This window comes from Pseudomonadota bacterium (assembly GCA_016719885.1).
Lineage (GTDB): Bacteria > Pseudomonadota > Gammaproteobacteria.
In genome coordinates, this window is the sequence record JADJYF010000006.1 from 1 (window position 1) to 57,228 (window position 57,228).

Annotated in this window: 52 protein-coding genes and 2 pseudogenes (1 of these 54 only partly in view); 35 read left to right on the forward strand and 19 right to left on the reverse strand. The window is 66.4% G+C overall.

Going from position 1 to position 57,228, the window contains the following annotated elements; genetic code table 11:
* Positions 1 to 11 precede the first annotated feature (11 nt).
* Both aceF and IPM80_07670 read left to right on the forward strand, forming a co-directional pair.
* A complete protein-coding gene (gene aceF, locus IPM80_07665) occupies positions 12 to 1,262 on the forward strand; it encodes a dihydrolipoyllysine-residue acetyltransferase (protein MBK8958303.1) in 1,251 nt (416 codons plus the stop codon).
* Between the two features lie 295 nt (positions 1,263 to 1,557).
* Positions 1,558 to 2,532, forward strand: a complete 975-nt coding sequence (locus IPM80_07670) for a nitronate monooxygenase (GenBank protein ID MBK8958304.1) — start codon at positions 1,558 to 1,560, stop codon at positions 2,530 to 2,532.
* Positions 2,533 to 2,640: 108 nt separating this feature from the next.
* On the opposite strand, the gene IPM80_07675 is transcribed toward IPM80_07670, so the two are convergent.
* A complete protein-coding gene (locus tag IPM80_07675) occupies positions 2,641 to 3,591 on the reverse strand; it encodes an SMP-30/gluconolactonase/LRE family protein (protein ID MBK8958305.1) in 951 nt (316 codons plus the stop codon).
* A gap of 99 nt (positions 3,592 to 3,690) precedes the next feature.
* Between IPM80_07675 and IPM80_07680 the strand changes: the two genes are divergently transcribed.
* From IPM80_07680 to IPM80_07710, 7 genes and pseudogenes are all read left to right on the forward strand, one after another.
* A complete protein-coding gene (locus IPM80_07680) occupies positions 3,691 to 4,224 on the forward strand; it encodes a cupin domain-containing protein (GenBank protein MBK8958306.1) in 534 nt (177 codons plus the stop codon).
* A 28-nt stretch (positions 4,225 to 4,252) separates the two neighbouring features.
* Positions 4,253 to 5,566 (forward strand): beta-lactamase family protein, encoded by a 1,314-nt coding sequence (locus IPM80_07685; protein MBK8958307.1) that lies wholly within the window; start codon positions 4,253 to 4,255, stop codon positions 5,564 to 5,566.
* A complete protein-coding gene (locus IPM80_07690; GenBank protein ID MBK8958308.1) occupies positions 5,485 to 6,654 on the forward strand; it encodes a lipid-transfer protein in 1,170 nt (389 codons plus the stop codon). Before IPM80_07685 ends, IPM80_07690 begins: the two co-directional genes overlap by 82 nt.
* On the forward strand, positions 6,651 to 7,070 hold the full coding sequence (locus IPM80_07695) for an OB-fold domain-containing protein (GenBank protein ID MBK8958309.1): 420 nt from the start codon (positions 6,651 to 6,653) through the stop codon (positions 7,068 to 7,070). The genes IPM80_07690 and IPM80_07695 overlap by 4 nt, the downstream gene beginning before the upstream one ends.
* A gap of 4 nt (positions 7,071 to 7,074) precedes the next feature.
* Positions 7,075 to 8,298, forward strand: a complete 1,224-nt coding sequence (locus tag IPM80_07700) for a CoA transferase (protein ID MBK8958310.1) — start codon at positions 7,075 to 7,077, stop codon at positions 8,296 to 8,298.
* A 110-nt stretch (positions 8,299 to 8,408) separates the two neighbouring features.
* Entirely contained in the window at positions 8,409 to 9,095 is a 687-nt protein-coding gene (locus IPM80_07705; GenBank protein ID MBK8958311.1) for a nitroreductase, read from the forward strand.
* A 20-nt stretch (positions 9,096 to 9,115) separates the two neighbouring features.
* Positions 9,116 to 10,117 (forward strand): annotated as a pseudogene (locus IPM80_07710) (nitronate monooxygenase).
* A gap of 170 nt (positions 10,118 to 10,287) precedes the next feature.
* On the opposite strand, the gene IPM80_07715 reads toward IPM80_07710, so the two are convergent.
* Positions 10,288 to 11,469 carry a CoA transferase gene (locus IPM80_07715; protein MBK8958312.1) on the reverse strand — a complete coding sequence of 394 codons (1,182 nt, stop codon included), beginning with the start codon at positions 11,467 to 11,469 and terminating at the stop codon, positions 10,288 to 10,290.
* Positions 11,470 to 11,662: 193 nt separating this feature from the next.
* Here IPM80_07715 and IPM80_07720 point away from each other — a divergent pair, with 193 nt between their 5' ends.
* The 8 genes from IPM80_07720 (at position 11,663) to IPM80_07755 (ending at position 20,922) form a co-directional block, all read left to right on the forward strand.
* Complete coding sequence (locus IPM80_07720; GenBank protein ID MBK8958313.1) at positions 11,663 to 12,850, forward strand: cytochrome P450; 1,188 nt, start codon at positions 11,663 to 11,665, stop codon at positions 12,848 to 12,850.
* Between the two features lies 1 nt (position 12,851).
* Positions 12,852 to 14,219, forward strand: coding sequence for an amidohydrolase family protein (locus tag IPM80_07725; protein ID MBK8958314.1), 1,368 nt, complete (start codon positions 12,852 to 12,854; stop codon positions 14,217 to 14,219).
* Positions 14,216 to 15,199: an amidohydrolase gene (locus tag IPM80_07730; protein ID MBK8958315.1), complete on the forward strand. Its 984-nt coding sequence runs from the start codon at positions 14,216 to 14,218 to the stop codon at positions 15,197 to 15,199. Before IPM80_07725 ends, IPM80_07730 begins: the two co-directional genes overlap by 4 nt.
* A 25-nt stretch (positions 15,200 to 15,224) precedes the next feature.
* The gene (locus IPM80_07735; GenBank protein ID MBK8958316.1) at positions 15,225 to 15,791 is read left to right on the forward strand and encodes a nuclear transport factor 2 family protein; all 567 of its coding nucleotides are present in this window, start codon (positions 15,225 to 15,227) and stop codon (positions 15,789 to 15,791) included.
* Between the two features lie 14 nt (positions 15,792 to 15,805).
* Positions 15,806 to 16,960 carry an aromatic ring-hydroxylating dioxygenase subunit alpha gene (locus IPM80_07740; GenBank protein MBK8958317.1) on the forward strand — a complete coding sequence of 385 codons (1,155 nt, stop codon included), beginning with the start codon at positions 15,806 to 15,808 and terminating at the stop codon, positions 16,958 to 16,960.
* 29 nt (positions 16,961 to 16,989) lie between these two features.
* Positions 16,990 to 18,192 (forward strand): cytochrome P450, encoded by a 1,203-nt coding sequence (locus IPM80_07745; protein ID MBK8958318.1) that lies wholly within the window; start codon positions 16,990 to 16,992, stop codon positions 18,190 to 18,192.
* A 127-nt stretch (positions 18,193 to 18,319) separates the two neighbouring features.
* Positions 18,320 to 18,775 carry a (2Fe-2S)-binding protein gene (locus tag IPM80_07750; GenBank protein MBK8958319.1) on the forward strand — a complete coding sequence of 152 codons (456 nt, stop codon included), beginning with the start codon at positions 18,320 to 18,322 and terminating at the stop codon, positions 18,773 to 18,775.
* Complete coding sequence (locus tag IPM80_07755; protein MBK8958320.1) at positions 18,772 to 20,922, forward strand: xanthine dehydrogenase family protein molybdopterin-binding subunit; 2,151 nt, start codon at positions 18,772 to 18,774, stop codon at positions 20,920 to 20,922. Before IPM80_07750 ends, IPM80_07755 begins: the two co-directional genes overlap by 4 nt.
* Positions 20,923 to 20,928: 6 nt before the next feature.
* Here IPM80_07755 and IPM80_07760 read toward each other — a convergent pair whose 3' ends face one another.
* Positions 20,929 to 21,516, reverse strand: coding sequence for a hypothetical protein (locus tag IPM80_07760; GenBank protein MBK8958321.1), 588 nt, complete (start codon positions 21,514 to 21,516; stop codon positions 20,929 to 20,931).
* 234 nt (positions 21,517 to 21,750) lie between these two features.
* Here IPM80_07760 and IPM80_07765 point away from each other — a divergent pair, with 234 nt between their 5' ends.
* A complete protein-coding gene (locus IPM80_07765) occupies positions 21,751 to 23,001 on the forward strand; it encodes an MFS transporter (GenBank protein ID MBK8958322.1) in 1,251 nt (416 codons plus the stop codon).
* Positions 23,002 to 23,004: 3 nt separating this feature from the next.
* Here the strand turns inward: IPM80_07765 and IPM80_07770 are convergent, their stop codons facing one another.
* From IPM80_07770 to IPM80_07800, 7 genes are all read right to left on the reverse strand, one after another.
* The gene (locus IPM80_07770; GenBank protein MBK8958323.1) at positions 23,005 to 23,859 is read right to left on the reverse strand and encodes a DMT family transporter; all 855 of its coding nucleotides are present in this window, start codon (positions 23,857 to 23,859) and stop codon (positions 23,005 to 23,007) included.
* A gap of 22 nt (positions 23,860 to 23,881) precedes the next feature.
* Positions 23,882 to 24,988, reverse strand: coding sequence for a glutathione S-transferase (locus IPM80_07775; GenBank protein ID MBK8958324.1), 1,107 nt, complete (start codon positions 24,986 to 24,988; stop codon positions 23,882 to 23,884).
* Between the two features lie 19 nt (positions 24,989 to 25,007).
* Positions 25,008 to 25,472: a glutathione S-transferase family protein gene (locus IPM80_07780; GenBank protein MBK8958325.1), complete on the reverse strand. Its 465-nt coding sequence runs from the start codon at positions 25,470 to 25,472 to the stop codon at positions 25,008 to 25,010.
* 190 nt (positions 25,473 to 25,662) lie between these two features.
* On the reverse strand, positions 25,663 to 26,184 hold the full coding sequence (locus tag IPM80_07785; protein MBK8958326.1) for a cupin domain-containing protein: 522 nt from the start codon (positions 26,182 to 26,184) through the stop codon (positions 25,663 to 25,665).
* A 108-nt stretch (positions 26,185 to 26,292) separates the two neighbouring features.
* A complete protein-coding gene (locus tag IPM80_07790; GenBank protein ID MBK8958327.1) occupies positions 26,293 to 26,493 on the reverse strand; it encodes a hypothetical protein in 201 nt (66 codons plus the stop codon).
* Between the two features lie 33 nt (positions 26,494 to 26,526).
* Positions 26,527 to 26,670, reverse strand: coding sequence for a hypothetical protein (locus IPM80_07795; protein ID MBK8958328.1), 144 nt, complete (start codon positions 26,668 to 26,670; stop codon positions 26,527 to 26,529).
* Between the two features lie 284 nt (positions 26,671 to 26,954).
* A complete protein-coding gene (locus IPM80_07800) occupies positions 26,955 to 28,133 on the reverse strand; it encodes an acetyl-CoA C-acyltransferase (protein ID MBK8958329.1) in 1,179 nt (392 codons plus the stop codon).
* A gap of 114 nt (positions 28,134 to 28,247) precedes the next feature.
* Between IPM80_07800 and IPM80_07805 the strand changes: the two genes are divergently transcribed.
* The 4 genes from IPM80_07805 to IPM80_07820 all read left to right on the forward strand — a co-directional run bounded on the left by IPM80_07805 (position 28,248) and on the right by IPM80_07820 (position 32,308).
* Positions 28,248 to 29,066: an alpha/beta hydrolase gene (locus tag IPM80_07805; protein MBK8958330.1), complete on the forward strand. Its 819-nt coding sequence runs from the start codon at positions 28,248 to 28,250 to the stop codon at positions 29,064 to 29,066.
* Between the two features lie 571 nt (positions 29,067 to 29,637).
* The gene (gene lexA / locus IPM80_07810) at positions 29,638 to 30,237 is read left to right on the forward strand and encodes a repressor LexA (protein ID MBK8958331.1); all 600 of its coding nucleotides are present in this window, start codon (positions 29,638 to 29,640) and stop codon (positions 30,235 to 30,237) included.
* On the forward strand, positions 30,234 to 31,694 hold the full coding sequence (locus IPM80_07815) for an ATP-dependent helicase (GenBank protein ID MBK8958332.1): 1,461 nt from the start codon (positions 30,234 to 30,236) through the stop codon (positions 31,692 to 31,694). The genes lexA and IPM80_07815 overlap by 4 nt, the downstream gene beginning before the upstream one ends.
* Complete coding sequence (locus IPM80_07820) at positions 31,691 to 32,308, forward strand: ATP-dependent helicase (GenBank protein ID MBK8958333.1); 618 nt, start codon at positions 31,691 to 31,693, stop codon at positions 32,306 to 32,308. The genes IPM80_07815 and IPM80_07820 overlap by 4 nt, the downstream gene beginning before the upstream one ends.
* Positions 32,309 to 32,318: 10 nt before the next feature.
* On the opposite strand, the gene IPM80_07825 is transcribed toward IPM80_07820, so the two are convergent.
* Entirely contained in the window at positions 32,319 to 32,720 is a 402-nt protein-coding gene (locus IPM80_07825; protein ID MBK8958334.1) for a hemerythrin domain-containing protein, read from the reverse strand.
* A gap of 347 nt (positions 32,721 to 33,067) precedes the next feature.
* On the opposite strand from IPM80_07825, the gene IPM80_07830 reads away from it, so the two are divergent.
* Together IPM80_07830 and IPM80_07835 are read left to right on the forward strand one after the other, a co-directional pair.
* Complete coding sequence (locus IPM80_07830) at positions 33,068 to 33,634, forward strand: hypothetical protein (protein MBK8958335.1); 567 nt, start codon at positions 33,068 to 33,070, stop codon at positions 33,632 to 33,634.
* Positions 33,631 to 34,359 (forward strand): class III cytochrome C family protein, encoded by a 729-nt coding sequence (locus IPM80_07835; GenBank protein MBK8958336.1) that lies wholly within the window; start codon positions 33,631 to 33,633, stop codon positions 34,357 to 34,359. The genes IPM80_07830 and IPM80_07835 overlap by 4 nt, the downstream gene beginning before the upstream one ends.
* 27 nt (positions 34,360 to 34,386) lie before the next feature.
* Here the strand turns inward: IPM80_07835 and IPM80_07840 are convergent, their stop codons facing one another.
* The gene (locus IPM80_07840) at positions 34,387 to 35,808 is read right to left on the reverse strand and encodes a hypothetical protein (protein MBK8958337.1); all 1,422 of its coding nucleotides are present in this window, start codon (positions 35,806 to 35,808) and stop codon (positions 34,387 to 34,389) included.
* Positions 35,809 to 36,126: 318 nt separating this feature from the next.
* On the opposite strand from IPM80_07840, the gene IPM80_07845 reads away from it, so the two are divergent.
* Positions 36,127 to 36,603, forward strand: coding sequence for a hypothetical protein (locus IPM80_07845; protein ID MBK8958338.1), 477 nt, complete (start codon positions 36,127 to 36,129; stop codon positions 36,601 to 36,603).
* Between the two features lie 102 nt (positions 36,604 to 36,705).
* Positions 36,706 to 37,560 (forward strand): crotonase/enoyl-CoA hydratase family protein, encoded by an 855-nt coding sequence (locus IPM80_07850; protein MBK8958339.1) that lies wholly within the window; start codon positions 36,706 to 36,708, stop codon positions 37,558 to 37,560.
* A 58-nt stretch (positions 37,561 to 37,618) separates the two neighbouring features.
* Here IPM80_07850 and IPM80_07855 read toward each other — a convergent pair whose 3' ends face one another.
* From IPM80_07855 to IPM80_07865, 3 genes and pseudogenes are all read right to left on the reverse strand, one after another.
* Positions 37,619 to 38,401, reverse strand: coding sequence for an enoyl-CoA hydratase/isomerase family protein (locus tag IPM80_07855; protein MBK8958340.1), 783 nt, complete (start codon positions 38,399 to 38,401; stop codon positions 37,619 to 37,621).
* 36 nt (positions 38,402 to 38,437) lie between these two features.
* Entirely contained in the window at positions 38,438 to 39,613 is a 1,176-nt protein-coding gene (locus IPM80_07860; protein ID MBK8958341.1) for a CoA transferase, read from the reverse strand.
* 10 nt (positions 39,614 to 39,623) lie between these two features.
* A pseudogene (locus IPM80_07865) lies at positions 39,624 to 40,471 on the reverse strand (alpha/beta hydrolase).
* 152 nt (positions 40,472 to 40,623) lie between these two features.
* Here IPM80_07865 and IPM80_07870 point away from each other — a divergent pair.
* The gene (locus IPM80_07870) at positions 40,624 to 42,681 is read left to right on the forward strand and encodes a molybdopterin-dependent oxidoreductase (GenBank protein ID MBK8958342.1); all 2,058 of its coding nucleotides are present in this window, start codon (positions 40,624 to 40,626) and stop codon (positions 42,679 to 42,681) included.
* A gap of 18 nt (positions 42,682 to 42,699) precedes the next feature.
* Here the strand turns inward: IPM80_07870 and IPM80_07875 are convergent, their stop codons facing one another.
* Both IPM80_07875 and IPM80_07880 read right to left on the reverse strand, forming a co-directional pair.
* On the reverse strand, positions 42,700 to 45,153 hold the full coding sequence (locus IPM80_07875) for an EAL domain-containing protein (protein ID MBK8958343.1): 2,454 nt from the start codon (positions 45,151 to 45,153) through the stop codon (positions 42,700 to 42,702).
* 20 nt (positions 45,154 to 45,173) lie between these two features.
* Entirely contained in the window at positions 45,174 to 46,238 is a 1,065-nt protein-coding gene (locus IPM80_07880; GenBank protein ID MBK8958344.1) for a spermidine/putrescine ABC transporter substrate-binding protein, read from the reverse strand.
* Between the two features lie 279 nt (positions 46,239 to 46,517).
* On the opposite strand from IPM80_07880, the gene IPM80_07885 reads away from it, so the two are divergent.
* The 7 genes from IPM80_07885 to IPM80_07915 all read left to right on the forward strand — a co-directional run bounded on the left by IPM80_07885 (position 46,518) and on the right by IPM80_07915 (position 53,708).
* Entirely contained in the window at positions 46,518 to 46,949 is a 432-nt protein-coding gene (locus IPM80_07885; protein ID MBK8958345.1) for an NUDIX domain-containing protein, read from the forward strand.
* On the forward strand, positions 46,946 to 47,722 hold the full coding sequence (locus tag IPM80_07890; GenBank protein MBK8958346.1) for an alpha/beta fold hydrolase: 777 nt from the start codon (positions 46,946 to 46,948) through the stop codon (positions 47,720 to 47,722). The genes IPM80_07885 and IPM80_07890 overlap by 4 nt, the downstream gene beginning before the upstream one ends.
* Before the next feature lie 88 nt (positions 47,723 to 47,810).
* Positions 47,811 to 48,176, forward strand: a complete 366-nt coding sequence (locus tag IPM80_07895) for a VOC family protein (GenBank protein ID MBK8958347.1) — start codon at positions 47,811 to 47,813, stop codon at positions 48,174 to 48,176.
* A gap of 57 nt (positions 48,177 to 48,233) precedes the next feature.
* On the forward strand, positions 48,234 to 49,385 hold the full coding sequence (locus IPM80_07900; protein ID MBK8958348.1) for a thiolase family protein: 1,152 nt from the start codon (positions 48,234 to 48,236) through the stop codon (positions 49,383 to 49,385).
* A complete protein-coding gene (locus IPM80_07905; GenBank protein MBK8958349.1) occupies positions 49,385 to 49,789 on the forward strand; it encodes an OB-fold domain-containing protein in 405 nt (134 codons plus the stop codon). The genes IPM80_07900 and IPM80_07905 overlap by 1 nt, the downstream gene beginning before the upstream one ends.
* Positions 49,790 to 49,872: 83 nt before the next feature.
* On the forward strand, positions 49,873 to 51,090 hold the full coding sequence (locus tag IPM80_07910; protein MBK8958350.1) for an argininosuccinate synthase: 1,218 nt from the start codon (positions 49,873 to 49,875) through the stop codon (positions 51,088 to 51,090).
* Between the two features lie 212 nt (positions 51,091 to 51,302).
* Positions 51,303 to 53,708 carry a diguanylate cyclase gene (locus IPM80_07915; protein MBK8958351.1) on the forward strand — a complete coding sequence of 802 codons (2,406 nt, stop codon included), beginning with the start codon at positions 51,303 to 51,305 and terminating at the stop codon, positions 53,706 to 53,708.
* A gap of 71 nt (positions 53,709 to 53,779) precedes the next feature.
* Here the strand turns inward: IPM80_07915 and IPM80_07920 are convergent, their stop codons facing one another.
* Positions 53,780 to 55,522, reverse strand: a complete 1,743-nt coding sequence (locus tag IPM80_07920; protein MBK8958352.1) for an aldehyde ferredoxin oxidoreductase — start codon at positions 55,520 to 55,522, stop codon at positions 53,780 to 53,782.
* 241 nt (positions 55,523 to 55,763) lie between these two features.
* On the opposite strand from IPM80_07920, the gene IPM80_07925 reads away from it, so the two are divergent.
* Positions 55,764 to 56,939: an acyl-CoA dehydrogenase family protein gene (locus tag IPM80_07925; protein MBK8958353.1), complete on the forward strand. Its 1,176-nt coding sequence runs from the start codon at positions 55,764 to 55,766 to the stop codon at positions 56,937 to 56,939.
* An 84-nt stretch (positions 56,940 to 57,023) separates the two neighbouring features.
* Here IPM80_07925 and IPM80_07930 read toward each other — a convergent pair whose 3' ends face one another.
* Positions 57,024 to 57,228: the 3' end of an FMN-binding glutamate synthase family protein gene (locus IPM80_07930; protein ID MBK8958354.1), read on the reverse strand. 1,316 nt of this gene lie beyond the right edge of the window; only the last 205 of its 1,521 coding nucleotides appear in the window; its start codon lies off the right edge, out of view — the gene reads right to left on this strand; the stop codon is at positions 57,024 to 57,026.

A 57,228-nucleotide genomic window follows, 5' to 3' on the forward strand; every position in this document is an offset into this window, starting at 1 on the left:
TCGAGATCCGCGTGCCCGACATCGGCGACTTCGACAACGTCGACGTCATCGACATCATCGTCAAGGCCGGTGACACGGTGCGCGTCGAAGATCCGTTGCTCACGGTCGAAAGCGAGAAAGCCACCATGGACATCCCCGCGCCGGTCGCGGGCGTGGTGGAATCGGTGTCGGCCACGGTCGGCGACAAGGTCTCGGAAGGCGATGTGATCGTCGTACTGCGCGTCACCGAACAGGCGGGCGCGACACCGAGCGCGCCGGTCACAGTGCCGACGCCGCCGGTCAGCCTGCCCAAGACGCCGGCGCCGCGCGTGGCGCCCGCCGCCACCACGGATGCGCCGACGTCGTCCAAAGCCCATGCCAGTCCGTCGGTGCGCAAGTTTGCGCGCGAACTCGGCGTCGACATCGCGCTCGTGTACGGCAAGGGGCCGAAGGGCCGCATCCTGAAAGAAGACGTACAGGCGCACGTCAAGGAAGTGATGCGCGGCACGCGCGGCCACGCCGGCGCGGGCGCGGCGAGCGGCGGCTTCAATCTGCCGGCGGCGCCGGTCATCGATTTCACCAAGTTCGGCGACATCGAAACCACGCCGCTCAACAAGATACGGCGCCTGACAGGGCAGAACCTGCATCGCAGCTGGGTGACCGTGCCGCACGTGTTCCAGATGGACGAAGCGGACATCACCGAGCTCGAAGCGTTTCGCAAATCCAAGGCCGATGAAGCCGAACAGAAAGGCGCCAAGCTGACCCTGCTCGCCTTCCTGGTCAAGGCCGCGGTGGTGGGCCTGAAGAAATTCCCGGACTTCAACGCCTCGCTGTCACCCGACGGCGAATCGCTCATCCACAAGAAATATTTTCACATCGGCATCGCCGTCAACACCGACAATGGCCTGGTGGTACCGGTGATCCGCGACGTCGACAAGAAAGGCCTGTATGAACTGGCCCTCGAAGTGCGCGATCTTTCGAAAAAGGCGCGCGAGCGCAAGCTCATGCCGGCCGAGATGCAGGGCGCCTGCTTCACCATCTCGAGCCTGGGCGGGGTCGGCGGCACCGCCTTCACGCCGATCATCAACATGCCGGAGGTCGGCATCCTCGGCGTTTCGCCGTCGGCCATGAAACCGGTGTGGCGCGGCAACGAGTTCGTGCCGCGCTTGATGCTGCCCTTCACGCTGTCCTACGACCATCGCGTCATCGATGGCGTGGCCGCCGCGCAGTTCACGCGCTACCTCACCACCGTGCTCGGGGATATTCGCCACATCCTGCTGTGATTCGTTGATTTCCGTTCCTGTGGGTGCGAGACTTCATTCGACCTCCTCCCGTGCCTCGCGGCAGTGTCCCAAAGGTGCGGCGGTTTACGCTAGCAGACGGCGCCGACTCCCCCTCCCAGACTGTTCGGCGCCGTCCTGCGTGTCCGCTCATTCGCCCCGCGCCCCCGCGGGGCGATTTTTTTGGGCCCAGGCAACCACCATACCGTGCTGAATTGTCCTCGGCCGCGCTATCTCGGACAATGCGGCCTTTACGCCGCGCGTCGGCCTCACCCACTCCCCTTAAGGACAGTCACCCGTGAAAACCAAGATCACAGAAATGTTCGGCATCGAACATCCCATCATCCAGGGCGGCATGCATTTCGTCGGCTACGCCGAAATGGCGGCGGCGGTATCCAATGCCGGTGGCCTCGGCATCATCACCGGCCTGACCCAGCGCACGCCGGCCGATCTCGCCAACGAGATCCGTCGCTGCAAGGACATGACCACCAAACCCATCGGCGTGAACCTGACCTTCCTGCCGACCGTCACCACGCCCGACTATCCGGGCTACATCCAGGCCATCATCGACGGCGGCGTCAAAGTGGTGGAAACGGCCGGCAACAACCCGGCGCAATGGCTGCCGATGCTGCACGACGCCGGCATCAAGGTCATTCACAAGTGCACCTCGGTGCGTCATTCGCTGAAAGCCCAGTCCATCGGCTGCGACGCGGTCAGCGTCGACGGTTTCGAATGCGCCGGTCATCCCGGTGAAGACGACATCCCGAACTTCATCCTGCTGCCGCGCGCCGCCGATGAACTCAAGATCCCGTTCGTGGCCTCGGGCGGCATGGCCGATGGCCGCTCGCTGGTGGCGGCGCTGTCGCTCGGCGCCGAAGGCATCAACATGGGCACGCGCTTCATGGCCACCCAGGAAGCGCCCATTCACGAGAACGTCAAGCAGGCCATCCTGAAGGCGACCGAACTCGACATGACGCTGGTCATGCGCCCGCTGCGCAACACCGAGCGCGTGTTGAAGAACGCCGCGGTCGAACGCGTGATGCGTAAGGAAAAGGAGCTCGGTTCGAAAATCAGCTTCAATGACATCGCCGAGGAAGTGGTGGGCGTGTATCCGAAGATCATGCAGCAGGGCGAGATGGACGCCGGTGCGTGGTCCTGCGGCCTGGTGGCGGGACTCATTCATGACATCCCGACCTGCAAGGAACTCATCGATCGCATCATGAGCGAAGCGAATGCCATCATTCGCGAGCGCCTGGCGCGCTTCGCCGGCTGATCACCTTTCCTGTGGGGCGACTTCAGTCGCTTCAAGGCGCACCCGGCGCTGTCGTCTGCCCTGAATGTGCGAAGTCTGCCCCAGTAATCGCACTTGGATTGCGGCGCGTCACGGCAAGCCCGCCCCGCGCGGCACCTTCACCTTCTCCACGAACAACACCGCTTCGCGGCTCGCGCTGCGCTTGGCCGAATCGAAGTCCGGCGCGGTGCACAGCATGAGTTCGTTGCCCGCCACGCCGCCCAGCACGCAGGCGTAGACGCCGAAGCCATTGGGTGAATGGACCGTCTCCACCACGCGCCCGTCGGGCGCGACGCGACAGGCGCGCGCGCCCTTCGCATCCGCCACCCACACGTGATCCTCGGCATCGATACCGCAGCCGTCGGGAATGAAATCGGTGTCCAGCATGTGCTCGAAGGAATCATAGGCCGGCACGCGTCCGAGCAATGCGTGTCGACGACGATTGGTCAGCGCGCCGTCGGCGGCGATGTCGAAGGCGGTGAGGCAGGCGCCGAAACTCTCGGCGACGATCAGCATCCGGCCGTCGCCGGTCACCACCGTGCCGTTGGGAAAGCGCAGTCCTTCGGCGGCGACGCTGACGCGCCTGTCGGGATCGACCCGCAACAAGTTGGTCTCTGCCGGCGTCGCCCCGTGGTCGAAGAGATCGAAGCCGAAGTTGCCGACCCAGGCGCGGCCTTGTCGGTCGACCACCATGTCGTTGCAGAACCATGGTGTGTGCGGCGCGAGATCGGCATAGCATTCCGCGCGGCCGTCGGCGGTGTAACGCATCAGGCGGCGGTCGAGCATCGACACCACCAGCATCGAACCATCCGGCAGCCAACCGATGCCGGATGGGCGCTGCGGCAGTTCGGCGACCGGCGTGGCCGCGCCGTCCGGCGTGATGCGCAATACCTTGGGTCCATACATGTCGGCCACGTACCAGGCGCCGTCGTGCCAGCGCGGGCCTTCGAAGAAAGTACCGCCTTCAAAAGGGTTTTCATGAAACGCTCTCCCCTCGTTGCGAGAGCGTTGAAGATAGCGCCATGCGCCAGCCACCACCATGCCTTGGCGCGGGTCGCGCCCGGCCCCCCCAACCTGCGCAATTGACGCCCCGCCCGCGGCCCACCCATAGTCTGAGCCTGTTCTTCAGGAGCCAAGAGCATGGGCACATTCCGCCGCGTCGTCACCGGCCACCGCGCCGACGGCAAATCCATCGTCGCGAGCGACGCCACCGTCAAGAGCGCCGAGGTGCCGGGTCTCGGCGGCATCGAACTCGGCACGCTGTGGGCCTCCGACCGCACCTTCGACTATCCCGACGCTGGCTGCCCTGCGCCGCCCTCCACCTGGTTCCCGCCCATCGGTGGCGTGCGCTTCGCCGAGTTCGTGCTGCCGGCCGGCAGCGATCCGGAGAAGAACGCCGATGCGAGCGGCGACATGGCCGCGGCTGAACAGGCCGCGCCGGGCCTCCTGTCCCATTTCACCGCGGACGCGCCGGGCATGCACCGCTCGGAGACCTGCGACATGCTCTACATCATCTCCGGGCGCTGCGTGCTGGAACTCGACGACGGCTCGGCGACGACCGTCGCCGCCGGTGACGTGGTCGTGCAGAGCGGCACCATGCACCGCTGGAAGAATCCGTTCGACGTACCGTGCCGCGTGATCGGCGCCATCGTCGGCGCGCACATGAAGAAGTAGTCCACCAGTCACTCGAGGGGATTTGCCCATGGCCACCAAGCTCGCCGCCGTCAAGGCGCCCAAGAACAATCTCGCCAAGCTCGGCTTCGACGTCGCGCGCCTGGGGCGCGTGCGCGACGCCGTCAAGGCCGACATCGACGCCGGCCGCTGCCATGGCGTGCGCATGCTGGTTGCGCGCCGCGGTGAAGTGGTGCTCGACCTGTGCGAGGGCTATGCCGAGCGCGCGGCCAACAATCCGCTCAAGAACGATTCGGTGTTCGCCACCATGTCGGTCGCCAAGCAGTTCACCAACGTGCTGGCGCTGTCGCTGGTCGAGCGCGGCCTTTTGAAACTGCATGCGCCGGTCGCCGAACTCATTCCGGAATTCGCGACGCTCGGCAAGGAGAAGGTCAATCTCTTTCATCTGCTGACCCATACCAGCGGCGTGCTGTCGGCCATTCCGCCGGTGCCGGCCGACGTGCTGATGAACATCGACAAGCTCACGGCCTTTGCCTGCGGCCTGCCGCTCGAGTCGCAGCCCGGCGAGCGCGTGAACTATTCCATCCTGCTCGGCCATTCGATCATCGCGGCCCTGTGCCTGCGCGCCGACGGTCGCGGCCGCAGCTATGCCCAGATGTTGAAGGACGACGTGTTCGCGCCGCTCGGCATGAAGGACACCAGCCTCGGGCCGCGCGCCGATCTCATGAAACGCCTGTGCCCGGTGAAGGTCTCCTACGAGAATCTGCCCGCGCTGCTGCCGCCCGCCGCGGTGGAAGGCATAGGCACGCTGCTCGCGACGCCGGGCTGCGAGATCCCCGGTGGCGGCTGCATGACCACCGTGCAGGACGTGCACCGCTTCGCCGAGATGCTGCGCCGGGGCGGCGAACTCGATGGCAATCGCCTGTTGTCGCCGGCCATGATCGACTTCTGCACGCGCAACCACACCGGCAATCTGCGCAACGTGCTGTTCGATATGTGGTTCGGCGTGCGCGGCTGGCTTGAGTACCCGGCCAACATCGGCTGCGGCTTCTTCCTGCGCGGCGAAGGCAACCTGCCAGGCTTGTTCAGCCCGATGAATTCACCGCGCACTTTCGGTGGCTTCGGCGCCGGCTCCACCGGCTTCACGATCGATCCGGAACGCGACTTGAGTTTCGCCTTCCTCTCCACCGGCCTCATGGAAGACAGCTACCACTTCGAACGCATCGGCGTGATGCAGGGCCTGGTATTGGCGGCGATGACGTCGTGCGGTTGCGCCGGCCCCGCCCGGGGCGGCACAGCCCCATGGACTCCATCAGCAACCAGACCTGCATCGTCGGCATCGGCCACACCGAGTACTCGCGCGATTCCGGCCGCAGTGAGATGAAGCTGGCCTGTGAAGCCATCGGCGCCGCCATCGCCGATGCCGGCCTGACGCCCGCCGACATCGACGGCATCGCCAAGTACACGATGGACAACAACGACCCCATCGACATCGCGCGCAACCTCGGCATGCCAGAGCTGCGTTACTTCGGTGAAGTCAACTATGGTGGCGGCGGTGGACCGGTGGGCACCATCATGCTGGCGGCGATGGCGGTGGCCACCGGCCAGGCCAAGGCGGTGGTGGCGTTCCGCGCCATGAACGAACGCTCGGGGCGCGGCACGCCGCGTTTCGGTCAGGCCGCCACCGCGCCCGGCGCGGCCGGTGTCGCCAGTTATCTCTCACCCTATGGCCTGTTCAGTCCCGCGCAGATGGTCGCCATCGCGGCACGGCGTCACATGCATCTGTATGGCACCGAGTCGCGCCACTTCGGTGAAATTGCGGTGACGTGTCGTCACCATGCCAACATGAATCCCGACGCCATGATGCATGGCCGGCCGATGAGCATCGAGGATCACCAGGCCTCGCGCATGATTGCCGACCCTTTGCGTCTGCTCGACTGTTGTCTCGAGACTGACGGCGGCGCGGCCGTGGTCATCACGCGTGCCGACCGTGCCCGCGACCTGCGTCATCCCCGCGTGTTCATCGCCGGCGGCGGGCTGGGCGCGGGGCATTGGAACCATCGCTCGATCCTGAAGGACATGGACAGCGTCGAAAGCGAATCGACCGTCATCGCCAAGCACGTGTTCCGCGATGCCGGCATCAAGCATGCGGATATCGATGTACTGTTCATCTACGATCACTTCACGCCGTTGGTGATGATGGCCATCGAGGATTTCGGCTTCTGCAAACGCGGTGAGGGCAAGGACTTCGTGTCCAACGGCCGCCTGCGCTGGCCCGATGGCGAACTACCCATGAACACCAGCGGCGGCAATCTCTCGGAAGGCTACATGCACGGCATGCAGAACGTCATCGAAGCGGTGCGCCAGTTGCGCGGCGTGGCGCGTTGCCAGGTCAAAGGTGCGCGCCATGCGTTCGTGTCGGCCGGCAACGCGGTGCCGACCTCGGCCATGATCTTGAGGAACGAGCTGTGAGTGAACTGTCGTTTCCCTACCCCATTCCCGAGTACGGCACCGAACCCTACTGGGCCGCCTGCAACGAAGAGCGCCTGGTGATGCAGCGCTGCAAGTCTTGCGGCAAGTTCCGCTGGCATCCGGCGCCGCTCTGTACGTTCTGCGCCGACGACGCTTACGACTGGGCGCCGCTGTCGGGCCGCGGGCGCGTGTACAGTTGGACGGTCATCACCCATGCCGTGCATCCGGCCGCGGTGGCGCGGGTGCCCTACGTGGTGGTGGAAGTGGAACTCGCCGAGCAGCCGAACCTGCGCATGATCAGCAATCTCGTCGACTGTGAGCCGGCCGCCATCGCCTTCGATGCCGACGTGACGCGTGGCGTTCACACCCACGCCCGCTGGCCAGAAGCTGCCGGTCTTTCGACTCGCCTGAGGTAATGCCATGAACAATCGCAAGCCCCACATGTTGTCCGGCTACCGGGTGCTCGATCTGACCCGTGCCGCCGCCGGCCCGACCTGCACGCGCATGTTCGCCGAGATGGGCGCCGACGTGATCAAGGTCGAGTCGGCGCCCGACGGCGAGATGTCGCGCGCCATGTCGCGCATCCGCAATGACCGCAGTCTCTACACCATCCAGCAGTGCCTGAATAAACGCAGCCTGTGCATGGATCTGCGCAATCCGGAAAGCATTGCGCTGCTGAAGGAACTGGTGCCCCATTGCGACATCGTGGTCGAGAATTTCAAGCCCGGCGTGATCAAGACCATGGGCCTCGGCTACGAGGTGCTGAAGTCGCTGCGCGAGGACATCATCCTGTGTTCGATTTCAGCGCTCGGCCAGACCGGCACGCTCGCCCACAAGCCGGGCTATGACTACATCGCCCAGGCCTATTCCGGCATCACCTCGATGGTCGGCGACCCGGATGGCCTGCCGGATCTCACGCTTGCCGCCATCGGTGATGTGTCCACCGGTGTCACCGCCGCGTTCGCGATTGCCGCCGCCCTGCTCGACCGCCATCGCAGCGGCGAAGGCCAGCATCTCGACATCGCCATCCTCGATTGCTACTACCACTACCACGAAGTGAACGTGCATCGCTTCAGCGCCAGCGGCGGCGCCATCCAGCCGACCCGCACCGGCAGGCACATGAACTACATCTGCCCGGGCGGCATCTTCCAGGGCAATGGCGGCGGCATCATGATCATGGCCTTCCTGCACCACTTCAAGGATCTCGCCGCCGCCATGGGCCGTCCGGAACTCGCCACCACGCCAGGCTGGGAGAACGACAACGTACGGCTGGAACGGCGCGACGAAGTCATCGGCGTCATCGAGGCGTGGCTCGCGACCTTGCCGTCGGTCGATGCCGCCATCGAGATCCTCGAACGCCACAACGTGCCCTGTGCGCCGATCCTGTCGGTGGCCGACACCGTCAGCCACCCGCATCTCGTCGCGCGCGGCACGGTGCGCACCGTCAATGATCGCATCGCCGGCGAGTTCCAGATTCCCGGCCATCCCATTCATTCCAACCGCTACCCGGCCAACGATCCGGAACTGGTGGCGCCCATGCTGGGCGAACACAATCGCGAAGTGTTGATGGAAGTGCTGGGCAAGGACGCGGCGACGGTCGATGCGCTGGAGGCCAAGGGCGTGCTGCAATCGAAGCCGTATTGATCCTGTAGGTGCGAATTCATTCGCACACTAAAATGCCGTGGCGTGGCGCCTTGCCGCGCCTTCAATGTGCGAATGAATTCGCACCTACAGAAACGCTCACAGGAACTCCCATGGACGCCCATTCCGTCGACAACGCCCTGACTTCGCGCCGCTCGGTGCGCGCCTTCCTGCCCACCGAGGTGCCGCGCCACACCGTGGAGCACATCCTGACCGTCGCTGCGCGCTCGGCCTCCGGCACCAACATTCAGCCCTGGCAGGTACATGTGCTGACCGGAGCGGCCAAAACGCGGCTGTCGAACGCCATCCTCGAGGCCTTCAACAACCCCGCGCTCAACGCCGAGCATAGCAGCGAGTTTCCAATCTATCCGAGTGAATGGATCTCGCCCTTCATCGACCGCCGGCGCAAGGTCGGCTGGGATCTCTATACCCTGCTCGGCATCGGCAAGGGCGACCGTGAACGCACCCATGCCCAGCACGCGCGCAACTTCCAGTTCTTCGATGCGCCGGTCGGACTCATCTTCACCATTCATCGCGCCCTGGGCTACGCGGCGTGGATTGACTACGGCATGTTCATGGGCAATGTCATGACCGCCGCGCGCGGCCACGGCCTGCATACCTGTCCGCAGTTCGCCTTCACGCAGTTCCATCGCATCATCAGCGCCGAACTCGGCCTGCCACCAGAGCAGAAAGTGCTGTGCGGCATGTCGCTGGGCTACGAGGACACCCGCGCCGTCGAGAACACGCTGGTCAGCGAACGCGCGCCGCTCAGCGATTGGGCGACTTTTCACAGCGCCTGACAGCGCGGGAGGGCCCTCACATGCAACGACTGTCGACGCGATTCACCGCCATGCTTGGCATCGAGCACCCGGTCATGCAGGAGGGCCTCGGGCCCTACAAGACCGTGGCGCTCGCCGCGGCGGTGTCGAACGCCGGCGGTCTCGGCACCGTCAGCATTCCCGGCATCAGCGAAGAGCCGCGTGCCGGCGCCGCCAAGCTGCGCGGCTATATCGACGAGGCCTGCGCCCTCACCGCCAAGCCCTTCGCGGTCAACATCCCGGTCGGCACCGACAAGCACGGCAATGTGCCGGCCTTCAGCTCGGCCTACGTGCAGGCGGTGGTGGACGCGGTCAAGGACGCTGAAGTCGCGAAACGGCTGCGCGTCATCACCACCTCGGCCGGTGCGCCGGCGGCGGCGCGGCGCATGATCGAAGGCTCGGGGCTCGTGCATGTGCACAAGGTCGGCGGCACGCGCCAGGCTGAGCGCGCCGAGGCCGACGGCGTGGACATGATCATCGCCTCGGGCTACGAAGCCGGCGGCCATACCCATGCGCGCCCGGTGCACACCTTCGTGCTGGGCCCAAGCGTGACGGAGGCGGTGAAGTGCCCGGTGATCCTGGCCGGTGGAGTGCGCGACGGACGCGGCCTCGCGGCCGCGCTCGCGATGGGCGCCGAGGCGGTGGCACTCGGCACGCGCTTCGTCGCCAGCCATGACAACCCGGACTGGCATCCGAACTACGCCGCGCACATCCTCGCCGCGCGCGAAGGCGACGACACCCTGTTCCAGGCGCTGTACGGCCCGTCGCGCATCCTGCCGAGTCGCGCCATCGCCGAACTGCATGAATTCGAAAGCCGAGCCGGCATCACGGAAGAGGATCTGACGCGCTTCAAGGACGAACGCCTGATCGCCGCGCAGCGCGACGGCGACATGCAGGGCGGCATCCTGCCCTGCGGGCAGATAGCGGGCGCGATCAACGATCTCATCCACGTCGCGGAATTCGTGCCGGGCATGGTGCGCGAGGCGATCGCGGTGCTGGGGCGCGCGGTCTTCAGGGCGGCGGGGGGGGGGGGGGGGGGGGGGGGGGGGGGGCCAGCCGCCAGGATCGTATCGTGCCAGTCGCGACGTGTCGGTCGCCACGCGTCATCCGCACCACCGCCACGCTCACCAGCGCAGGGGGGGTTAGGCCTGACATTCGAACCGGCGCAGCCCGATCAACCGATGACGCCGGCCTCACGCCACGCGGAAATCTCCGCCGTCGAACATCCCACCGATCGCAGCAGTTCCTCGGTGTGTTCGCCCAAGGCCGGCGACGGCCGCCGCACACCAAGGCGCTCTCCGTCGAACACCGCCGCCGCGCGCGCCTGCTTCATGCGCCCGGCCACGGGATGGTCGTACTCGATGACGGACTGGCCGTGTTGCACGCGCGGATCGTCGGCGACTTCATCGAGACGGTTGACCTTGGCGCAGGGCACATCGGCTTTTTCGAGCCGGGCGATGACGTCGGCGCTGGTGAACCTGGCGGTGGCGGCCTTGATCTCGCCGAGCATTTGCGAATAGTTGGCAAAGCGCAGCGTCAACGACGTGAAGCGCGAGTCCTGCAGCAGGTGTTCAAGGCCGAGCACGCTGCACACGCCGGCGAACTCGCCGTCGCCGACGATGATCAGGGTGATGTGGCCGTCCTTGGTCGGGAACAGTTCGTAGAACGAGGCGATGAGCGGCTTGGCCGTGAAGCCTTCGCTGCCGACGAAGCTGTCGTTCCAGAACACTTCCGGCCACAGGAACGCGAGGCTCGCGTCCAGCATCGACAGTTCCACATGATGACCGCCGACCGCGCCGCGGGCGCGCGCGAACAGCGCGGCCGCGATCGCCTGGGAGGCGGTCAGGGCCGCGACCTTGTCGCTGGCGATGGTCTTCATGAGCTGCGGTTCGCCGCCCACGCCCTGCGCGGCGGCAAAGCCCGACACGCTCTGGATGACCGGGTCGTAGACGCGCTGTCCGGCCGCCGGGCCGGTTGCGCCGAAGCCCGAGATCGAGACATAGACGAGATTGGGATTGACGCGCTTGAGGTCCTCGAAGCCGTAGCCCGCGCGGTCCAGCGCGCCGGGCCGCGAGTTCTGCACGAACACGTCGGCGCTCTCGATGATCTTGTACAAGGCCGGGCGCAGCGCGGGGTTCTTGAGGTCGACCGCCATCGAGCGCTTGTTGCGATTCATCTGCGCGAAATAGGCCGATACGCCACCCCGCACCCCGCCCACGTGCCGCGCCGGGTCACCGCTGCCGACGGTCTCGAAACGAATGACGTCCGCGCCCTGGTCCGCCAGCATGCCGGTCGCCATGGGACCGGAGGCGTTGGTGGTGACGTCGATGATCCTGATGCCCTGCATCGGTTGCATTGCTGATTCCTCGAAAGCGTAGTGAAAACCCGGCCGGAGTGGCGTGGACGACGGGATTGTAAGCGCTGGTCCGCGTGGTTTGTCACCGGGTAGTACGCCCGCTTACTATTCGGACCATCATCACCCGGGACGCGGCCCGGGGGCCGCCGCCGGCGGCTCCCACGCACGCGCCAGGCACGGCCCAGCGAGCACCATGAGCACCATCGAGTTCAATCCCACCTTGCGTGAAGTGCAGCAGGATCCCTACCCCTGGTATCGCCGTCTGCGCGACGAGGCGCCGGTGTACCGCATCCCGGCCTTGAATGCCTACGGCCTGTTCCGCTACGACGACTGCAAGCACACCTTCCTGCACCCCGAAACCTACTCGGCGCGCGATTTCATCACCCAGGCCTTCGGCGATCTCGACCCGGTGCCGGAAACGCCGTCGCTGATCGCCATGGACCCGCCGGCACATACGCCGCTGCGCAAGCTCGCCGGCCAGGCGTTCTCGCCGTCGGTGACGCGCGGCCTCGAGCCACGCATCAAGGCCATCGTCAGCGACCTGCTCGATGAGATCATGGCGCGCGGCCACGAGTTCGACTTCGTCGCCGACTTCGCCGCCTACGTGCCGGTCAGCGTCACCGCCGAATTGCTGGGCGTCGACAAGAGCCAGCGCGAGAACTTCAAGATCTGGACGGCCGATCTCTTGAACGCCGCCAATCGCGCGTCGTTGAGCGCGGCGGACGTCGAACGCATCCGCGCCAGCGTCGCGGAGCTGCGCGCCTATCTCGAGCGCAGCATCGCCGAGCGCCGCATCAATCCTGGCGACGACTTCATCTCGCTGCTGGTCAAGGCCGAGGAAGGCGGCGACGTGCTGAGTTCCATCCAGGTGCTGAGCATCGCGGTGCTGACCCACTTCGGCGGCTCCGAGACGCCGTCGCACATGATCAGCAGCGCACTCATCGCCTTGAGCGAGAACCCGGACGCCTTCGCCATGCTGCGCGCCGAGCCCAAGCTCTCGGCCAATGCGATCGAGGAAACGCTGCGCTACTGGTCGCCGGTCAACCTGGTGTTCCAGACCGCGGTGCATGACGTCGATGTCCATGGCGTGACCATCCCGGCCGGCGCCTACGTGTTGTCCTACATCAGTTCGGCCAATCGCGACGAACGACGCTTCGCCGATCCGGATCGCTACGACATCCAGCGCGATGCGCATCATCACCTGTCGTTTGCCCATGGCCCGCACTACTGCCCGGGCGCGGCGCTCGGCAAGCGCATGGGCACGATTGCACTGGAGGCGGTGCTGGAGCGCATGCCCAAGCTGCGTCGTCTCGACGCCGCCACGGACTGGCTGCCGTCGCTGTGGGTGCGCGGCGCGCGCAGCTTGCCGGTGGCCTGGTGACATGACGACACCAGCCCAATCTGACGCAACCCTCCTGATCCACGGCGGCAGCGTGGTCGATGGCCTCGGCAACGCGCCGCGCGTCGCCGACGTACTGCTGGCGGGCGAGCGCATCGTCGCGGTCGAGCCCGGTCTCGACGCGCGCACCGCGCCCGAGGTGCCGCGCATGGACGCGCGCGGTCTCACCGTCATGCCCGGCCTCATCGATGCCCATTGCCACATCAGCTTCGACGAGCCGAATTCCAACGACGAGTTGTTCTTTCATCGTCGCGAGGGTCTCGCCGCGATCATCGCCGCGGCCAACGTGCAAAAGCTGCTGGCCGCCGGCGTGACCGGTTTCTTCGACGCCGATTCGCTGTGGGAAATAGGCGTCGATCTGCGCGACGCCATCGAAGCCGGCATCGTGCGCGGACCGCGCATGACCACCGGCGGCAATGCGCTCTTGACCTCGGTGGGCGGCACCGCCGGCCGCCTCATTCCCGACGAGGGCCGGCGCGGTTACGGCGTGGTGGTGCACAGCCGCGACGACATCGTGCGCGAGGTGCGCCGCCAGATCAAAATCGGCGTCGACTGGATCAAGGTGCACGTGACCGGCCTGACGCCGCGCCAGAAAGTGAAAGGCGAAGTGCAGGTGTGGTCGCTGGATGAAATGAAGCTGGTGTGCGACACCGCCCACGAACTCGGCACGCCGGTGGTCGGCCATTGTCGCGGCGCCTCCAGCACCCGCGACGCGGCGCTGGCCGGCTTCGACATGATCCTGCACGCGACCTACATGGATGAAGAGGCGCTCGCCGCGGTGGTCGACCGACGCGTGCCGATCGTGCCGACCTTCACCTTCCAGGCCAATCTCGCCGACTACGGCGCGGCGGTCGGCGCCTCGGAAGGCATTCGCAAGTTGTTCCAGAAAGAGATCAGCGACAGCGCGGTGATGCTGAAGCGTGCTTTCGATGCCGGCGTGCCGCTGTTGTGCGGCACCGAGTCGGGCTTTTCCATCACGCCCTACGGTGACTGGCATTACCGCGAACTGGAAGTGTTCGTGAACGACCTCGGCCTCACACCCTTGCAAGCCATCACCGCCGCCACCAGCGCCAATGCCTTCGCGCTGGGTCTCGCCGGCGAAACCGGTGCCATAGAAAGCGGCCGGCTCGCCGACATCATCGTCATCGACGGCGACGTGGCACGCGACGTGCGCCTGCTCGGCGAGCGCCAGCGGCTGCGCCACGTGATCCTGAACGGCGAGGTGGTGGATACCGCGCCTCCCGCGCCGCGTCGCGATCCGCCCGGCTGGCGCGCGCCCCACTACGGCACGCGCATCCTGCGGCGCGAGGTGGTGGACGGCTTCGACGACGAAGACGTGAAAGCACCATGAGCCTCGCCAACGCCACCAGCATCGACCTGCACGCCCACGCGGTGCTGGAAGAAACAATGGGCGCGGCCGGCCGCTACGGCCCCGAACTGGGCTACGAGGACAAGCCGCGCTTTCGCGTCGGTAATTACGAACTGCACGGCGTGCGCTATCGCGGCAGCCCGTTCATGGATGTCGACCTGCGCCTCGCCGCCATGGACCGCGCCGGCATCGACTACCAGTTGCTGTCGCCCAATCCCCTGACTTATTTCCATTTCATCGAGCCGCCGCTGGCGCGCGACTTCTGCCGCACCCACAACGATGCGCTGGCCGCGCAGGTGGCGCCCCATCGCGAGCGGCTCGCGGCCTGCGCGGCGGTGCCGATGCAGGACATCGGCTTCGCGATCGAAGAGACGCAGCGTGCCGTCACCGAACTCGGCATGGTCGGCCCCTACATCGGCACGGATTTCGGCCGGCCGCTCGACGACCCGGCGCTCGACGCTTTCTACGCAGCCCTGGTCGCGCTCGACGTGCCGCTGTTCATCCATCCGGCACCGGCCGGTATCGACGGTCCGGCCGGCGATCCGAATCTCAAACGCTTCGATCTCGACATCATCATCGGCTTCGCCGCGCAGGAGACCATCGCGGTGTGCACGCTCATCTACGGCGGCGTGCTGGAGCGCCATCCCAAGCTCGACATCTGCATCAGCCATGGCGGCGGCGCGACCGGCTACCTGTTCGGACGCATGGCCAGCGCCGCGCGCAAGCGGCCATGGGCGCGCGAAGAACTGCGTGCCGATGGCGCCTTCGAAGCGCTGCTGCATCGCCTGTGGTTCGACATCCACGTGCACGCGACCGAATCGGTCGCGCTGCTGCGTTCGCGGGTGAACTGCGAGCGGCTGGTGTTCGGCACCAATTTCGCGGGCTGGGATCAGCAGCAAGGTGACGTGCGCGAAGAAGCGCGCCCCTATGCCGCCAACGCGCGCCGCCTGCTGCGCGCCTGACCATCTTCATTCGCGGGGAGTATTCATGAGCGAACTCGAACAATTGAAGCGCAGCATCGACCGGCTCGAATCGCGCTTCGCCATCAGCGAACTGGTGACGGCCTACGCGGTGGCCTGTGACGAACACGACATGCCGCGCCTGACCGGCCTGTTCACCGCCGACGCGGTGTTCGACTCACCGAGCGGCGCGATGGTGGCGCATGGCCGCGATGCCATCGAATCGATGTTCATCGAGCTGTTCAAGGTACGTGGCCCGGCATTTCACTGGACGCACGATCACACGGTGAGCTTCGATGAGCGCGATGCGGATCGCGCCACCGGCCTGGTGCTGAGCCATGCCGAGACCTGCCCGGCCGAGGTCGTGAGCCTCGCCGCGATGCGCTACAACGACGAATACCGGCGCGAGAACGGGCGCTGGCATTTCGCCCATCGCACCATCAATTTCCTCTACTACGTGCCGGTGACCGAGTTCCCGACGGTGTTCAAGAGCCGCGACCGCCTGAGCATACGCGGCACGCGCATGCCGGCCGATTATCCGGAAACCCTGGCCTGCTGGCAGGCCTTCCACGCGCAACACGTTGTCGAGAAATAAGCGAGACCGCCGCCATGACGCGCCATGAAGAAATGCTCGACCTCACGCGCCGCGCGCTGCAGCACTACCGCAATGGCACCACCGACCAGGCGCCGTCGGTGATGAGCCAGCCGGTGGCGGCCTATGTCGACGAAGCCCGTTACCAGCGCGAAGTCGAGCGCGTGTTCAAGCACCTGCCGCAGGCCCTCGCGCTCAGCATCGAGATCCCGCAGGCCGGCGACTACCGCGCCATGCAGGTGCTGGACGTGCCGGTGATCGTGGTGCGCGGCAAGGACGGCCGCGCGCGCGCGTTCCTGAACGCCTGTCGTCATCGCGGCGCCAAGGTCTGCCAGCACGGCAGCGGCAACGCGCGCGTCTTCACCTGCCCCTACCACGCCTGGGCCTACAACGAGCAGGGCGCATTGATCAGCCGTTACGCCGCCGACACCTTCGGCGAAGTCGATCATGCGAGCCTGGGCCTCACCGAACTCGACTGCGCCGAGCGCGCCGGCCTGGTGTTCGTCAAGTTGACGCCCGGCGAGGCGCTGGACATCGATACCTGGCTCGGCGATTTCGCCGCCGAGCTCGGCAGCTTGAAACTCGACAGCTGGCACATCTACACGCAGCGCGAACTCGACGGCCCAGGCTGGAAAGTCGCGCTCGACGGCTATCTCGAGGCCTATCACCACAATTCGCTGCACGGCAAGACCGTCGGCAAGATGACCATCGGCAACCTGCTGGTGCTCGATACCTACGGCCCCCATCAGCGCCTGACCTTTGGCCGCAAAACGCTTGCCGAACTCGTCGACCAGCCGGAATCGAGCTGGGAAGTGGACAAGCACATCCGTCTCATCCACAACTGTTTCCCCAACCTGTCGGTGTCCGGCATCCTCGGCGATCATTGCCTGGTCAGCCAGATCTTTCCCGGCCCGACGCCGACCACCACGCTCACGCGCCAGACGGTGCTGGTGGCCACGCCGCCGGTCAGCGAAGAACAGCGCGCGGCGTCGGAGTTGTTCAGCAGCATGGTGCTGCAGGCGGTGCGCGACGAGGACTACGCGGTCGGCCGCACCATCCAGGACGGTTTGAAATCCGGCGCCAACCTCGACTTCCTGTTCGGCCGCAACGAGCCGGCCGTGCAGAACTATCACAACACCATCGCGCGACTGATGGCCGGCGCCTCGCGCTGAACGCCGCACAGGATTTCCGGATACCCGCCATGAGCACGAACAAACCGCAGAACCTCGAACATCTCGCCCGGCAGTTCGACATCGACGACCCGCTGTTCGCGACGCACTTCGAAGACGTGCTCGAACACCTGGTGGCGAAATGCCCGGTGGCGCACAGCACGGTCGGGCCCGGCTACCGCGTGTTCAATCGCTATCGTGATGTCAGGCGCTGCGCGATGGACTGGCGCAGCTTCAGCAGCGCCGACGGCTGGATGTTGAATCCGCCGGAAGGCAACATCGCCATCCTGCCCGAGGATCTCGACCCGCCCTATCACACCGAGTGGCGGCGCGCGCTCAACAGCTTCTTCACCGCCGGCGCCTGCGAAGCGCTGGAGGCGCCGGCGCGCGCCTATGCCGCCGAACTGGTCGAACGCTTCGCGGCGCGCGGCGAGTGCGAATTCGTCGCCGACTTCGCCGCGCAGTTGCCGGGCCTCATCCTGTTCAAACACATCCTGCCGGTGCCGGTCGCCGAACTGCCGACCTTGTTCAACGACATCGACGTCTATTCCTTCGGCCCCATGGATCAGCGTGCCGACGCCTTCGGTCGCGTCTACACCTACCTGCAGGGCTTTCTCGAACAGCGCGCCCGGGAGCCATCTCGCGGCGGTGACATCGTCGACGTGATACTCGCCGGCGTCGACAAGGACGGCGCGCCCTGCTCGTGGGAAGACAAGATCCACGTGGTGCTGGACGTGGTGTTCGCCGGCCTCGCCACCACCACCCACGCCATCTCGGGCGCTATCTATGCACTTGCCACGGACCCCTCGATACGCGCAGCCTTGGCGCGTGACCCGGCGCGCATGCATACCGCCGTCGAGGAAACGGTGCGTCTCTATGCGCCGGTGGTGGCGGTGGGTCGCAGCGTGCGCCAGGACTGCGAGGTGGCGGGCGAGCAGCTCAAGGCCGGCGATCGCGTGGCGTTGAACTACGCCGCCGCATCACGCGACCCGGAAGTGTGCACGCAGCCGGAACGTTTCGACATCGAGCGCGAGGAAGTGGTGCACACCGCGTTCGGCGTCGGCCCGCATCGCTGCCTGGGTGAACACCTGGCGCGGCTCGAGATCCGCGTGGCGGTGGAAGAATTCCTGAAGCGCATTCCGGATTTCGAACTGGCGCCCGGCACGCAGCCGGTATACGAGAGTGGGCAGTTGCGCACCATGAAGAATCTTCATTTGCGCTGGCAAGTGGCCTAGTCTCCCCGTAGGTGCGAATTCATTCGCACATTGAATTGCCAGGGTCGACGCAGCGCCGCGCGGTTCAATGTGCGAATGAATTCGCACCTACAACATTGGCAAGCTTCCGAGCCGCAGGAGCCGCTTGATGAAAACCCTCACCATCAACCGCCAGCAGCGCGAACTCGATTCTCCCGATGACACCCCACTGCTGTGGGTCCTGCGCGACGAGCTCGGCCTGACCGGCACCAAGTACGGCTGCGGCAAAGCGCTGTGCGGCGTCTGCACGGTGCTGGTCGACGGCGCGCCACGGCGAGCGTGCATCACGCCCCTGGCCGCCCTCGACAAGCACGCCGTCACCACCATCGAAGGCGCCGACTCCAAGGTCGCACGCGCCGTGATCGAGGCCTGGACCGCGCTCGACGTCGCGCAGTGCGGCTACTGCCAATCCGGGCAGATCATGGCCGCGACCGCGCTGCTCGAAAGCAATCGCCGACCGAGTGACGCCGACATCAACGCCGCCATGGATGCCATCCTGTGCCGCTGCGCAACCTATGTGCGCATACGCGCGGCCATCCATGCGGCGGCGGAGGCGCTGGCATGAACAATCCGATCACCGTGCTCGGTCGCCGGGATTTTCTTAAAGTCGGCCTCGCCGCGAGCAGCGGCCTGTGGCTGGGACTGCGGCTGGACGACGCGGCGGCGCTGGATGCGCCGGCCACTGGCGATTTCGCGCCCAACGCCTTCGTGCGCATCGGCCGCGACGACAGTGTGACCGTCATCGCCAAGCACCTCGAGATGGGCCAGGGCGTGCATACCGGCCTCGCCACCCTGCTCGTCGAAGAACTCGACGCCGATTGGGCGCAGCTGCGCATCGAGGCGGCGCCGGCCGACGCGAGTCGCTACAACAATCTCAAGTGGGGCCCTTACCAGGGCACCGGCGGCAGTTCGTCGATCAGCAACGCGTGGCTGCAGATGCGCGAAGCGGGCGCCATGGCACGTGCACTGCTGGTGTCGGCGGCAGCCGCGCAATGGCAGGTCGATGCCGGCGAGGTCACGGTCGTCAAAGGCCGCGTGCGACATGCCGCCAGCCAACGGGAAAGCGGCTTCGGCGCCTTGGTCGACGCCGCCGCGCGCCTGCCGCTGCCCGGCGAAGTCAAGCTCAAGGCGCCACGGGATTTCGTCTACATCGGCAAGTCCGCGCCGCGCAGCGACGGCGCCGCCAAGAGCCGTGGCGCGGCCCTCTACACCATCGACCTGCGTCTGCCCGGCATGCGTCACGCGGTCATGCTGCATCCGCCGCGTTTCGGCGCCACGCCGGCGAAAGTCGACGATACCGCGGCGCGTGCCGTGCCCGGCGTCCATGCCGTGCTGCGCTTCGACGAGGGCGTGGCGGTGGTCGCCGATTCGTTGTGGGTGGCGCTGCGCGGCCGCGATGCACTCGCGGTCGAATGGAACGACAGCGCCGCCCTGCGCCTCGACAGCGAAGCGCAACGCCAGGACTACCGCGAACGCGCCGCACGTGCCGGCCAGGCGCTGCGCAACGACGGCGACGTCGAGGCCGCGCTCGGCGCGGCGCCGTCCGTGGTCGAGGCTACCTACGAAGTGCCTTACCTCGCGCATGCCTCGATGGAGCCCATGAACTGCGTTGCGCAACTCGGCGAACACGGCTGCGATCTGTGGTACGGCGCGCAATCGCTCACCAGCGATCAGGCCAAGGTCGCCGCCTTGCTGGACATCGCGCCGACGCAGGTCAGGATCCATCAACAGTTTGCCGGCGGCTCGTTCGGCCGGCGCGCCGATATCGGCGCGGGTTACGTGCTGGAAGCGGTGCGCATCGCGCGGGCGCTCGGCGACGGTCGCCCGGTGAAACTGCAATGGACGCGCGAAGACGACATGCGTGGCGGTCGTTACCGGCCGGCCGCGACCCACGCCTTGCGCGGCGCGCTGTCCGCCGACGGCGAACTCACGGCCTGGCAGCAGCGCATCGTCTGCCAGTCGCTGTGGGGCGGCGACGGTCTGCGTGCCGGCAAGGTCGACAAGACCATTCACGAAGGCGCGTCGGACCTGCCTTACCGGGTGACGAACTTGTGCGTAGAAGCGCACGTCGCAGATATCGCGCTGCCGGTGCTGTGGTGGCGTTCGGTGGGCCATACCCATACCGCGTTCGCCGTCGAATGCTTCATCGACGAGCTGGCGCACGCGGCCGGCAAGGATCCGGTCGCGCTGCGCCGCGCGCTGTTGCGTGACGATCCGCGTCGGCTCGCGGTGCTGGATCTCGCCGCACGCGAGTCCGGCTGGGGAACCGCGCTGCCCGCCGGGCGTGGACGCGGTATCGCCGTGCATCGCTCGTTCGGCACCTGGGTCGCTGAAGTGGTGGAAGTCAGCACCGATGCCGACGGCGGCTTCAAGGTCGAACGGGTGACGGTGGCCGTCGATTGCGGCCTCGCCATCAATCCGGACGTGATTCGCGCGCAGATGGAGGGCGGCGTCGGCTATGCGCTGTCAGCGGCGCTCGCGGGCGAGATCACCTTGAAGGATGGCGTGGTGCAGGAGAGCAACTTCGACACCTATCCGCTGCTGCGCATGTCGCAGATGCCGCCGATAGAGGTTCACATCGTGGCGTCGGAGGAAGCGCCGAGCGGCGTGGGCGAACCCGCTGTGCCGCCGCTGGCGCCGGCGCTCGCCAACGCCCTGTTCGCGGCGACCGGCAAACGCCAACGACGACTGCCGTTCCGCGGCGGCGTCTGACCTGCCTCACATGGCGCGGCGACGACGCGCCGCGCCCAGCAGCAGCGCACTGCCGAGCAGCCAGGCCGAGGCCGGCAGCGGTACGCCTTCGGCCTTGAAGCTGCCGTCGGTGTCGCCATTCGCGAACACCAGCACACCGCCCGAGGTCATGACGTTCTCGATATCCCATTGCAGCAGGCTGGCGAGCCCGGTGATCGGACCAAGCGGGAAAGAGAAGTCGTAATCGCTGGGCACCTGAAATACATTGTAGAGGTCGGTACCGATGGGTCCGCCACGCGACAAGCCGAGATTGCCGACCGTGTTGAACACGCGCAGCGTACTCAGCACCGCGAAATCGCCCACGCCCTCGATGTGCACCGCGACCGACGCGAAGTCCAGGTAGCGGCAGTTGTCGACGCCGCAGGCAGCACTGTTGGCGGGGTCGGCCTCGCCGACGATGGCGAACGCGCTGTTCTCGAAGCCGAAGGCATCGAGGCTGCCCGAACCGTGGCCGGTGAAGGTGTAGCGCAGGGTTGCGGCGCCGGCTGGCAGCGCCAGGAGCGTCGTGGAGATTGCGCAGATCAGCATGAGCGCAATGGGGTGAATCCTTTTCATGACTGACTCGCTGTCGTGGTCCTGGTGAGTGAAGATGTACGACTCGCGCCGCGCCGGCAGCCTGTCGTGCCGGCGCAAGTGTCGGTGCTGACGGGCCGAGAAAGAAGCCGCGACAGGCGCGAAATTCATTCTTTGTGACAGGGTTCCGCGATTGGTCCTCAAGAAATTCGTGTTCCAGATTTGCGTCGCGCCCTGCCCGCCGAACACCTCGGCGATGTGCAAGGCGTGCAGCGCATGAGCGTTTCAGTGTCGCGTGCCGCGACGGCTCCAAACCCCTGGCGGCATCGTCACGGCCCGCTCATCTGGGCGCTAGGCGTGGCGCAGGTGGTGTCATGGGGCACGCTGTACTACGGTTTTCCGCTGTTCGTGGTACCGATGCAGAAAGAGTTCGGTTGGTCGCTCGAGGCCCTGAACGGTGCACTGAGCGCGGGCTTGCTGGTGTCGGGGCTGTGCACCTACGGCGCGGGCGCCTGGATCGACCGCTACGGTGGCCGCGGGCTCATGGCCTGCGGCTCATTGGGCACGGCGCTATTGCTGCTGGCGTGGTCGCAGATCACGAGCATCACGGGCCTGTACGTGGTGTGGTTGCTGCTCGGTGCGTGTCTGGCTGCGATCCTGTACGAGCCGGCCTTCATGGTGCTGGGCCGTCATTTCACCAGCGACGCGCGGCGCGCCGTCAGCACGCTGACCTTGATAGCGGGGTTCGCGAGTACCTTCGGCATCCCGTTGATCGAAACGCTGCTCGGCCATTTCGCGTGGCGACAGGTGCTGATCATGCTGGCGGCCATGCATCTGCTGGTGTGCCTGCCGATCCACTGGTGGTTCGTGCCGAGCACGCCGCTGGACCGTGTTCCACATGCCACGCGTGCCAGCGACGACGACGACGCGCGGGCCGTGATGCGCAGTCGTCTGCGCGATCCCGTGCTGTGGGGCCTGGTGGTGTGGTTCACCGCTTACTCGGTGACCGGCGCGGGCCTGGTGTTCCAGCTGGTGCCGTCGCAGAAAGCACTGGGCGTGCCGACCACCACCCTGCTGGTGGCGGTGGCGCTCATCGGGCCGAGCCAGGTCGCCGGCCGCATCGCCATGATGTGGCTCGGCGAGCGCGCCGATCTGCGCGTGCTCGGCGCCATCACCACCACGCTGATTCCGATCTCGCTGCTGATCCTCATTCTCGCGCCGCCCGGTCTGCCGGCGCTGGCGCTGTTCGCGGTGACCTTCGGCATGGGCAATGGCATCACCACCATCCTGCGCGGGGTCGCGCCCGGCGCGTGGTTGGGGCACGAGCACCTGGGCCGCACCATGGGCCTGATCGGCACACCGATGCTGGTCATGACCGCACTCGCGCCCTTGCTCACGGCCGCGGTGTGGAGCGCCACCGGCAGCGTGCATGCCATGCAGTGGAGCGTGTTGGCGGTGGCCTTGTGTGGCGCGGCCGGCTTCTGGTTCGCGGTGTCGAAGCGCCGGCCTACGGCCGCACGCGCATGAGCATCAGCGCCGTGACGGGGCGCGATTGATCATCGCCACGCCGAGCGCGGTCAAGGCTATGCCGACCATCTGCGTCACCAGCATGGTCTCGCCGAACAACAGCCAGGCTTCGAAGGCGGTGGCCGGCGGCACCAGGTAGAACAGGCTGGCGACACGTGCCGCCGCGCCGCGCTGGATGAGCGTCCACAACACGCCGATGGCGCCCAGCGACAACACCACGCACAGCCAGGCGAGGGCGAACACGAACGACGGCGTCCACTCCACCGCGCGCTGCTCGACCGCGAACGCCAGCGCCGCGGTCGGCACCAGCGCGGCACAGAACTGCACCAGCGAGCCGCTCCACAGGTCGACATTCACCACGTAGCGCTTCTGGTAGAGCGTACCGATGGTGATGCCGGCGAGACCCACCACCGCGCACAGCGCCGCGGACGCCGGCAGCTCGCCACGCGCGAAGGATTTCGACAGCACCAGCGTCAGTCCGACGAAGCCCAGCACGAAGCCCAGCCATTGCCGGCCATGCAGGCGCTCGCCGAACAGCGGCCCGACCACGGCGGCGGTGATGAGCGGCTGCGTGCCGACGATCAGGGCCGCGAGGCCCGCATTCAAACCGCCGTGAATGGCGCTGAATACACCGCCGAGATAGGTGCTGTGCATGAGCACGCCGCTGACCGCGAGATGCACATAGACGCGCGGCTCGCGCGGCCAGGCCGCGCCGCGCCAGCGCGCCACCAGCGCCAGCATCGCGATCACGATCACGAAACGGATGGCGAGAAAGGTATGCGGCTCGGCGTGCGGCAGTCCATAGCGCGCGCCGATGAAACCGGTGGACCACAGGAACACGAACAGGGCCGGCGCCAGCGCCGCGAAATTGAACGGGCCATCAGGCGGCGCGCATCAAGCGGAAGTGACGGCGTTCCAGGCGCAGCGGCACCGCGATGTCCAGCAGCGCCTCGGCGCCGACATTGGCGAACATGCTGCGCAGGTCGCGACGCTGTGGCGCCGACAAGCCCTGCCAGGCATCCTGCACCCGCTGCAACATCCACTGGTCGTAGCTGAACAGTGCGCGCGGCACCGTCACTTCGAGCGGCGTTTCGCGTCCGAGCACGATGCGCTGCGTGCCGCAATGACGCGGCACTTCCTGGTCGCGCGGATGCTGTGCGAGGAAACGCTGCACGCCGGCCATCTCACCGACCAGCATGGGTACGAAGTCACGGCACAGCAGTTTGACGATGCGCCACAGGCTGACCGGAATGGTCATCGGCTCGGTGAGGGGCTGCGCGTCCGGCGCGCCGGCGCGCAGGCGCCCGATCCACGCCACCACGCGCGGCGCACGCGCGCTCATCACCTCGCCCGCGGCGGGATCGCGAAACAGGTGCGCATACAGGGGCCCGAAGAATGCGAAGTCACCCAAGGTCGGCGCGCTGCCGAGCAGGTAGGGGTGCTCGGCGAAATGGCTGTCCAGCAGCTGCAGGAAAGCGAGATAGTCCTGTTCGACGGTGGCATAGCTGTCGGGCAACACGCCCAGCGGCGGCAGCCAGCCGTGGAATTGCCGCGCGATCTTCGCGCCGATGCGCAACTGCTCCTCACGCGAATAAAGCGGGTCGTTGTTGTAGCCGAACTCGGCGACGGCAAAATCGTAGTTGTAGTTCCAGCGATAGTGCATGGCCGGCAGTTTCAGCCATTCGTCGCCCAGGAATTCGAGCAGGAAACTCAGCACGCGCGCGCCGCCGGCCGGCGGCAGCAGCGGCGGCACCGGATGACGTGCGTCGATGAGGTCGCACATGTCCGAGGTGTCCTGCACCGTGACATCGTCGGGTGTGACCAGCACCGGCAACACCGGCCAGCCGACGCGCGGCAGGATCACGTCCTTGTATACCGCGCGCGAGGCCTGCACTTCCTCGAAGGGCAGACGCTTGTAGCTGAGCGCGGCGCGGATCTTGGCCGCGTAGTAGGACGCCTCCACGCCGTACAGGACGTAGCCAGCCATGACGCCTCCTTGCGGGCCGTTAAAGCGACAACACCATGCGTGCCACAGGGCGTTCGCGGTACTGGTTGTCCCAGCGGGCCAACGCGTCCAATCCCTGGAGCAAATCGGTCTCGTTGAATCGGGCGAACTGCAAGGTGGCGGCCAGCGTGCAATCGGCCACGCTGACATTCTCACCCAGCAGGAACGGGCGGCCATCGGCCAGCATGTCATCGAGGTACAGCAGCGCCGCCGGCCATTCCGAACATGCCCACTGGGCCACGTGTTCGTTGGCCGGCCTGCCGGTCGGCGAACGGGTGGCGTGCACGTAGGCAATCAAGGGATTCAAGAGTCGCTGCTCGACGATGCGTTCCGCCTGGCGCGCGAGCGCACGCTCGCGGGGTTCCAAGCCCCACATCGGCGGCAGCGGATACATTTCTTCCAAGTAGTCGATGATGCTGAGCGACTCGACGAGGCAGGTGCCGTCGTCGAGTTCCAGTACCGGCAAGGACTCGAAGGGATTGCGCGCGCGGTGCGCCGGCGCATGCTGTTCGCCCTTCGGGCAGCTTCACCACCACGCCTTCGAGTTCGATGGCCGCGCCGCCGGCGATTTTCTCGGCGATGTACAAACGCACCTTGGTCGGATTGGGCGCGACCTGGAACCAGTAGAGCTTCATGGTCGCGCTATCCCCGGTGTTTCAGGCGCTGGCCTTGGCGCGAGCCTTGGGCTTGGTCGCGGCCTTGGCCTTGGCCGGCGTCTTGGCGCGGGCCTTGCCCTTGGCTTTGCAGGCCGCTTCCATGCGGCGCAGTTCTTCCCAGCTCAAGTAGGAAGTAAACCCGCGCTCCTCATCGAAGAACAGCACCGCGCCGTTGCTGATGAACAGGTACTCGGTGTCTTCCAGCGCGGTGGTCGCGCCGTGCAGCATGCCGTTCGGTTCGTAGATGTAATCGCCGGCATTGAGGACGCCATCGCGCACCTTGAGCTTGCCGCTCAGGATGAAGGTATGGGACGCCGACAGGTGCTTGTGCTGGGGCGCGACGAAGCCCTTCTTCCATTTCAACAGCACTGCCCAGCCACCGGTTTCCGAGCCGGTCCACAGGATCTTGACGAAGGAACGTTCGGGGTCGAAGGGCTGCGGCATCCATTCGGTCTTGCTGGCTTGCACCAGCGTGTCCATGAGTTCGGAGTTGAGCGGTGCGATCTGCTGGGGCAGGGCCATGGTGATTCTCCTGGCTGGGTGAATGATTGCCTGTCCGCCGCCATCGCGCGCGGTGCGCACGATGGGTGTCGAAAGAGGCGCGGTCGGCGGCTGCCGCACCCGGTGAATTCAGCGTCCCTGTTCGTCCATGGCCTTGCGTTGCGCGGCGTCCTGGTCTTCGACCACCTGGTTGACCGCCGCCGCCTTGTCCAGCGGTTGCTTGACCTCGGCGGCCAGGCCACCGGCGCCTTGCGGCGGATGATCGTTGTCGAAGCAGGCGCTGAGCGCGAGACACAGACTTGCCAGCATGAGCACGGATGCGGCTTTCATTGGGTTCTCCTCGGCGGTGACGCTGCCGCGAGCCTACCACGATTCCCGCGCGGTCCGGACGTCGAATTCGAAGCTCCAACCGTGGCGCGGCTGGCGATAGAGAAAGGCATAGGCATCGACCAGCGCGTCTATCGAGATCATGCCCTCGTCACCGAGCTTGGCCGCGTACTCCGGCATGGCGGGGGACTCTCGCCGTTGATGGCGCCACGATCCGGCGGGCCTGGATGCGGCCCCCGGCGGCGGGGGCGGGCGGGCGGGCCCGGCCCGCGCCCATGACGATGGCGGTGTTCATGACCATGTCCTCAACGTTTACAGGACATCATTGTAGGTGCGAATTCATTCGCACTTTGCTTGCTCGTTCAGAGGTATTTCGAAGCTGGTGGGATGTGCGAATGAATTCGCACCTACAACGAGAGAACATCCGACACCGGCGGCGCGCTGCCGCCGGTGTCGAGACAGTCTCAGCAGACTTCGAACAGGCCGGCCGCGCCCATGCCGCCGCCGATGCACATGGTCACCACCACGTGCTTGACGCCGCGACGCTTGCCTTCGATGAGCGCATGACCGATGAGGCGGCTGCCGCTCATGCCGAACGGATGGCCGACCGCGATCGCACCGCCGTTGACGTTCAAACGGTCGCCGGGGATGCCGAGCTTGTCGCGGCAGTAGATGACCTGCACGGCAAACGCTTCGTTGAGTTCCCACAGGCCGATGTCGTCGACCTTGAGGCCGGTGCGCTTCAAGAGTTTCGGCACCGCGTAGACCGGGCCGATGCCCATCTCGTCGGGCTCGCAACCGGCGACCGCGAAACCGCGGAAGATGCCGAGCGGATTCAAACCGCGCTTGGCCGCCTGGGTATCGCTCATCACCACCTGCACCGAGGCGCCGTCGGAGAACTGGCTGGCATTGCCGGCCGCGATCACGCCGCCTTCGACGGCCGGGCGGATCTGTGACACGCCTTCATAGGTGGTGTCGCCGCGGATGCCTTCGTCCTGGGAAGCGGTGACTTCACGGAAGGTCTCGGCGCCGGTGTTCTTGTCGACCACTTTCATGGTCACCGTCATCGGAATGATTTCATCGTTGAACTTGCCCGCTTCGCGCGCGGCAAAAGCACGCTGCTGGCTCTGCACACCGAAACGGTCCTGGTCTTCACGCGAGATCTTGTAACGCTTGGCGACGTTCTCGGCGGTCTGCAGCATCGGCATGTAGACGGCCGGCTTGTGCTCCTTCAGCCAGTCCTCGACGAACATGTGCTGGTTCATTTCGTTCTGCACGCAGGAAATGGACTCGACGCCGCCGGCGACGAAGATGTCGCCCTCGCCGGTCAGGATGCGCTGCGCGGCCAGCGCCACGGTCTGCAGGCCCGACGAGCAGAAGCGATTGACGGTCATGCCCGACACGCTGACCGGCATGCCGGCACGCAGCGCGACCTGGCGCGCGATGTTCCAGCCGGTCGCGCCTTCGGGATTGGCGCAGCCCATGATCACGTCTTCGACTTCGGCGGCTTCGACGCCGGCCCGTTCCAGCGCGGCCTTGGCGACGGCGCCGCCCATGGTCGCGCCATGGGTCATGTTGAAAGCGCCACGCCAGCTCTTGCACAGCGGGGTGCGCGCGGTGGAAACGATTACGGCCTCGGTCATGGTGGTGTCCTCTCGGGAAAGTGCATGGGATATTACTGTTTGGCCGCATGGTATTAGATCCGACCGGGCGGATCATCCGCTGGCCGGGGAGGACGCGAGGTGGAACAGCATCAACTGCGCATCGACGGCATCCGCACGCCCTGCCACGACAGTGGCGGCAATGCGCACGAGGCGGTGTTGCTGGTGCACGGCAATCCCGGCAGCGGCGACGACTGGCTGCCGCTGATGGCCGATATCGCGCCCCTCGCGCGCTGCCTCGCGCCCGACCTGCCGGGCTTCGGCACGGCCGACAAACCGGCGGATTTCAATTACACGGTGGCGGGCTACGCCGCGCACCTCGACGCCCTGCTGCGCAGTCTGGGCGTGACGCGCGTACACCTGGTGCTGCACGACTTCGGCGGCCCCTGGGGACTGGCCTGGGCCGCCGCCCATGCCGCGCAGGTCGCCAGCCTCACCCTCATCAACATCGGCATCATGCGCGGCTATCGCTGGCATTACATGGCGCGCCTGTGGCGCACGCCGCTGCTCGGCGAACTGGTGCAGGCCAGCACCACACGCTGGGGCTTTCGCCTCAGCCTCAAGCACGGCAATCCGCGCGGCCTGCCGCCAGACTTCGTCGAGCGCACCTGGCGCAATTACGACCGCGCCACGCGGCGCGCGGTATTGAAGCTGTATCGCGCCACCGACGCACTCGATGAATCGGCCGGCGCCGTGCACGATGCACTGCGCCCGCACGACATCCCGTGCCTGGTGCTATGGGGCCAATGCGACCCCTACGTGCCGTGGCGCTTCGCCGAGCAGCAGCGCGAGACCTTCCCGCGCGCCGACATCGTCTACCTGGAAGACAGCGGCCATTGGCCGTTCATCGACAATCCGCGCGCGGTGTCGGCTGCCGTAGGCGCTTTCGTGGCGGCGCAGGTGTCGCGAAGTTGAAGTGGGTTCAGGCGCCGATGAATGTCAGACTGAAGTCTGACCAACCCACAAGCGATGCATGACGCCATGCGACCAGTTCACGCGGCAGCCGCGGCTTCCGCCGACATTGGGCAAGCCATGACATGCCATCTGGGCCAGGCTTCGGCCCGACATTGGGCAGGCTGAGGCCGGCAGGGTGGCGCTGGCGACAGTGGGCCACGCGGGCGGGGGGCGCGGAGCGTCATGGCATGCATTGTGGGCCAGGCTTCAGCCTGACATTGGGCAGGCCATGACATGCATTGTGGGCCAGGCTTCAGCCTGACATTGGGCAGGCCATGACATGCATTGTAGGCCAGGCTTCAGCCTGACATTGGGCAGGCCATGACATGCATTGTGGGTCAGGCTTCAGCCTGACATTCGAAAGCGGAGAGCATTGTCTGTGCAAACATCGAGAGACCCGCCATGAAGCACGACGACGCCATCCACCAGCGCATGCTCGCTGCCGCCGGTCCCCGGCGGCGGGGTCGCATGCCGGATATGGCCTGAGGCGGGCGCGTGCCATGCCGCCCGATCGTGTGGTAAAAATGGCGGTATGCCCAAGACCCCACCCGGTGAGACCCGCGCGCGACTGCGCGACTTCGTCCTGACCCGCATCCTGGTCGGCGCACCGCCGTCGGTGCGCGAGGTGCAGGAGCATTTCGGATTTCGCTCCACCGCCACCGTGCGCGAGCATCTAGACGCGCTGGTCGAGGCCGGCGAACTCGCACAGGAAAGCGGCCGCGACCGCGGCTACCGCGTGCCCGGCGGCTTCGTGCCGGGCATGGTGCCGATACTCGGGCGCGTGCACGCCGGCGCCCTGCACCAGGCACTGGAAAACATCGAAGGCTACGTGCCGGTGCGCGCCGAACGCGCCACGCGCAGCTTCGCCCTGCGCGTGACGGGCGAAAGCATGGCCGGCCGCGAGATCCACGACGGCGACATCGTGCTGGTGGATCGCGACGCGCGCGTCGCCAACGGCGACATCGTGGTGGCGCTGGTCGGGGATGAAGCGACCATCAAGACCCTGCGCAAGCTCGGGCGCCGCATCGTGCTGGAAGCGGCCAATCCCGATTACGCCGATATCGAACCCGCGGCCGGCGACGGCGAGTTCCGCATCCTGGGCCGCGTGTTCGAAGTAAGGCGCGCCCTATGAGCACCGATCCCTTCGCCAAGCTCAATGCCGCGCAGCGCGCCGCCGCCACCTTTGGCCATCGCGCGGGCAACGGCCCGTGGCAAAGCGCACCGCTGCTGGTGATTGCCGGCGCCGGCACCGGCAAGACCACCACCCTCGCCCATCGCGTCGCGCACCTGTGCCTGAACGGCGTGTCGCCCGATCGCATCCTGCTCCTGACTTTCACGCGCATGGCGGCGCGTGAAATGAGTCAACGCTCGCAGCAGACCGTGGCGGCGGTCATGAAAGCGCGGCATGACAACGAGCGCATCGGCGCGCCGTCCTTCATCGACTGGGCCGGCACCTTTCACGCCATCGGCGCGCGGCTGCTGCGCCATTACCACCACAGCATCGGCCTCGCGGAATCGTTCAGCGTGCTCGACCGCGGCGACGCCGCCGACATGCTGGACGTCGAGCGCCAGGCGCTCGGCTACCACAAGAGTCGCGACCGCTTTCCGCAGAAGAGCACCTGTCTCGACATCTACTCGCGCACCGTCAACGCGCAATGCAGTCTCGAGACCACGCTCGCTTCGTCATTTCCGCATTTCGCGCAGTGGCATGACGAACTGAAAGCCTTGTTCGCCGCCTACGTCGAGCGCAAGCTCGAGCAACAGACACTCGACTACGATGACCTGCTGCTCTACTGGTACTACCTGGTCGAGGACGCAGGCGTCGCCGCCGATATCGGCAGCCATTTCGATCACATCCTGGTCGACGAATACCAGGACACCAACCGCCTGCAGGCCGACATCATCCGGCGCCTGCGGCCGGATGGCGCGGGCCTCACGGTGGTCGGTGACGACGCGCAGTCAATCTATGGCTTCCGCGCGGCGGACGTCGACAACATTCTCGATTTTCCCGATCACTACCCGGGCGCCGCGGTGCTGAAGCTGGAGGACAACTACCGCTCCACCCAGGAGATCCTCGACACCTCCAACACGCTCATGGCCGAAGCGAGCCGCAGTTATCAGAAGGCGCTGCGTGCCGCGCGCGGCGGCGGTCACCGTCCGCAGCTGGTGACGGTCGAGGACGAACAGGAAGAAGCGCAGTACTTGTGCGAGCAGATCCTCGAACGTCGCGAACAGGGCGTGCGCCTGTGGCACCAGGCGGTGCTGTTCCGTAACAGCCGCCATACGCTCAGGCTCGAAGTCGAACTCGGCAAGCGCGACATTCCCTACGTGAAATACGGCGGCTTGAAGTTCATGGAAGCGGCGCACGTGAAAGACGTGCTGTCGGTGCTGAACTGGGCTGAAAATCCGCGCAACGCGCTCGCCGCGTTCCGCGTCCTGCAATTGCTGGACGGCATCGGCCCGGCAACGGCGCGCAAGGCCTGCGATCAACTGCAGGCGCGGCATGGTGACTTCGCGGCGCTGGGCGCGGTGGCCGGCATTTCGCCCGGCACGCGCGCCGCATGGACAGCGACCGAGGCGCTCTCATGAGCGCGCTCCGCCATGCGCCGTGGCCGGGCCAGCTCGAGCAGGTGGTGGCCTGGTACCAACCGCACCTGGAACGCCGCTACGACCACGCCTTCCCACGCGAAGGCGATCTCGAACAGTTACTCGAGCTCGCCAACGATTACGCGTCGCGCCGTGCCTTCCTCACCGAGCTGACGCTGGACCCGCCGAGCGCCAGTGGCGACCTGTCCGGCGCGCCGCACATCGATGAAGACTACCTGGTGCTGTCCACCGTGCACTCGGCCAAGGGCCAGGAGTGGGACACCGTCTACGTGCAGCACTTCAGCGACGGCAGCTTTCCCAACGAGTTCGCCGCCGGCGACGACAAGAAGCTCGAGGAAGAGCGGCGCCTCGCCTATGTCGCGCTGACGCGCGCCAAGAACAAGCTGGTGCTGGTCAATCCCTTCAAGTATTTCGTGGTGCAGCAGCCGAAGTTCGGTGACCGCCACGTGTACGGCACCAAGAGCCGCTTTCTCACCGAGCCGGTGCTGGCGACCTTGGACAGCGGCCACTGGCGCAGCCGCGTCGAGGGCCATGGCGGCCTGCGTGACGACCGTCGCGTCGATCTCAAGCAGCGCGCGCGCGCCATGTGGCGCTGACAACGACGCCTCACGGCGCCTGCACGAGGCGCGCGAGTTCGTGCTCGGCGTAAAGCGCCTCGGCCCGTTCGAACAACTGGCGGTCTTCGAAACGCACGTGCTCATGGAGCAGTTCGCCGAAGCGGCGCTGAGCCGCGCGGTCGCCGGCCTCGATATCCTCCATCAAGCTGCGTAGCTGTTGATGCTCGGCCAAGGTGCGCTCGACCAGCTGCAGCTCGCCGGCGGCGCGCAGCGCCGGCAACAGGCCTTGCTCCTCGCACCGGAAATGCGGCTCGAGCAGGGTCGACCATGCGACACGCAGGTCCGCCAACAGCCCGGCATCGTCGGGTGACGCGCGCTGCAGGCGCCGCGCCAGCACCAGCGCGCCGTGATGCTCGCGCGCGAGCGGTGTGAGTGCCTCGCTACGTTTCATCGCTTGCTCAACATGCAATCTCGACCCTGCCGTCACTATAGACCGCGGCGGCGAGCACTGTCGCCGCGCCGCGCATGATCGAAATCAAGCCGCTCACGCGTCGAAGGCGCCGGCGCTTTACCGCGGCCACGGGCGATGCCAGAGTCGCAGGTGTATTCGATGTCGAGCCGTAGCCTTGTCCATCATGCATGACGAGATCTCCCGAGGTGACTGAGACCGCGCTGTTCGGCTGGCTGACGCTGGCGCTGGCCGTACAGCTCACCATCGGCGTGCTGGTGCTGTGGTGGCGCAACCGCTTGCCGGCCGCCGCGCCCGCCGTGACCGATGGCAGCCATGAACACCCCAGCCTGTTCAGCCAGGAAGTCGTGCCCTTCGCACTCGCGCTGCTGGGCCTGGTGCTGGCGGCAATCGTCGTCGACGCTGTGCTGCATTGGTATCACCGCGTGTGGATCGGACGCTACCTCGGCATCGCCGGCACACTGCTGATCATCGCCTCTTTCGGCTATTCGCTGCGCAAGCGCAGGATCATCCGGCGCGGCCATCCCATGACCTTGCTGCGCCTGCATGAACGGCTGGCGTGGAGCGGCGCGCTGCTGGTGCTGGTGCACGCCGGCATCCATTTCAATGGCCTTTTGGGCTGGCTGGCGGTCGGCGCCATGATGATCAACGTCACCAGCGGACTGACCGGCAAGTTCCTGCTGGCGCGTGCGCGCCGGCGACTGGAAGCCACCCGCCAGCAACTGCGCGCCGAGGGTTTGTCGGACGATCTCATCGAACAACAGGTGCACTGGGACAGCCTGACCCTCGACCTGGTGCGACGCTGGCGCGAGGTGCACTTCCCCATCGCGCTGGCTTTCGCGGTGCTGGCGCTGGCCCACATCCTCGCCATCTTCCTGTACTGGGACTGGCACTGATGCGACGCTGGAGTTTCGTCCTGGTCGCAGTCAATCTCGTGGTGCTGATGACGCTGGTGTTCGTCTATCCGCAGTTCATGGTGTCGCCCGGGCCGCTGCAGGCCGGGCACGAGGATCTCGAAAGCGACTGCTTCGCCTGCCATGCGCCCCTGCGTGGCGCCAGTGCCGAACGTTGTATCGCATGCCATGCGCTGGACGAGATTGGCGTGCGCACTTCGCGCGGCGTCGCCATCGTTGACGACAAGAAGCGCACCGCCTTCCATGCCTCGCTGCTGGACAGCGACTGCATGGCCTGCCATGGCGCGCACCGCCTGCCGCCCTTGAGTCATCGCCATGCTCCGGCGTTCGCCCATGCCCTGCTCGAACCGAAAATACGCGAGCAGTGCGAAACCTGTCATACCGCGCCGTCCGACAAACTGCATGCGAGGATGGACGGCGGCTGCGCCCATTGCCATGTCGACAGCCAGTGGAAACCGGCGAGTTTCGATCATGACAAGTACTTCAAGCTCGACCGCCACCATGACAAGGCCTGCGATCGCTGTCATGTCGACAACGACTTCACGCGCTACACCTGCTTTGGCTGCCATGCCCACGAGCGGGACGACGTGCTGGCCGAACATCGCGAAGAAGGCATCACCGATATCGAAGACTGCGCGGCTTGCCATCCGGACTCGCGCGAAAGCCATGCGCGCAAGAAGCCGCGCGCGCGGCCAGCGCGCGACTGAACCGGCGGCGCGCCGCTCGCGATCGGATCAGGCCTCGCGCCGCGCCAGCATCACGCCCAGTACGGCAAGCCCCAGCCCCTGCAGCGCCCACAGCGGCGCCAGGGACGCGCGGCCCTGCCATCCCAGGCGCTGGCCGAGATTCCAGGCGGCGGGCGCGGCCTCGGCCCGCGGCCATTTCATGTGTATGCCCTGGCTGGCCAGCGATATGCGACCCACCCGCCATTGCGGCACGAGGTAATCGGCGAAGGGCTGCGCGACGCCGAGCGGCGTTTGCGGATTGACGGCGGTGGCGAGCAGGGTCGCGCCATAGGACAGCGCGAGCAGCACGGCCAGCAACAGGCCCATGCAACGCGCCAGCACGCGGCTGCGCCAGTGCATCGCGCCCATGCCACCGGCCAACAGTGCGAGAAACGGCAGGCAGGGCACGAGGAAACGCGGGCCATAGGTCCAGCCGCCCTGCCAGTCGACCAGCGACGCGTTCATCCAGAAATACAGCACCACCACCGCGGCGGCGCATAGCGCGGCCTGGGCGCGGCCGCGACGCAGCCATACCAGCAAGCCGGGCGCCGCCAGCAGCAGCCACGGCGCGCTGTAGAACATGCCACGGTAGGCGCCGACTGTGATCTCGCGCAGCACCGCGGCATCGGGGACGCCGAGGCCCATGAAGAAACCCTGGTGGCGAAATGGCATGGTGGAAAACTCGTAGGCCAGCGTCCACGGTGCGCCGAACGCACGCCAGTGATAGAAGGCCAACAGCAGCAGCGGCGGCAACGCGCCGATGGCCAGCGCCAGCACGCCACGCACGCCATGACGCAGGGCCAACACGCCCATCGCCAGTGCGCCGAGCAGCGCCTGGTACTCGACCATGCACGCCAGCCCCACGCACAGGCCGGCGTACATCGCGTGCGTCGCATCACGATCGTCATCGCGGAGCAGCAGCGCGAACGCGAACAGCAACAAGGCGCCGACCAGTTGATGACCAAACAGCATGGTCGAATAGGGCCACGCCATGGTCGCCAGACCATAGCCGAGCGCACAGGCCACCGCCCACGCCGGGCGTGCGCCGAAAGACAGCAGCAGCATGTGCAGCACCCACACCGCCAGCGCGCCGGGCACGGCGGCGGTGGCCAGGGTGATGACGTAGGCCGCGAAGTTGAGGCGCGCGGCATCGGGTTCGCGTTCGCCCTGCATGAGCAGCGCGTAGACCGGTGCGGCCAACAGCGATTGACCCGGCGCCTTGTCGCAATAGATGTGGCCGGCGCGCGCCGACACGTCGCCGGTATTGGCGGCATAGTCATCGATGGCGAAGCTGTGGCGCTCGACGATGGCGCGGGTCAGATCGAAGCGGCTGTTCTGGTTCCAGCCGCCGCCCTGGTAGAACCACGCGTAGCTGACGAGACACAGCACGCACAGCAGCAAACCTTCGCGTCGCGCCGCGGCCCTGCTCATGCGGTCCAATGTCATGGCGAGTGCTTGCCCTGCGTTGCCCATGCGCGACGCGCGGATTGCGCGGCGACGATGCGGTTGATTGAATAGCCGGAGCGGTCCACCGCAGACTAGCACGGATTGCCTTTCACCCATTGCTGACCTTCGCGTCACGCGGGCGAGCAGGCTCGACGTGATGCCGGGCCGTGGCGCATGGGCGGCGTGGGTGAGCCGCGAAAAACAGTTCCGCTAGCGCCCGCGGCGAAGAATCTGATCTTTCGATGGTCGCATGGCGGTGGCACGGCCCGTACAATCGGGGCGTCCCACCACGAGATCACCGCCATGGCCAAGCTGCACGCCGTTCCGAGTTCCTCTCTGTCGGGTTTCAAATCCGACACCATCACCTGGCAACGCCTGGTGGGCGACGCCAACTTCGATTACCCCATCGACTACTGGGTGGCGGTGCTGGGCGGCGACGCGGCCGCCGGCCGCATCGACTTCCTCATCAAGTGGGAAGCCCACGCCTACTGCCATTTCCATCGCCACCTCGGCGCCACCACCACCCTGGTGCTGGAAGGCGAACTGCACGTCGAAGACATCGATGGCGACACGCGCGCGCACAGGGTTCGCCCGCTCGGCGACTTCGTGCGCAAGGACGGCGGTGACGTGCACATGGAATACGGCGGCGCCGAGGGCGCGGTGGTGTTGTTCAGCATGCAGGCCGATGACGGCCGGCTGTTCGACATACTCGACAGGGACATGAACGTGCTGGGCGTGGTGACGGTGGAGAACCTGCTCGCGGGGCGGCTGATGTCTTGATTGATATTTTTTGATGTGCGAATGAATTCGCACCTACAGGGTGCCATTCGTTGTAGGTGCGAATTCATTCGCACATTGGAACCGAACTGAAGCGCGGCTGACATGAACTACGAACAAATCCTCTACAGCGTCGAGCAAGGCATCCTGACCCTGACCTTGAACCGTCCGGACAAGCTCAACGCCTTCACCCACACCATGCTGCGTGAGCTGCTCGACGCGCTGGACAAGGCCGACGCCGACGACGAGGTGCGCGTGATCATCGTCACCGGCGCGGGACGCGGCTTTTGCGCGGGCGCGGACCTGTCGGCCGGCGCCGGCACTTTCAATCATGCCGACGAGGACGGCCGCAACGCCGACACCCATCGCGACGGCGGCGGCCTGTTGACCCTGCGCCTGTACGAGTGCCGCAAGCCGCTGATCGCCGCCATCAACGGCGCGGCGGTCGGCGTCGGCGTGACCATGACCTTGCCGATGGACATCCGCCTCGCCAGCAGCGAGGCGCGCTTCGGCTTCGTGTTCGCGCGCCGCGGCATCGTGCCGGAAGCGGCCTCGAGCTGGTTCCTGCCGCGCATCGTCGGCGTGTCGCAGGCCTTGCAATGGGCCTATTCGGGGCGCGTGTTTCCCGCCGCCGAAGCGCTCGCGGCGCGCCTCGTCAACGAGATGCTGGCGCCGGAGGATCTGCTGCCGCGCGCACGCGCCATCGCCACGGAAATCGTCGAGAACACCTCGGCCGTGTCGATCACCATGATTCGCCACATGATGTGGCGCATGCTTTCAGAGGATCACCCGATGGCGGCGCATCGCATCGATTCGCGCAGCATCTATGAACTCGGCCAGGGCGCCGATGCCAAGGAAGGGGTCAGTTCCTTCCTCGACAAGCGCGCGCCGAAATTCCCCGGCAAGGTCAGCCGCGACATGCCGGATTTCTTTCCGTGGTGGGAGACGCCGAAGTTTTAAACCGTGCGCGCGGATCGAATGTGCGAATGAATTCGCCCATTCAACGACACACACGCGCTCACCGCCCCTCGAACTTCGGCTTGCGCTTCTCCATGAAGGCGGTACGCCCCTCGCGGTAATCGGCGCTGGCCATGCAGCGTTTGATCAAGGCTTCGCACTGTTCGTAATCGCCCTGCTCGGCGATTGCCGCGTTGATGGCGGCCTTGGACGCCGCCTGCGTGAGCGGCGCGTTGGCGGCGAGATCGTGGGCCAGCGCACGCACCCAGGCGTCGAGCTCGGTCGCCGGCAGCACGCGGTTGACGAGGCCGAGTTCGAGTGCCCCGGCCGCGTCGTAGCGCCGTGCGCTGAACATGATCTCCCGCGCCTGCGCATGGCCGACGGTCGCCACCAGGCGGCGATGACCGTGGATGCCATAGCCGAGGCCGAGGCGCGCGGCGGGAATGGCGAACTGGCTGTCATCGGCGCAATAGCGCAGATCGCAGCTCAGCGCGACGGCGAGACCACCGCCGATGCAGAAGCCGCGGATCTGGGCGATGACCGGCTTCAAGGTGCTTTCCAGCGCGTGGTGGGCGGCGGAGGTGGCGGCCTCGTAGCTGCGCACGCCGTCGTCGCTGGCGCGGTTGCTTTCGAATTCGGAAATGTCGGCGCCGGCCGCGAAGGCGATGTCACCTTCACCGCGCAGCACGATGCAGCGCACCGAAGGATCGCGGCCGAGTTCTTCCAGCAACACCGGAAACGATCGCCACATGCCGGCGCTGATGGCATTGCGTCGCGCCGGGTTGTCGAGCACCACGTAGCCGATGGGGCCCTCGCGCTCGATGCGTAATTTTCCGCTGCTCATGCCTGCTCCTTGTGTGCTGCGTGCGGGGAATCGAATTCAGATGATGGCGTCACGCGCGAGGTCGGCGATTTCGTCGTCGCCGAAGCCGTGTTCGCGCAGCACCGCGAGATTGTCGCCGCCGGCCGCGGCCAGCGTGTGGCGCATGCGCGGCGGCGTGCGCGACAGGCTGAACGGCGGGCCGACCAGGGTCACGCTGTCGCCGTCGCCGCGCGGCACCGGCGTCGCCATGCCGAGATGCCTGACCTGCGGGTCGTCGAACACTTCGTCCATCTTGTAGATGGGCCCGCAGGGCACGCCGGCGCTTTGCAGCGCCGTCATCAAATCGCGCATCGGCCACGTCCCGGTCAAGGCCGCGATGCGCGCGTTCAAGGCCACGCGGTTGCGCGAGCGCAGCGCCGAAGTCGCAAACTCCGCCTCCACCGCCAGCGACTCGGCGCCGAGCGCCGCGCACAGGCGCGCGTAGATGGCATCGCCGCTGGCGGCGATATTGAGGTAGCCATCCTGGCAGGGATAGACGCTGGTCGGCATGGACGTCGGATGATCGTTGCCGGCCTGGCCGGGCACCTCGCCATCGACCAGGTAGCGCGCTGCCTGGAAATCCATCATCGCCACCATCGACGCCAGCAGGGAGGTCTGCACCCACTGGCCGCGGCCCGAACGAGCGCGTTCGCGCAGGGCGACGAGTATGCCGAGCGCGGCATGCAGGCCGGCGCTGAGATCCGCTATCGGCGTGCCGGCGCGCAGCGGGCCCTGGCCCGGCAGGCCGGTGGTCCACATGAGGCCGCCCATGCCCTGCGCGACCTGGTCGAAGCCGGCGTGCTCGCGATACGGGCCGGTTTCGCCGAAGCCGGAGATGCTCGCGTAGATCAAACGCGGATTGACCGCCGCGAGGGTGTCGTAATCGATACCGAGCCGGGCCTTGACCGCCGGCCGGTAGTTCTCCACCAGGACGTCGGCGTTCGCCACCAGTCGTTTCAGCACGGCCACGCCACGCGCCTGCTTGAGATCGAGCGTCAAGCTGCGCTTGTTGCGATGCAGGTTCTGGAAGTCGGCGCCGGCGCGCGGACCGAAGCCATCTTCGCCGTCGCCGCGTTGTTCGACGCGGATGACGTCCGCGCCCCAGTCGGCGAACACGCGCACGCAGCTCGGCCCGGCGCGCACGCGCGTCAGATCGATGACTTTCAGATCCGCCAGCGCGTCTTCACCGCTCATGCCGCGACGCTCATGCTTCGCGCGCGCGCCAGCGTCCGCTCTCCACCTGGTGGAAGAATTCCTCCACCAGCTGGTTGAACAGCGCCGGGTCCTCGAGATTCAACACGTGGCCGCTGCGCGGCAGCACCGCGAGCCCCGCGCTCTTGATACGGCGTTTCATGAACAGGCCGGGCTCGAGCGTCGGGTCGTCTTCGTCGCCGGCGATGATGAGACAGGGCGAGGTGATGGCGGCGAGCTCGGCTTCGAGCGCATAGAGCGAGGGCCGACGCGCCTGGTAACCCTCCATGGTGTTGGCCGAGCCAGTCGTCGAGTGATCGCAAAAGTTGCGCAGGAAATCCTCGAAGCCGCGCGGATCCTTGGCGCGCAGCTGGGTGCGGCCCGGGCCCTGGCCGTAGCTGGCGGCGAACGCGGCGATGCCCTGTTCGCGAATGAGGCGCGCGTTGTCGCGCGCGTGGGCCTGGAATTCGGCATAGCCGTCGGGATGCGCGCCATAGCCGCAGCCGGCCACCACCAGCGACAGCGCGCGCGCTGCGTGGTGCATGCCGAAATGCAGCGTCGCGAACGCGCCCATCGACAGCCGACGATGTGCGCCCGCGCAATGCCGAGGCCATCAAGCACGGCGAGGATGTCATCACGCGCGCGCGCCTGGGAATAGCTGTCGACCTCGCTCGGCACGTCCGACGGCGGATAGCCACGTGCGTTGAAGGTGATGCAGCGGTAGCGGCGTGAGAAATGCCGCACCTGGGGTTCCCAGCTGCGCACGTCGCCGGCGTATTCGTGCACGAACACGATGGGCGTGCCGCTGCCGGTATCCTCGTAATAGAGATTGACGCCGTCGTCGCTGCGTAGCGTGGCCATCGCCCCTTCCCCTGCTCGCCGCGCCCGCGGCTCTCGCCGAACTTGAGCACAAACGCCGCGTACTGGGAAGTACCGAAGCGCGGGGGTCTAGCGACTTGGAGCGCGCCTTCCGCTGGCGCATCATGCGCCTCATCCACTCGCGAGCAACACTGATGAAACGAGTCCACGGTGCCTGTCCCCACGATTGTCCCGACACCTGCGCCTGGCAGGTGTCGGTGGACGACAGCGGCCGCGCGGTGGCCCTGCAGGGCGCCGCGGATCATCCCTACACCCAGGGCGCGCTGTGCGCCAAGCTCAAGCGCTACACCGAGCGCGTCTACAGCCCCGATCGCATTCTCCACCCACTCAGGCGCACCGGCGCCAAGGGCAGCGGCGAATTCAAGCGCATCAGCTGGGACGAGGCCCTGGCTGAAATCGTCGCGCGCCTCGACGACAGCATCGCGCGTCACGGTCCGCTGTCGGCCATGCCCTGCAATTTCGCCGGCACCATCGGCGTGTTGCAGCGCTATGCGGGCGACCAGTTCTTCGCACGCCTCGGCGCCACCGCGGTCGACCGCCAGATCTGCGGCAACGTCGCCTACAGCGCGGTGGCGTCCACGCTCGGTGCCGGGCCGACGCTGTTGCCGGAAGATCTCGAGCACAGCCGGCTCATCCTGATCTGGGGCACCAATACCGTGGCCACCAACGTGCACCTGTGGGGCGGCGCCATCGCCCGCGCGCGCAAGCGCGGCGCCCAGGTGATCGTGGTCGATCCGGTGCGCACCCCCACCGCCGCGCACGCCGACTGGCACGTGCAGGTGAAACCTGCCACCGATGCGGCGCTGGCGCTCGGCATGATGCACGTCATCGTGCGCGACGGCCTGCACGACGCCGACTACATCGCGCGCCATACGCTGGGCTTCGAGGCGCTGTGCGAACGCCTGCGGGAATTCCCGCCGGCGCGGGTGGCGGACATCACCGGCGTTGGCGTTGACGACATCGAGAAGCTCGCGCGCCTCTATGCCGGCACGCGTCCGGCGGCGCTGCGCCTCATGGTCGGCATGGAGCGCTACTCCAACGGCAGTCTCGGCTTTCGCGCGGTCGCCTGCCTGCCGGCCCTGACCGGCGCATGGCGCGATCTCGGCGGCGGCATCTGTCATTTCACGGTCGATCTGTTCCACCAGGCGCTGGACTACGGCGCGGTGTTGCCGCCGCGTGACGCGCCGGCGCCCGGGCGCACCGTGCACCTCGCGCAGCTCGGCCGCGTGCTGACCGACGCGGCCATGGCGCCGCCCGTCACCTGGATGCTGGTCTACAACCTCAACCCGGTCGTCACCCTGCCCAACCAGAACCTCATCGTCGCAGGACTCATGCGCGACGATCTCTTCACCGTCGTGCACGAGCAGTTCATGACCGAGACCGCGCGCTATGCCGACATCGTGCTGCCGGCCACCACCCAGTACGAACAATGGGAATTGATGGGTTCATGGGGTCAGACCTATCTCGCCATCAATCCGCCCGCCATCGCCCCGTGCGGCGAAGCGATTGCCAACAGCGAATTGTTCCGGCGCCTGTCGCGGGCCATGGGCTACAGCGAAGACCATTTGCATTGGGACGACGAGACGCGCATCCGCCGCTTGCTTGCCAGCGGTCATGCCTGGCTCGATGGCATCACCTTCGAAAGCCTCATGGAACGCGGCTGGGCGAAACTCGCGCTCGGCGACGACTGGCGACCGCGGGCCGAAGGCGGCTTCACCACGCCCAGCGGCAAATGCGAGTTCTACAGCGCGACGCTGGCCGCCGCCGGCCACGACCCGCTGCCCAATTACACGCCCTTGCCGGATACCACGCCCGGCACCGACGCCCTGCCCTTGCGCCTGGTGTCGGCCAAGACCAGCCACTTTCTCAACTCCGAGTACGTCAACCTGCCCCACGCCGGCACGCGCAAGCACCGGCCGGAAATCCAGCTCCATCCCGATGACGCCCAGGCGCGCGCCATCGTACCCGGCGACCGGGTCCGCATGTTCAACGCGCTGGGAGCGGTCGAAGCCCTGGCCCGGGTGTCGACCGATACGCCGGCCGGGGTGGTCTACCTGCCCTTCAACTGGTGGCGGTCTTCGACCTTGAACGGATCGTCGGCCAATGCGCTCACGCCGGACGGATTGTCCGATCTGTCTTTCGGCAGCAATGCCTTCGATGCACGGGTGGAGGTGGTGCGCTGCGCGGTGTAGGCGTGCAGCGCCGCGCTGCTAGGCGCTGTGACGCAGGGGCGTACTCAACAAGGCCGGCACATCCGCCGCCGGCAGTGCGCGACTGTAGACGTAGCCCTGCACCACGTCGCAGTCCTTGGCCACGATGACTTCCAGCTGGGAGTCGCTTTCGACACCTTCGACCACCACGCGCAGGCCGAGCGTGTGGGCCATGGCGACGATGGCGGCCACGATCTCGGCGTCTTCTTCGTTCTGGTCGATTTCGAGGATGAAACTGCGATCGATCTTGAGTGTGTCGATGGGAAAGCGGCGCAGGTAGCTGAGCGATGAATAGCCGGTGCCGAAATCGTCGAGCGCCACGCCGACGCCGGATTCGCGCATGGCTTTCAAGGCCGCCACCGCGCGCTCGGGATGACGCATGATGGCCGACTCGGTGATCTCCACTTCCAGGCGGCCGGGCGGCAACTGGTGACGGCTGACCGCCGCGCGCACGATTTCCGCCACGTCCTGGCGTTCGAACTGCACGCCCGACACGTTCACCGAGATCGGCACCGAACGCAGGCCGCGCGCATCCCATTGGCGCGCCTGTCGGCACGCTTCGTCGATGACCCATTCGCCTATCGGCAGGATGAGGCCGGTCTCTTCCGCCAAGGGAATGAAGGCGCCGGGCGATATATGGCCGGCTTCGGGATCGTTCCAGCGCAGCAACGCTTCGAGGCCCACCACTTCGGCGGTCTTGGGATTGATTTGCGGCTGGTAGTTGAGCGACAGCTGGCCTTCGCCGATGGCGCGCCGCAGTTTCGCTTCCAGCGCCGCGCGTTCCAGCACCGCCGCGTTCATCGACGACTGGAAATACTGGTAGGCGTTCTTGCCGAGACTCTTGGCATGGTACATCGCGATGTCGGCATTCTTGATCAGTTCGCCGGCATCGCTGCCGTCGTCGGGATAGATCGAGATGCCGATGCTGGCGCCGATGTGACAGTCCTGGCCGTTGAGGGTGATGGTCTCGCCCAAGGTCTTGATGAAGCGGCGCGCGACCGCGCCTGGGCCATGCAGATCGTGCACCGCGGTCAACAGCACGATGAACTCGTCACCGCCGAGACGCGCCAGGAGATCATCGGCCTTGGTGTCCTCGTCACCGTGGGACACCACGTCTTCCTCGCGCAGGCGCGAGGTGAGCCGCCGCGCGACCTCCTTCAATAGCAGGTCACCGGTCTGGTGCCCGAGCGTGTCGTTGATACGCTTGAAGCCGTCGATGTCGAGAAACAGGATGCCGAGCTTGTGACCGGCGCGCTCGGCCTGTGACAGCGCGCGGGTCAGGTACTCGCGGAACATGACGCGATTCGGCAGGCCGGTCAGGTTGTCGTGATAGGCCAGGAAGCGCACGCGGTCATCGGCTTCCTTGAGATTACGCGCCATGTCCTCCACCGAGCGCGCGAGATCGCCTATTTCGTCATCGCTTTCGATACCGCTCTTGATGTCCCAGTTGCCGGTACCGATCTCGGCGGCGACGGTGCCGAGCCGCTCCACCGGCCGCACGATGTGACGCGCCAGCACGGCCACCAGGCCGCCGCCGGTGACCGCCACCACCAGCAGCACGCCGAACAGCACCACGGTCGCCGACTGGAAGGTAAGGCTCTGCATTTCCGAATCGGGATGAGCGGCGAACAGCAACAGGTTGTCGTTCAGGCGCCGCACATGCACGCCGGTCGGCATGTCGTCGATGGTGACCGCGAACTCTTTGGCCTGTGCGCCCATCGCACGCTCCGCCGCGGCGATGAAATCGCCCGGCAGCTTGAGCTTGGGATTGCCGAACAGCACGCGGCCCTGCTCGTCGGTCGCGAACATGTAGCCGCTCTCGCCCACGCGTGCGTCGGTCACGGCCCGGCTGAAATTGTCGAGGTCGACCGTGATGCCGAGGTAGCCGCGCAGCGTCGCGAGCTGTTCGCCGTTGTCAACCGTCGCGTCGCGCAGTTTGACCGCGGTGCCGACGAACAAGGCCGGCCGCCCGGTATCGGGATGCCGGTAGACCGTGTCGTATTCCGCGTCCTTGCTGGCGGCGAGGCGCTTGAACCACTGGCTGCGGCTTTCGTCGTCGCTGACATTGCCGAGTTCGGCGCGTGACTGGCGCGCATCCTCGTAGCCGTCGGGCAACAGGAAGCGGATTTCGAAATAGTTCGGAAAGGCGGTCTGACAGGCCTTGAACACGTCGAGCAGGGGTTTCTGCAGCAGCGAGTAGCGTTCGTTCTCGTCGCCGGTGGTGGCGTATTTCGCCACCACGATGTTGGTCAGGAACAGCTGCAGGTTGCCGCGCGCGGCGGCGATCTCCTGGGACAGCTGGCCGGACGCGACGCGCAGCGCGCGATGCGCGTCGGCCTCGACGCGCTGGCGCATGCTGTCGTGAATCTTGGAATAGGCGAACGCGCCCAACACCAACAGCGGCGCTATCACCAGCGGCAGGACCAGTGCTGGAATCTTGGCGTGAAGTTTCATCGCGGCAAGCGCGCCGGCGCTCAGTTCTGCAGAAGGCGGGAGAACTGCGTATTGCGGTAGCTCAGTGCACGCGGCGGCAGCGGCACGAATAGTTCAGAGTTGGCCAGCGTCTTGGCGTTCGGGTAGATGCTCGTGTTGCCCAGGAACTCCGGCGGCATGAGCTTGGCCGCGGCTGCGTTGGGCGTGGCGAAGTTCACGAAAGCGGCATTGCGCGACGCATTGCCCGGCTCGTTGATGAAATCGAGAAACGCGTAGGCGAGCTTGCGATTGGGTGCATTGGCCATGACGGTCATGTAGTCGACCCACAGCGCGGCGCCTTCCTGCGGCACCACGTAATCGATGTTGGAATTGAACTTGTGCAGCAACAGCGCATCGCCGTTGAACATCATGCGCATGCTGACTTCACCGGTGACCAGCTCGGACTTTTCGTTCAGCAGCGACTGCTGGTAGGCACGCACGAAGGGTTTCTGCGCCACCAGGATCTTGATGGCTTCGTCGATCTCACCATGGTCGGTGCTGTTCACCGAGTGGCCGGCGGCCTTCAAGGCCATGCCCAGGATTTCCCGCTGCGAGCTCAACATGGCGATGTGACCGCGCAGGTCGGGCGCGGGCAGGAACAGGTCCGACCAGTGTTCGGGCTTCTTCTTCACCAGGTCGCGGCGGTAGGCAATGCCGAGCGTGCCCCAGAAATAGGGCACGGCATTGCCTTGCGCGTGCTCGACCTTCTCCAGCCAGGACGGCTCGACGTGCTTGAGATTCGGCACCTCGTCCGGCGTGATCTTGGCCAACCAGCCGTGGGAAAAATACAGCGGGATGTGCGTCTCGTTGATGACCACGATGTCGTAGCCGGCGCCATTGGTGGCAAGGAGCAACTGGTCGCGGTTGTCATCGTCTTCGAAATTGATGACTCGCACCTTGGCGCCGTGCTTCTTCTCGAAGGCGGCAATGAGATCGGGGTCGATGTAGTCGGCCCAGTTGAGAATCACCAGTTCAGGCTTGCTGGCGTCGGACGCGTGGCCGAACGCGGGCCACAATGGCAACAGGAAAAGAACAATCAGCGCGGAAAGCAGCGTGCGTAGGTTCATGTGCGATAGCCAATTTGACGTCCCTTGCGAGCGTGCTGGGAAACTCCGTGACCCGCTCCTGTGGCAGTCTTGGTGCTGCCAGCAGAGCTAGCGGCCCCGGTACGACAAGCTTTAGACGGGAAGGCGCCCGCGGCGCGGGCTAGCGCGCGCCATCGGCGCCGTGCCTGTCGGTATACTTCCGGCCAAGCGGAACAGGTCGAGAACCATGATCATCATCGCCCCGCGGCGCGAGCGGCCACGTTGAGCACCGAGCCCCCCGTCGCGCGCTATGCGCTCAACCTGTTGGTAAACGACGCCGGCGAGTTGCTGCTGCTCGAACGCGCCCTGGCTGCGCGGCTCGGGCCTGGCCTGTGGGGCCTGCCGGCCGGCAAGATCGAACCCGGCGAAACGGCCGCGGCCGCGGCCCTGCGCGAAATGGGCGAAGAGATAGGCCCGGACCACCAAACGGAGCTGCTGCGCTACTTGGGGCCGATACGCGACACCTACTACGGCGGCATCTACGAGATTCACCTGTTCCATCGCCGCTGGCTGGGCGGCGAGGTCGAGCTCAACCACGAACACAGCGCCTTTGCCTGGGTGTCGCGTGAGCGCTTTCGCGACTACCCGGTGATGGACGGCATCGAGGAAGACATCGCGCTGCTGAAAATCTGGCCCCAGCGTTACCTCAACCCCGAGCGCGTACCGCCCTACCTGCGCGAGCCGGCGCCATGAGCGCGGTCGATCTGAAGATCGAGGTGGTGGGCGACGGCCCCCCGGTGGTGGTCCTGCACGGCCTGTTCGGCGCCGGGCGCAACTGGATCACGGTGGCGCGCGCGCTGGCCGGCCAATACCGCTTTCACCTGGTGGATCTGCGCAATCACGGCGGCTCGCCCCATACCGACACCATGACCTATACCGACATGGTCGAGGACGTGGCGCGGCTCGTCGAGCGCTTGGGCCTCGACGCCTACACCCTGGTCGGTCACAGCATGGGCGGCAAGGCGGCGATGACGCTGGCGCTCGGCACGCCGCGCGGCCTGCGGCGCCTGGTCAACGTCGACATTGCACCGGTCACCTACCCCGACCGCTTCGTCGACGTCATCACCGCGCTGCAGGCGCTGGATCTCGAGACGGTGGCGCGCCGCGCCGATGCCGACCGCGCCTTGCAGGCCGCCATTCCCGAGACCGCGGTGCGACTGTTCATCCTGCAGAACCTGCTGTTCGAGCAGGGACGCGCGCACTGGCGCTTGAACCTCGCCACCTTGAAACGCGACATGCCCCATATCCTCGGTCCGCTGCCGGTGGCCGACGATGCCCACTACGACGGGCCGACCTGGTTCATCCGCGGCGAGCTGTCGGATCGCATCACCGACGCGCACCTGCCGCGCATCGCGCGCTGGTTCCCGAACTACCATCTCGAGACGGTGCTGGGCGGCGGGCACTGGCCGCATTCGGAAGCGCCCGCCGCCTTCATGGCGGCTTTCGCGCGCGCGCTCGACGCCTGAACGGGCCCGACCTATCATGCCGGCGCGCGTTTGCCACGCCGCCTGGCACGCAGTCACAAGTCACGACCATCACCACTGGAGTACTCACATGATCGGTTACGTCACCCTCGGCACCAACAACATCGAACAGGCTGCCCATTTCTACGATGAACTGCTGGCGCTGCTGGGCGCCAAGCGCGCCATGCAGAACGATCGCTTCATCGCCTGGGCCAACGCGCCGGGCGCGCCGATGGTGTGCGTGATCAAGCCTTTCGACGGCAACGCCGCCACGCCCGGCAACGGCAACATGACGGCGCTGTTCATGAGCGACACCAAGCAGGTCGATGCCCTGCATGCCAAGGCCATGGCGCTCGGCGGCAAGGACGAAGGCGCACCGGGCGACCGCGGTGACGGCTTCTACGGCGCCTACTTCCGCGATCTCGACGGCAACAAGGTGTGCGTGTTCAACATGTGATGCGCCGCGCGTGGTTCGCGCCCAGCGCGCGGACCACGCCCATCGAGTAATCGCAGCATGGACATCGCCATCGTCGGCGTCGGCCACACGCCTCCGGCCAGACGCTCGCCGAAATCCATCCGCCATCTGGCCATCGAAGCCATCCAGCTCGCGCTCGACGATGCGGGCCTCGACGCCGCCGACATCGATGGCGTGATCACCGACGGCGTGATCATGCCGCCGAGCGTACCGCGCGAGTTCATCGCCGCGCAGTTCGGCATGACGCGCAGCTTCGACGGCGGCGTGTCCTTCGGTGGCGCCGGCGTGGCCTCGGCGCCGGAACTCGCCAAGCTCGCCATCGGCGCCGGCAAGGCGCGCACCGTGCTGTTCTATTTCGGTGTCGACTGGGGATCGCGCGCCAGCGGTCCTTACGGCTTTCACGACATGTACCCGGCCAAGATGGCGTTCGAGAAGCCCTACGGTTTCAATGCCCAGCCCAGCTACTTCGCGCTGTGGGCACGTCGCTACATGCACGAATACGGCATGACCGACGCCGATCTCGCGGCCGTGGCCATCAGTCATCGAGAACATGCCCTGCGCAATCCCGCCGCGCAGGCGCGCACGCCCATGACCCTCGAGAGCTATCGCGCCGCGCGCATGGTTGCCGAGCCGCTGCGCGTGCCGGATTGCTGTCTCATCAGCGACGGCGTCGGCGCCTTCATCATGACCAGCCTCGAGCGCGCGCGTGATCTGCGCCAGCCGCCGGTCAAAGTGCTCGGGTCGAGCTTCGCGAGCGAAGCCTACAGCGGCGACGACATCTTCACCCAGCAGCCGGAGATCTACCGCATCACCGGCGCGCAGGCGGCGTGTCGGCGCGCGCTCGGCGAGGCCGGTGCGCAACTCGCCGATGTCGATTTCGCCGAACTCTACGATTGCTTCACCATTTCGGTGCTCATGCAGTTGGAAGACCTCGGCTTCTGCGCGCGCGGCGAGTCGCCGGCCTTCGTGCGTGAACGCGGCATCGGCCCGCGCGGCGCGCTGCCGGTCAACACCCATGGCGGCCTGCTGTCGCACAGCTACCTGCTCGGCGTCGAACACATGATCGAGGCGGTGCGCCAGCTGCGTGGCGCGGCCGGCGCGGCACAGCTGGCCAAGGCCGATATCGGCCTGGTGGGCGGCTGGTCGATACCGGATTACGGCGTGTGCGTGCTTGGGCGGGACGTGCGCTGATGGCCACCATCCAGCCCGAATTCGCTGCCCATTTCGCCGAGCTCGCCAACGGCCGGCTGTGCTTTCCGTGGTGCCCCGCCTGTCGGCGCTTTCACTGGTACCCGATGCCGCTGTGCCCCCATTGCCGGACCGACGGCTGGCAATGGCGCGCGGTCAGCGGCGTGGGCACGCTCTATAGCTGGACCGAAATCCACCACGCTTTCGACGCGCGCTACAGCGCTACGCTGCCCTACATCGTGGCGCTCATCGAATTCGACGACGCGCCGGGCGTGCGCCTGGTCGCCAAGCTGGTCGGCGCGGCCGCCGCCCTCGGCATCGGCCAGACGGTCCGCGCCGATTTCAGCGAAGTCACGGCCGGCCGCGGCCCGCTGGTATTTCGGCCCCGCGCCAGCGCAACGGACTAGCGCGCGTCCGCCGCCCCTGCGCTGGATCTCGCGGCGGGCGCTAGGCACAATGCCGCCTCCCCGTAACTACCCCCTCGAGCGTCATGGCGAAACACAAAGTCAAGAAAGTCGTACTGGCCTATTCCGGTGGACTCGACACCTCCGTCATCCTGAAATGGCTGGCCGAGGAATATCAATGCGAGGTGGTGACCTTCACCGCCGACATCGGCCAGGGCGAGGAGCTCGAGCCGGCGCGCGCCAAGGCCACCAAGCTTGGCATCAAGGAGATCTACATCGACGATTTGAAAGAGGAGTTCGTGCGCGACTTCGTCTTTCCGATGTTCCGTGCCAATACCATCTATGAAGGCGAATACCTGCTGGGCACCTCGATAGCGCGCCCGCTGATCGCCAAGCGTCTGATCGAAATCGCGCGCGAGACCGGCGCCGACGCCATCTCCCACGGCGCCACCGGCAAGGGCAACGACCAGGTGCGCTTCGAACTCGGCGCCTACGCGCTGGAACCTGGCATCAAGGTCATCGCGCCGTGGCGCGAATGGAACCTGACCTCGCGCGAAACCCTGCTTGCCTATGCCGAGAAACACGGCATTCCGATTGAATACAAGAGCGGCGGCGGCTCGCCCTACTCGATGGACGCCAACCTCTTGCACATCTCCTACGAGGGCGTGGTGCTGGAAGATCCGTGGGCCAGCGCCGAGGAATCGATGTGGCGCTGGAGCGTGTCACCCGAAAAGGCGCCCGACGTCGCCACCGTCATCGAACTCGAATACGAGCGCGGTGACATCGTCGCCATCAATGGCGTGCGCATGACGCCCGCCCAGGTGCTGACCCGTCTTAATGAACTCGGCAACGCCAACGGCATCGGCCGCCTCGACATCGTCGAGAACCGCTACGTCGGCATGAAGTCGCGCGGCTGCTACGAGACGCCCGGCGGCACCATCATGCTGCGCGCCCATCGCGCCATTGAGTCGCTGACGCTGGACCGCGAGGTCGCCCACCTCAAGGACGACCTCATGCCGCGCTACGCCTCGCTGATCTACAACGGCTACTGGTGGAGCCCAGAACGGCTGATGCTGCAGACCATGATCGACAAGTCCCAGGAACGCGTGAACGGCACCGTGCGCGTGCGCCTGTACAAGGGCAATGTCATCGTCGAAGGCCGCAAGGCGCCCAAGGACAGCCTGTTCGACCCTGCCATCGCCACCTTCGAGGACGATGCCGGCGCCTACAACCAGGCCGACGCCGAAGGTTTCATCAAGCTCAACGCCCTGCGCCTGCGCGTCGGCGCACGTCGCGACGCCTGACGGCCCGGCGAGCGGTGCGCGTCGGCGCACCGCTCGCATCCTCCAACGCGTGACGCAGGTCACGCGGCCCTGCCCCTGCCTGTGACTGCTGTCACACCGCCTTCCGCCTCCGTAACAATAATTTGCAAATCAGCCCGGCGTGCCCTTTCGCCGACGGCGCTGCACAGCCTCCCGGCCTCGTTGCGGACAGCATCAGAATGAAAAACGGCAGAATGAGCTTGGCGCACCTGGGTCTCACCGGCGCGCAGGAACGCACGCACACCTGTCCCCGGCCGCTGCGTTTCGGGCAGATGCTGGGGCGTTGCTGGCTCGTCACCCACCTCGCCTGCCTGGCCGGCATCGCCGCCAATGTGTGGCAGGACGCCCCCACCATGCTGCTGACGGGCTGGTCGAGCTTCGTATTGCTCAACGTATTGTTGCGCGAGGTGCTGCTGGCGATGCCGGCGCGACTCGACACGCCCCGCGATCACCGGCATCTCGACCTCGCCCTGGCCGCGGTGCTGGGCCTCGCCTGGGGCCTCGGCATCGCGCTGCTCATGCCCTATGCCGACGTGGCCACCGTCGCCACCCTGTTGAGCGGCGCGCTGGCGGTGGCCTTGCTCGCGATCCCGGTATTCGGCGACCAGCCCGGCGCCTACGCCTACTTCCTCGGCAGCACCGGCCTCGTCGCCATCGGCGGCCTGGTGAACGACGGCCGTTACGCCGACCTGGTGCCGTGGGTGGCGCTCGCCATGGCCACGCTGGCACTGCTCAACAACCTGTATCGCCGAACCCATCGCGCCTTGCGCGTGCTGCTGTTGCAACTGCGCCATCTCATCCGCCCCGCCGGTCTGGATGTCGATTTCGAACGCGGCAGCCTGTTCGAAAGCGCCGAGCGCGGACTCGTAGCGCTGCGCGGCCAGGTGAGCCGTGAAACGCGCCAGGCCCAGGTACTCGAGGAACTCGGTGATGCGCTCGTCACCGCCGACGCGAGCGGCAACATCGACTACCTGAACGCCGCCGCCGCGGCCCTGCTCGGCGTCGACGCCGCGACACTTGGCGGCCAGGCGCTCGAAGACGGCGTGCGATTGGTGTATGGCCGCGAACCACACAATCGCACGCGCGACATCTTCGAACAGGCGCGCCGCAGCGGCAAAGCCCAGGCCTTGAACGACCAGGCGCAATTGTTACGTCGTGACGGTATCGCGGTCGGCGTCGATTACCTGTTCACGCCGCTCGCCGACGCGGCCGGCGAGTTCGATGGCGTCAGCGTGCAATTGCGCGACGTCACCACGCGCCGCCAACGCACCGAGTCCATCGCCTGGCGCGCCAGCCACGACGCACTCACGGGCACCATCAACCGCGCCGAATTCGAACGGCGCATGCACAAGCTCCTGAGCCGCCGCGGCGACAGCCAGCACAACAGCCACACGCTGCTCTACATCGACATCGACAAGTTCAAGTTCATCAACGACACCTACGGCCACGCCGCCGGCGATCATGCGCTGCGCACCCTGACCGAGGTGCTGCGCACTCGCATACGCGGCGCCGACACCCTGGCACGCATCGGCGGCGACGAATTCTGCGCACTGCTGTACAGCTGCGATGCCGACCGCGCGCGCCTCATCGGCGAGGGTCTGCGCAGCGCCATCGAGCAGCACGACTTCCATTGGCAGGCCATCCAGCTGCCGGTCTCGATCAGCGTCGGACTGGTGGAGATCAGCGCGGACATGCGCAATACCGCCGACCTGCTGCGCGCCGCTGACGCGGCCTGTTACAGCGCCAAGAATTTCGGGCGCAATCGCGTACAGATGTTCGAAGCGGTCAGCGGCGAGGGCGCGCAACAGGAAAGACGCCTGACCCAGGTGCGCGAGATCCAGAGCGCACTGGCCGCCGGGCATCTCGACCTCTTCTACCAGCCGCTGTGCGCGACCACCGCATCGCTGCCCATCGACCGCTGCGAGGTCACGGTCGGCATACGCAACGCCAGCGATGACTACATTCCGCGTCACGAAGTGGCGGAAGTCGCGGCCCGTTACCAGTTGAGCGCCGAAATCGATCGCTGGCTGATCAAGGCCAGCCTCGAGGCACTGCGCGGCGATCACCCGGTACTGTCCGACATGCGCGTGCTGCTGATCCCGCTGTCCGCGCAATCGGTGGGCGACGACCGCCTGCTCGAATACGCCATCCGCATGGTGCGCGAGAACGCCGAAGTTGCCGGTCGCATCGGCTTCAGCCTGCCGGAAGACGGCATTGCCCAGCACCTCGAGTTCGTGCGCTATTTCATCACCACCCTCAAGCAGGACGGCTGCCAGTTCATGATCGGCGACATGGGCTTCGGTGGCGCGGGCATCGAGGCCCTCAAGTCCCTGCAGCTCGATTACCTCGGCATACGCGGCGGATTCGTGCGCAACCTCTTGGCGAGTTCGGCCGACTACGAAGTGGTGTTGGGCCTGTGCCGGGTGGCGCAGGCGCTCGGCATGCAGACCGTGGCCGAGCATGCCGACAGCCGCTCGCTGCGCGATGCGCTGGCCAAGATGGGCGTCGATTTTGCCAAGGGTCTATTGCACGACGGGCCGCGCCGCGTGGCGCGTTTCGACGAGAGCCTGCTGGCCAAGCGCGGGGAACGCCTGGTGTGAGGGCCTGACCCTCGATGCGAAAGTGATGACTCCCCCGGCCGTCGCCGGCCGGGGGAATTCGAAGCGCGGACTCAGCCGGCCGGCGAGCGGCGCCAGAACTTTTCGGTCGGCGCCTGGCGCACCTTGGCCATGCGCACGATTTCCTCGGGGATATCGAACTTCATGCCGTGCTCCGGGCCAATGCCCTCGGTGCTCATGCATTCCGCCATGCTGTCGTCAGCCAAGGTCAGACCGGCCTTTTCGTTGAACAGCCATTCGTCCTGCAGGCATTCCCAGCCGATGTCCGCAATCGTCTCGCGGCTCACTTCCTCACCGAAGAAGGGCGAGAAGAACTTGGCGGTTTCTTCGATGGTCGGCCCAAGGAACATGCAGAACCCGGTCGAGTCGCAGATGGCGTTGACTATCTGCACTTCCTGCGAGGCGATCGCGGCCTTCTCGCCACTGATCTTGGGATCGATGACGAGACCGGCGGTGTGATCGCCGCCCATGGCGCTGGTGCAATAGGTGATGCCGGTGGCCTTCAGCGGACGCGGATCCCAGGCCGGCAGGGCCTGGCCCTTGGCCACCGGGATGCGGTGATGCTTGCGCGCCGTACCGATGGCGAGCGCGCCATCGCCGATGTTGCGACCGAGCGGCGTGCCGTTGTTGACGTCTTCGGTCAACAGCTTCTTGGCGCCCGCGGCGTCGCCCCAGGCCATGCCGTCGGAATCCATGTAGACCGCGATGGCGGCGCCGGTCTCGATGGTATCGAGGCCGAGCTCGTCGCACAGGCGGTCGAGATCGGCGACGTCTTCCCAGTTGTTGATCGCACAGCACGAGCCGAGCAGGGTCAGGGTCTCGAACTCGAGCGCCGAGGTCTTATAGTTGCCGTCCTTGTCGTGCACGATGTTCGAGCAGCTGACGATGCAGCCCGCCATGCAGGCATGCATCTCGCCGCCGCGGGTTTCGAACGATTCGCGGATGCGCGCGCCATCGAGCTGCTCGAATTCCGGGTTGCGGCCTTCGGTGCGGTTCTTGTACGGGAAGGTGTGCAGCATGTTGGCGGCCGGCACCACGGCGCTGGTGCCGTACTTGAAATTGCCATGGCGCGCGGCGCGGTAGTCCTTGGCGAATTCCTTGGTGTAGGCGGCGAACGCCTTGCGGTCGGCGGGACGCCGCAGCGAGGCCTTGGCCGGGTCAACCAGCACCCACTTCAGGCACTTCGAACCCATCACCGCGCCGACGCCGCCACGCGCCGCCTGGCGGGCCGGACGTCGCGCCTTGTCGTCGTCGGTGCAGGCGATGGACGCGCCCTTCATCAGCATTTCACCGGCCGGGCCGATGGAGATCACCGAGGCGGACTTGGGTGCATCGGCGAGCAGCTTCTCGCATAGCGCGTAGTTCCACATGCCCTTGTATTCGTCGGCCGCCACCAGCTCGGCGCCGTTCTCGTTGACCTTAAGGCCCCAGCGGCGGCTGCGGTCAGCCGGCTGGCCGGTGACGATGATGGCGCGAATGCCGAGTTTCATGAGGTCCTGGCCGGGGTCACCGCCGACGTTGGCTTCCTTGATGCCATTGGTCAGCGGGCTCTTGCAGCCCAGCGACAGGCGGCCGGAGGTCGGCGCGGACGTCCCGGACAAGGTGCCCGGCGTCATGACCAGCACGTTGTCCGGGCCGAGCGGATCGCACTTGGGATCGCATTCCTTGAGCAGGATCTTGGCCGACAGGGCGCGGCCACCGAGCAGCTTCCACTCGGCCGGAAAAGGTTCGACGCTGACCGTCTGGCGGGTCATGTCGAGGCGGATGATTTTGTCGTTGTCCCAGGCTTGGTCCATGGTGCGCGCTCCTCACAAGGCGGTGGTTCCAATGTCGCAAATGGTGACATATTTACACCGAGATCCATACCGTGGGCCTGAGTTGATTTGGCCGGGTCGTGACCGTCAAAGAGACCGGTCCGCGGTTCGCGCGGCGCCGCCTGTGGGCACGCCCCGCGAACGGCCGGGCCGTCGTTGAACCGCGGTCGGCGCGCGGAGGATAATCGGCTCGCAAGTCCCTTCCATTCCTACAGGAAACCCCATGCTGCCCCGCGACTTCACCGAAGAACAAACCATGTTCCGTGCGGCCTACCGCCGCTTCCTCGCCGCCGAAATCGTGCCCCACATGGAGCGCTGGCGCGAACAGCGCATCGTCGACCGCGAGGCCTTCCTGAAGGCTGGCGCCCAGGGCTATCTCATGGTGTGGCCGGACGAGAAATACGGCGGCATGGGCGACAACGATTTCCGTTTCGAGCAGGTGATCCTGGAAGAAACTGCCTATGCGCGGGTCGGCGACTGGTACAACTCCCTGCACAGCCGCCTGGTCGGCCCTTACCTCACCCGCTTCGGCAACGAAGAACAGTGCATGCGCTTCCTGCCACGCTGCGTGAAGGGTGAATGCATCCTCGCCATCGCCATGACCGAGCCCGATGCCGGCAGCGACCTGGCCGGCATGCGCACCCACGCCGAAGAGCACGGCGATCATTGGCTCTTGAACGGCGCCAAGACCTATATCTCCAACGGCATCAATGCGGATCTCGTGATCGTCGCGGCCAAGACCGATCCGCACAACAACCCGCATCACATGACCTTGTTCCTGGTCGAGCGCGGCATGGAAGGCTTCGAGCGCGGCCGCAACCTGGTGAAGATGGGCCAGAAGGCGCAGGACACCGCGGAGCTCTTCTTCAACAACGTCAAGGTGCCGAAGGCCAACGTGCTGGGCACGGCGGGCGAAGGCTTCAAGTACCTGATGAAGGGCCTGGCCGAGGAACGCCTGATCGGCGCCTGCGGCGCACTGTCTTCGGCGCAGTTGTCTTACGACCTCGCCGCCGCCTACGCCCACGAGCGCAAGGCCTTCGGCAAGACCCTCGCGGCATTTCAGAACACGCAGTTCAAACTGGCGGAGCTACGCACCGAGCTCGATGTCGCGCAATGCTTCATCGACCAGTGCGTGCGCGCCATCAACGCCAATGCCCTGACCGCGGTCGACGCCGCCAAGGCCAAGCTCATCGCCAGCGAACTGCAGATCAAGTCCGCCGATCTCGGCGTGCAGCTGCACGGCGGCGCCGGCTACATGGACGAATACCCGATCAGCCGCCAGTTCACCGATGCGCGCATCGCGACCATCTACGCCGGCAGTTCGGAAGTGATGAAGATCATCATCAGCCGCGACTGCCTGTCGGACAAGTACGAGCCGTTCAATACCAGGAATTTCTGATACCTGGTGTCAGACTGAAGTCCGACCCACAGTAGAGAAGAACTCCTTGTGGGTCAGGCTTCAGCCTGACATTCATTCGACATCTCAGGCCCGCGCCTCGTCTAACTCCGGCATCGCCAGCACCCGAACATCCGGGTACAGCTCGTTCATCGGCACCGAACGACCGTTGGCCTGCACGATGCGGCAGTGATAGCGCTTGAGTAGACGCGGTTCGGTCACGCCGCAGGAATGCGCGATGACGCCCACCTCGTGGTGCATGGTCTCGGCGTAGCGCCGCACGCGTTCGGAC

What these genes read in the sequence shown, in the direction of transcription:
- IPM80_07705 (MBK8958311.1), top strand. Translation starts at nt 8,409, where the DNA reads ATGGACGCCCATTCCGTCGACAACGCCCTGACTTCGCGCCGCTCGGTG.
- IPM80_07715 (MBK8958312.1), bottom strand. Translation starts at nt 11,469, where the DNA reads ATGCAACCGATGCAGGGCATCAGGATCATCGACGTCACCACCAACGCC.
- IPM80_07845 (MBK8958338.1), top strand. Translation starts at nt 36,127, where the DNA reads ATGGCCAAGCTGCACGCCGTTCCGAGTTCCTCTCTGTCGGGTTTCAAA.
- IPM80_07895 (MBK8958347.1), top strand. Translation starts at nt 47,811, where the DNA reads ATGATCGGTTACGTCACCCTCGGCACCAACAACATCGAACAGGCTGCC.
- IPM80_07735 (MBK8958316.1), top strand. Translation starts at nt 15,225, where the DNA reads ATGAGCGAACTCGAACAATTGAAGCGCAGCATCGACCGGCTCGAATCG.
- IPM80_07890 (MBK8958346.1), top strand. Translation starts at nt 46,946, where the DNA reads ATGAGCGCGGTCGATCTGAAGATCGAGGTGGTGGGCGACGGCCCCCCG.
- IPM80_07875 (MBK8958343.1), bottom strand. Translation starts at nt 45,153, where the DNA reads ATGAAACTTCACGCCAAGATTCCAGCACTGGTCCTGCCGCTGGTGATA.
- IPM80_07765 (MBK8958322.1), top strand. Translation starts at nt 21,751, where the DNA reads ATGAGCGTTTCAGTGTCGCGTGCCGCGACGGCTCCAAACCCCTGGCGG.
- IPM80_07675 (MBK8958305.1), bottom strand. Translation starts at nt 3,591, where the DNA reads ATGGTGGTGGCTGGCGCATGGCGCTATCTTCAACGCTCTCGCAACGAG.
- IPM80_07790 (MBK8958327.1), bottom strand. Translation starts at nt 26,493, where the DNA reads ATGAAAGCCGCATCCGTGCTCATGCTGGCAAGTCTGTGTCTCGCGCTC.
- IPM80_07685 (MBK8958307.1), top strand. Translation starts at nt 4,253, where the DNA reads ATGGCCACCAAGCTCGCCGCCGTCAAGGCGCCCAAGAACAATCTCGCC.
- IPM80_07915 (MBK8958351.1), top strand. Translation starts at nt 51,303, where the DNA reads ATGAGCTTGGCGCACCTGGGTCTCACCGGCGCGCAGGAACGCACGCAC.
- lexA (MBK8958331.1), top strand. Translation starts at nt 29,638, where the DNA reads ATGCCCAAGACCCCACCCGGTGAGACCCGCGCGCGACTGCGCGACTTC.
- IPM80_07880 (MBK8958344.1), bottom strand. Translation starts at nt 46,238, where the DNA reads ATGAACCTACGCACGCTGCTTTCCGCGCTGATTGTTCTTTTCCTGTTG.
- IPM80_07700 (MBK8958310.1), top strand. Translation starts at nt 7,075, where the DNA reads ATGAACAATCGCAAGCCCCACATGTTGTCCGGCTACCGGGTGCTCGAT.
- IPM80_07690 (MBK8958308.1), top strand. Translation starts at nt 5,485, where the DNA reads ATGGACTCCATCAGCAACCAGACCTGCATCGTCGGCATCGGCCACACC.
- IPM80_07760 (MBK8958321.1), bottom strand. Translation starts at nt 21,516, where the DNA reads ATGAAAAGGATTCACCCCATTGCGCTCATGCTGATCTGCGCAATCTCC.
- IPM80_07910 (MBK8958350.1), top strand. Translation starts at nt 49,873, where the DNA reads ATGGCGAAACACAAAGTCAAGAAAGTCGTACTGGCCTATTCCGGTGGA.
- IPM80_07755 (MBK8958320.1), top strand. Translation starts at nt 18,772, where the DNA reads ATGAACAATCCGATCACCGTGCTCGGTCGCCGGGATTTTCTTAAAGTC.
- IPM80_07920 (MBK8958352.1), bottom strand. Translation starts at nt 55,522, where the DNA reads ATGGACCAAGCCTGGGACAACGACAAAATCATCCGCCTCGACATGACC.
- IPM80_07840 (MBK8958337.1), bottom strand. Translation starts at nt 35,808, where the DNA reads ATGAGCAGGGCCGCGGCGCGACGCGAAGGTTTGCTGCTGTGCGTGCTG.
- IPM80_07775 (MBK8958324.1), bottom strand. Translation starts at nt 24,988, where the DNA reads ATGGCTGGCTACGTCCTGTACGGCGTGGAGGCGTCCTACTACGCGGCC.
- IPM80_07680 (MBK8958306.1), top strand. Translation starts at nt 3,691, where the DNA reads ATGGGCACATTCCGCCGCGTCGTCACCGGCCACCGCGCCGACGGCAAA.
- IPM80_07720 (MBK8958313.1), top strand. Translation starts at nt 11,663, where the DNA reads ATGAGCACCATCGAGTTCAATCCCACCTTGCGTGAAGTGCAGCAGGAT.
- IPM80_07820 (MBK8958333.1), top strand. Translation starts at nt 31,691, where the DNA reads ATGAGCGCGCTCCGCCATGCGCCGTGGCCGGGCCAGCTCGAGCAGGTG.
- IPM80_07855 (MBK8958340.1), bottom strand. Translation starts at nt 38,401, where the DNA reads ATGAGCAGCGGAAAATTACGCATCGAGCGCGAGGGCCCCATCGGCTAC.
- IPM80_07740 (MBK8958317.1), top strand. Translation starts at nt 15,806, where the DNA reads ATGACGCGCCATGAAGAAATGCTCGACCTCACGCGCCGCGCGCTGCAG.
- IPM80_07925 (MBK8958353.1), top strand. Translation starts at nt 55,764, where the DNA reads ATGCTGCCCCGCGACTTCACCGAAGAACAAACCATGTTCCGTGCGGCC.
- IPM80_07795 (MBK8958328.1), bottom strand. Translation starts at nt 26,670, where the DNA reads ATGCCGGAGTACGCGGCCAAGCTCGGTGACGAGGGCATGATCTCGATA.
- IPM80_07825 (MBK8958334.1), bottom strand. Translation starts at nt 32,720, where the DNA reads ATGAAACGTAGCGAGGCACTCACACCGCTCGCGCGCGAGCATCACGGC.
- IPM80_07800 (MBK8958329.1), bottom strand. Translation starts at nt 28,133, where the DNA reads ATGACCGAGGCCGTAATCGTTTCCACCGCGCGCACCCCGCTGTGCAAG.
- IPM80_07725 (MBK8958314.1), top strand. Translation starts at nt 12,852, where the DNA reads ATGACGACACCAGCCCAATCTGACGCAACCCTCCTGATCCACGGCGGC.
- IPM80_07750 (MBK8958319.1), top strand. Translation starts at nt 18,320, where the DNA reads ATGAAAACCCTCACCATCAACCGCCAGCAGCGCGAACTCGATTCTCCC.
- IPM80_07785 (MBK8958326.1), bottom strand. Translation starts at nt 26,184, where the DNA reads ATGGCCCTGCCCCAGCAGATCGCACCGCTCAACTCCGAACTCATGGAC.
- IPM80_07850 (MBK8958339.1), top strand. Translation starts at nt 36,706, where the DNA reads ATGAACTACGAACAAATCCTCTACAGCGTCGAGCAAGGCATCCTGACC.
- IPM80_07745 (MBK8958318.1), top strand. Translation starts at nt 16,990, where the DNA reads ATGAGCACGAACAAACCGCAGAACCTCGAACATCTCGCCCGGCAGTTC.
- IPM80_07900 (MBK8958348.1), top strand. Translation starts at nt 48,234, where the DNA reads ATGGACATCGCCATCGTCGGCGTCGGCCACACGCCTCCGGCCAGACGC.
- IPM80_07730 (MBK8958315.1), top strand. Translation starts at nt 14,216, where the DNA reads ATGAGCCTCGCCAACGCCACCAGCATCGACCTGCACGCCCACGCGGTG.
- IPM80_07815 (MBK8958332.1), top strand. Translation starts at nt 30,234, where the DNA reads ATGAGCACCGATCCCTTCGCCAAGCTCAATGCCGCGCAGCGCGCCGCC.
- IPM80_07860 (MBK8958341.1), bottom strand. Translation starts at nt 39,613, where the DNA reads ATGAGCGGTGAAGACGCGCTGGCGGATCTGAAAGTCATCGATCTGACG.
- IPM80_07905 (MBK8958349.1), top strand. Translation starts at nt 49,385, where the DNA reads ATGGCCACCATCCAGCCCGAATTCGCTGCCCATTTCGCCGAGCTCGCC.
- IPM80_07870 (MBK8958342.1), top strand. Translation starts at nt 40,624, where the DNA reads ATGAAACGAGTCCACGGTGCCTGTCCCCACGATTGTCCCGACACCTGC.